We start from the raw sequence: 41,183 nt of genomic DNA on the forward strand, positions 1-41,183 counted from the left end.
AGGTCTCGGTGCCGTCCAGGCCCAGCGACTTCGCCGAGGAGCCCTCGGGGAACTGCAGCGGGATGACGCCCATGCCGATCAGGTTCGAGCGGTGGATGCGCTCGAAGGACTCGGCGATGACCGCCCGCACGCCCAGCAGGCTGGTGCCCTTCGCGGCCCAGTCGCGGGAGGAACCGGAGCCGTACTCCTTGCCACCCAGCACGACCAGCGGGGTGCCCTGCGCGGCGTAGTTCTGCGCGGCGTCGTAGATGAACGCCTGCGGAGCGCCGTCCTGGGTGAAGTCCCGCGTGTAGCCGCCCTGCACGTCGTCCAGCAGCAGGTTCCGCAGCCGGATGTTCGCGAAGGTACCGCGGATCATGACCTCGTGGTTGCCGCGGCGCGACCCGTAGGAGTTGAAGTCCTTGCGGTCGATGCCGTGGTCGCTGAGGTACTTGCCCGCGGGGGAGTCCGGCTTGATCGCACCGGCCGGGGAGATGTGGTCGGTGGTGACCGAGTCGCCCAGCAGCGCCAGCACGCGGGCACCGGAGATGTCGGTGACCGGGCTCGGCTCCATGCCCATGCCCTCGAAGTACGGGGGCTTGCGCACGTAGGTGGACTCGGAGTCCCACTCGAAGGTCTCGCCCTCCGGCGTGGGCAGCGAACGCCAGCGCTCGTCGCCCTTGAACACGTCGGAGTAGTCCTTGGTGAACATCTCCTGGGTGATCGCGTAGTCGATGGTCTCCTGGACCTCCTGCGGCGAGGGCCACAGGTCGCGCAGGAACACCGGCTCGCCCTCGGTGTCGTGACCGAGCGGGTCGGTCTCGAAGTCGAAGTCCATGGTGCCCGCGAGCGCGTAGGCGATGACCAGCGGCGGCGAGGCCAGGTAGTTCATCTTGACGTCGGGGTTGATCCGGCCCTCGAAGTTCCGGTTGCCCGACAGCACCGAGGTGACCGACAGGTCGTTCTGCTGCACCGCGGCGGAGATCTCCTCCGGCAGCGGGCCGGAGTTGCCGATGCAGGTGGTGCAGCCGTAGCCGACCAGGTGGAAGCCCAGCTTCTCCAGGTACGGCCAGAGACCGGCCTTCTCGTAGTAGTCGGTGACGACCTGCGAACCCGGCGCCATCGAGGTCTTCACCCAGGGCTTGCGGGTGAGGCCCTTGTCCACGGCGTTGCGGGCCAGCAGCGCGGCACCCAGCATCACCGACGGGTTCGAGGTGTTGGTGCAGGAGGTGATCGAGGCGATCACCACGGCACCGTGGTCGAGCTCGAACTCGCCGTACTCGTCCGAGGACACCTTGATCGGGTTCGTCGGGCGGCCGGAGGCGCCGTCGGCGGCCGAGACCAGCCGCGGCTTGTCGCCCTCGCCGTGGTGGGTCACCGACACCGGGTCGCTGGCGGGGAAGGACTCCTCGCCGGCCTCGTCGAGCGCCGCGTCGTCGGTGTTCTGCACCTGCACGTAGTCGGTGAGCGACTTGCGGAACGACGGCTTGGCGTCGGAGACCTCGATGCGGTCCTGCGGGCGCTTCGGCCCGGCGATGGACGGCACCACGGTGGAGAGGTCCAGCTCCAGGTACTCGGAGTACTCCGGCTCGTGGTCGGCGTCGTGCCAGAGGCCCTGCTCCTTGGCGTAGGCCTCCACCAGCGCGACCTGGTCGGCCGGGCGGCCGGTGAGCTTGAGGTAGCGGATCGTCTCGTCGTCGATCGGGAAGATCGCGGCGGTCGAGCCGAACTCGGGGCTCATGTTGCCGATGGTGGCGCGGTTGGCCAGCGGCACCGAGGCGACGCCCGAACCGTAGAACTCGACGAACTTGCCGACGACGCCGTGCTTGCGCAGCATCTCGGTGATCGTGAGGACCACGTCGGTGGCGGTGGCACCGGCGGGGATCTCCCCGGTCAGCTTGAAGCCGACGACGCGCGGGATGAGCATCGACACCGGCTGGCCCAGCATCGCGGCCTCGGCCTCGATGCCGCCGACGCCCCAGCCCAGCACGCCCAGGCCGTTGACCATGGTGGTGTGCGAGTCGGTGCCGACGCACGAGTCCGGGTAGGCCTGGCCGTTGCGGGCCATCACGGTGCGGGCCAGGTGCTCGATGTTGACCTGGTGCACGATGCCGGTGCCCGGGGGGACGACCTTGAACTCGTCGAAGGCGCCCTGGCCCCAGCGCAGGAACTGGTAGCGCTCCTTGTTGCGGCCGTACTCGAACTCGACGTTGCGTTCGAAGGCGTCCGGCTTGCCGAACACGTCGATGATCACCGAGTGGTCGATGACCAGTTCGGCGGGGGCCAGCGGGTTCACCTTGGAGGTGTCGCCGCCGAGGTCGGCGACGGCCTCGCGCATGGTGGCCAGGTCGACCACGCAGGGGACTCCGGTGAAGTCCTGCATGATGACCCGCGCGGGGGTGAACTGGATCTCCGTCGACGGCTCGGCCTTGGCATCCCAGCTCGCCAGGGCGCGCACGTGGTCGGCGGTGATGTTCGCACCGTCCTCGGTGCGCAGCAGGTTCTCCAGCAGGATCTTGAGGCTGTAGGGCAGCCGCGCCGCGCCGTCGACCGCGTTCAGCCGGAACACCTCGTAGGAGGCGTCACCGACCTTCAGCGTGCCGCGGGCACCGAAGCTGTCCTTGCTCGCAGGTGCAGTCACGTTCAACTCCATCTCGCGACGGGCGCAAGTCAGTTCAGGGAACGACCGCGAGTCTCGCGCACGTCGGCCGAGCATGCGCGCAGCCCCGGCGGTCTGATGGTCATAACAGTACGCTTGTCCTGTAATCCGGCTCAAGGCCGGGTCCGCCCGAATCGGCCGTCCGATGTTCCGGTTCGTGCACAACCCCGTTTTTTCCGGCGGAATCCCGTCCGGAACGCCGCGGAACGGTGCGGGAGATCACGTTTCGCCCCGGACGCGTCCCGCCCGCCTCGGCGCCGCGCGCCCACCGGGCCGCGGACTTACGCTCGACGCGGCAGACCGCCCGGGCGGAACGGTGCCGTCCGGCGCTCCAGCGCAGGGGGGAACCATGGCCACACGGGAGCGGTCCCGCAGCGGGCTCGGCGGCGAGCTGGCGGCGGAATTCCTCGGCACCTTCGTGCTCATCCTGCTGGGCTGCGGCTCGGTGGCCGTCGCGCTCGCCGGGCTCCCCGGTTCCGGCCGCCAGGAGGACGCGTTCGGCGCGGGCAACTGGCTCATCATCGCCTTCGGCTGGGGCTTCGCCGTCGTGTTCGGCGTCTACATCGCGGGCGGCGTCAGCGGCGCGCACATCAACCCCGCCGTCACCCTGGCCTTCGCCGTCCGGCGGAGCTTCCCGTGGCGCAAGGTCGTGCCCTACGTGGCCGCCCAGGTGGTCGGGGCCTTCCTCGCCGCAGGCGTCGTGCACGCCTGCTACCGGTGGGCCATCGACGCCTACAACGCGAAGGCCGGGGTCACCCGCCCGGAAGCGCTGGACACGTTCTCGATCTTCGCGACGTTCCCGGCGAAGTACTTCGGCGACTCCTGGTTCGGCCCGCTGCTGGACCAGGTCGTGGGCACCGCGATCCTCGTCGCGCTGATCTGCGCGCTCATCGACCTGCGCAACACCGCGCCCGCCTCGAACCTCGGCCCGTTCCTGATCGGGATGGTGGTGACCGCCATCGGGCTGAGCTTCGGCACCAACGCGGGGTACGCGATCAACCCGGCGCGCGACTTCGGGCCGCGGCTGTGGACCTACCTGGCCGGGTGGGACGAGATCGCGCTGCCCGGCAGCTACCAGTACTTCAGCTGGTACTTCTGGATCCCGATCGTCGGGCCGCTGGTGGGCGGGGTGCTCGGCGCGGTCGTCTACGACCTGTTCATCGGCCGGGTGCTCGCCGCGCGCGACACGGCGCCCGAACCCGGCCGGACCGGCGACTAGACCGGACGGTCCGCCCTCGATCCGAGCGGGTCGACCGGTCGGGGGGAACCGCGGAGGTGCGGTGCTCCGGGTGGTGCCGGGACTCGGAGCGGCGGGCCCGGCGCCTGTGCTTCGATGACCTGCGTGCGCACCCTGCTCGCCGCTCCCAAGTCCGCCGGCGTGACCGCCGCGGTCCTCTCCGCGCTCTGCTTCGGCGGCTCGGGCCCGTTCGCGAAACCGCTGATCACCGTCGGTTTCACCCCGCTGCAGGTGGCGTGGATGCGGCTGGCGGGCGGGGCGCTGCTGATGCTGCCGTTCGCGGTGCGCCACGCCGGAGCGCTGCGGCGGGCGCCGTGGCTGCTGCTGGGCTACGGGCTGTTCGCCATCGCCGGGGTGCAGACCTGCTACTTCGCGGCCATCGCCTCGATCCCGGTGGCGGTGGCGCTGCTCATCGAGTTCCTGGGGCCGGTGCTGGTCCTCGGCTGGATCCGGTTCGTGCGCCGCGCCCCGGTGACCAGGCAGGCCGCGATCGGCACCGCGCTCGCGCTGGTCGGGCTGGCGTGCGTCGTGGAGGTCGCCGCCGGGCTGCGCTTCGACCCGGCCGGGCTGCTGCTCGCGCTGGCCGCGGGCGGGTGCCAGGCCGGGTACTTCCTGCTCTCGGACAGCTCCGCCGAGGTGGATCCGCGGGCGCTGGTCTCCTACGGCCTGCTCGTCGGTGCCGCCGTCGTCACGCTGGTCGCGCGGCCGTGGGAGCTGGACTGGGCGCTGCTGGCGCGGCCGGTGCAGCTGTCCGGCACGCCGTTCCCGGCGCTGCTCGTCGTCGGATGGGTCGTGCTGGTGAGCACCGTGCTCGCCTACCTCACCGGCATCCTGGCGGTGCGGCGGCTGTCGCCGCCGGTCGCGGGCGCGGTGGCGTTCCTGGAGCCGGTGGTGGCCACCGTGCTGGCCTGGCTGCTGCTCGGCGAGCACGTCGGCCCGTGGCAGCTCGCCGGGGGAGCGCTGGTGCTCGCCGGTGCCTTCATCGCCCAGCGGTCCGCCCCCGCGGTCGAACCCACCGCCCGGCCCGTCGAGGTCCGGGCAACGCCGGAGCGCTGATCGGTCAGGCCGCGCGGGTGCGGGACATGCGCTGGTAGGCGGTCTTGGCGGCGTGGACGATGAGCCCCTCCAGGAGGGCCACGGCCACGCTGGTCAGCAGGGTCGCCAGGAAGTTCATGGTGGGCGTGCTTTCTGCCGTCGGATTCCTGCTCGTACGCCCCGACGGTCCCGGTGCGGGGTGAGGGCCGGGTTGGTTCCGGGTGACGGGCAGGTGAAGCGGCGGGGAAAATCCGCCGTTCCACCAGGTGAGGGGATCTCCCGGGCCGCGTGCGACCGGTCGCCCGAGGTGCTGCGCGCCGCTCACCCGGGTGTCGTGGCGAGCGGCGCGGACCCGGTGGGGATGCCGCGGTCGGCGCCGTTGCGGGCGGCGCGCGGAGGCGGGAGCACCTCGCCGTCCACGACCGGACCGTCCGCACCCTCGGTGATCTCGTCCGGGGCGGGTTCGGCCGGTTCCTCCTCCGCCGCGGGCAGCGCGCGCGGTTCGGCGGGGGAGGAATCCGCAGGTGGGCGCTGCCACAGCACCACGGCCGTGGTGGTTCCGATCGCCGAGCCCACCGCGATGCACCACTGGTGTGGTAGTAGCGGACTGCTACCGAAGAACCGGCTCAATCCCGGCACCTGCACCACCCCGAACAGCACCACCAGCGACACCGCGCCCGAGGCGAGCACCAGCCGCGTGCGCCCGCGCACGGCGAGGGTCTGGGCGAGCTGCGCGGCCACCAGCGCCACCAGGCCGGTGGTGCGGGCCTGCGCCGCGGTGGACACCGGGCGGGCCAGCGCCCAGGCGAGTCCGGCCGCGCCCGCCGTGGCCGCCGCGCGCAGGTACACGGCCTCCGTGAGCGCCTTGCCGAGCGAGGCGTCCGGCCCTTCGGCGAGCAACCGCTCCGGGGTGGCGTGCGGCGGCGGCCGCACCGCGCCCGGGATCGCGGGCAGCACGTCGGTCAGCATGTTCACCACCAGCAGCTGGCGGGCGTTGAGCCCGGCGTCCCCGCCGAAGAACCCGGACCCGACCGCGTAGCCGATCTCCCCGAGGTTGCCGCCGAGCAGCATCGACAGCGCGTCGTGCACCGAAGCCCACATTCCGCGGCCCTCCACGATGCCGTCGGTGATGGTCTCGATCCGGTCGTCGGCCACCACGAGGTCCGCCGACTCCCGCGCGGCCGGGGTCGCGCGCGAACCCAGCGCGATGCCGACGTGCGCGAGCTTGATCGCGGGCACGTCGTTGGCGCCGTCGCCGGTCATCGCCACGGTGCGGCCGTCGGCGCGCAGCAACCGCACGATGCGGGCTTTCTGCGCCGGGCTGACCCGGGCGAACACCGAGACGGCGGGGAGTTCGGCGGCCAGCTCCTCGTCGTCGAGCTCGTCGAGCTCCGCGCCGTGCAGCACCCGCTTGCCGCCGAGCATGCCGAGCTCCGCGGCGATGGCCTCGGCGGTGCTCGGATGATCGCCGGTGATCATGATGACGTCGACTCCGGCCCGCCGCAGCCGGCTGACCGCTTCGGCGGCGGTGGGGTGCACCGGGTCGGCCAGGCCGAGCAGCCCGACGAAGTTCAGCCCGTACACCTCGGCGTCGTCCAGTTCGGACCCGGTGTCGTCCGGCGCGGCCTTCTCGGCGACGGCCAGCAGCCGGTAGCCGAGCAGCGCGAGCCGCTCGATCTCGCGCTCCACCTCGGCGCGGGCCGGCGCGTCGAACTCGGCGCCCCGCCACCGCGTGCAGCGCTCCAGCACGACCTCGGGCGCGCCTTTGACGTGCAGTTCGACCCCGTCGGGTCCGCGGGTGCGGGTGGCGTGGAAGCTGCGGGACGGTTCGAACGGCAGGTCCGCCAGCACCTCGCGGTCGTTCGGGTCGATGCCGGCGGCCAGCGCGCCCTCCAGCACGGCCCGGTCGGTGAGGTGCGGCAGCGGCTGGTCGCCCTCGGCCTGCGGGTTCGCCCGCACCGCGGCCTCGACCACGGCGCGCCCGGCGGCGTCGAGCCGGTCCGGGGTGCTGCTGCGCGTGCCGTCGGAGACCTGCCCGAGGGTGATGCGCCCCTGGGTGAGGGTGCCGGTCTTGTCGAAGCACAGCGCGTCCACCCGGCCCAGCGCCTCGATGGTGGCCGGGCTGCGCACCAGCACGCCGCGGCGGGCCAGGCGCCGCGCCGCGGCCAGCTCGGCGAGGGTCGCCACGAACGGCAGCCCTTCCGGGACGGCGGCGACCGCGAGGCCGACCGCGCGGCCGACGGTGGCCCGCAGCGGGGTGCCGCGCAGCAGGTCCACGGCCAGCAGCGCGCCGCCCGCGCCGACGGACAGCGGCAGGATCTGCCGGGTCAGTTCGGCGAGCCGGGCCTCCACCCCGCCCGCGGCACCGGTGGGGTGCCCGTCCTCGCCGGTGGTGCGCCCGACCTCGGTGGCGGCGCCGGTGGCGACGACGACGGCGGTCGCGGTGCCGGTGGCCACGGTGGTGCCCTGGTAGAGCATCCCGGTGCGGTCGCCGAGCGCCGCCGCCGAGGTCGCCTCCGGCGTCTTGACCACCAGGGCCGACTCGCCGGTGAGGCTGGACTCGTCGACCTCCAGGTACTCGGCCGCCAGCACCCGGCAGTCGGCGGGCACCCCGTCGCCGGAGCGCAGTTCCACCACGTCTCCCGGCACCAGCTGGTCGGCGGGCACCGTGGAGGTGGTGCCGTCGCGGCGCACGTGCGCGGGCAGCTGCCCGGCGTCGAGCAGCCTGGCGAGCTCGCGGTCGGTGGCGATGCGCTGCACCCCGTCGATGAGCGCGCTGATCCCGAGCACCCCGGTGATCAGCACCGCGTCCACCGCGGATCCCAGCCCGGCGGACACGACCGCGCCGGCGACCAGCACCGGGGTCATCGGGTTGACCAGCCCTTCCAGCGTGGCGCCGACGACCCCGATCCCGCGGTCGGCGCGTTGCGGCTGGGCGCGGCGCCAGCGGCGCGCGACGGCGGCGCTGAGGCCGTCGACCGAGCTGTCCAGCAGTCCCAGCACGGCCCTGCCGGGCAGCGCGTGCCACGGGGTCCGCTGGTGCGGCGCGGGCGGTGGTCGCTCGCCCGCCTGGAACCCGGCCAGGGTCCCGGTGCCGAGCGCGAAGAGGTTCGCGGCGTGCACCGGCAGCCCGGCGCGCGCCGGCGCGCCCGCCGACGGTCCGAGCGCGCCGAACAGCACGCCGAGGCACGCCCCGCCCGCGCACAGCGCCGCGGCGTGCTTGCTGGCGGTGCGGGCTTCGGCGACGGCGCACAGCGTGCTGTGCGCCTCGGACCGGTTCGGGGACAGCAGGTCGGCGCCCCACGGCATCGGCTGGTCGTCCTCGGCGATCCCGATGCCGACGTCGGCGGCGGCCAACGCGGCGTGCGCGCGGGTGGACAGCACCGCCACCACCCGGCCGTCCTGCTGCAGCCGCCGCACGGAGGCGGCGAGCCGGGTGCCGCCGTGCACCACGTCGTCGACGGTGATCCGGCGGTTCAGCTTGCTGCCGATCCCGGCGAGCACCGCGGTCCCCGCGGCCCGGGCGGCCTCGGCGAGCGCTTCGGCCAGCGGGTCGAGCTCGTCGATGACGACCACCACGGCGACGGCCTCGTCGTTCCGGCGCAGCTCCAGCAGTACCGCACCCCGGTCGCGGTGCGCGCGCAGCTCGGCCTGCACTCGCCCGGGCAGTTGCGCGGCGCGGCCGTCGAGCGGCGCGCAGGACCACTTCCCGCGGCTGCGGCGGGCCTTCGGGCGCTGCGGGTCGACGAGCTCGGCGGCGTGCGCGAACAACCGGGTGGCGTCGGCGTCGCTGTCCAGCGGCAGCACCTCGTCCACGACGCGCCTGCCGGTCAGCAGCGCCGGGGCGTCCAGCACGACGGTGTCCACTCGGTCCAGCTTGCGCAGCGCCTTCGGTTCGAGGACGAGGGTGCCGCGGGCGGACAGCGCGGTGGTCAGCTGCGCGGCGAACCCCTCGCGGCCGGTCTTCGCCGGTTTCGGGATCGCGGCGAGCATGGTGGCGAGCGCGCGCCGCTGATCGCGGGTGGCGGCGAGCACCGTGCCGTAGCCGCCGAGGGCGAACGCGCCCGCGAGGTTCGAGATCTGCTCGACCGGCCCGTCCGGCAGCTCGACCGGCCGCGGCTCGGTGCTGATCGCGGTGGATTCGTGCGCGCCCGGCGGGGTGGTCTCCTCCCACCGGCGCCACGCCTGCTGGCGGGCGATGCCCTCGCGGGCGGAGCAGAAGCGGGCGGACAGGTCGCTGAACACCGCCAGCGGGTTCTGCGAGAGGCCCTGGGTGACGGCCCCGCCCACCGCGAGCGCCGCTTCGGCACCGGTGCGCCCGAGGGTGCGTTCGGCTCCTTCGCGCAGCCACGGCACCGCGTCCGCCAGCGACACCGCGGCCGGGATCAGCGGGGACGCGGGACGGAACGGCAGCAGTCCGGCGACGGCCGAGTAGCCGAGGCCGAGCACGCTCAGCCCGAACGCGCCGACGTCGCGCATCAGCGCGTCGGGGTTGCCGGGGTGCGCGACGCCAGCGGGGGAGCTGCCGAGGCCGGCCAGGTCGTGGTCGCGCTCGACGGCGTCGACGACCTCGGCCAGCACCGCGCATCCGACCTGCTCGGCGTCGTGGTGCACCAGCACCCGGCCGAGCACGGCGTTCACCTCGACCGACGCCACGCCGTCCACTTCGGACAGCCGCGCGCGCAGGTCCCGCGCGGCTCCGGCGGACTCGGGCAGGTGCAGGCCGCGCACTTCCAGGTGGGTGCGGCCCTGCCGGGAGTAGGTGCGGCGGTTCAACGGTGGGGAACCGGTGTTGCGCACGGCGTCGAGCACCGGCGCGGCGAGGTGGGCGACTCGGGACAGCAGGGCGCCGAACGGCATGGATCCCCTCTCCAGGCGTGCGTCCCGTCGGCGGACGCGGTGGGCGGGACGCGAGGTTCCGAGTGCGGCGCGCACCGCCCCGGCCCGGGACGCGGGTCCGGGGGCCGGGGCGGTGCGGTGCGCGGTCGCCCGGCACCGCGGTGCGGCTACTCGTGCCGCTCGCGGCCGATGACGGCGGTGCCGACGCCGATGGCCAGCGCGACCGGCCATTCGAGCAGGCTCAGCGCGACGCCCGCGGCGAGACCGCCGTAGAACAGGGCCTGGCCGGGTTCGGGCAGCTGCGCGCGGACCGCTTCGGTCGCGGAGGCGAGTTCGTGCTTGCCCGGCAGGTGTACGTCGGGCTTGTGGAACTGGGCCGTGACGAACGGCAGGTGCACGGTGGCTTCCTGCGCCTTCGACGAGGTGGCGGCGGTCCGCGAGGTGCCGCTCGTCCCGGTGCTGGTGGTGCCGGTGCTCGTGGTGCCGCGGCTGCCTGCGGTGCGGCGCCCGGTCGTGGCGGGGCGCGACGTGCCGCTGGTGCTGCGCGAGGTTCCGGCGCTGCGCGTGGTCCCGCTGCTGCTGCGCGAGCTCCGGGAAGTGCTGGATCCGGTGCGCGAACCGCGGGCCGTGCTGGAGCCGGAGCCGCTCGACGTGCGCGACGATCCGGTGCTGCTCGACGTGGTGCTCGTCCCGGACGTACCGGTGCTCTGCCGGGTGCTGCTGGAGCGGGAACCGCCGGAGCGCGAGCCGGACCCGGAGGAGCCGGATCCGCGCCCCCGGACGCTGCCGCCGGACGTGCGCCGACCGGAACCTGATTTCGCTCCGGAACTGGTTGCGCTGGTCATGTGTGCCTCCCCGCTGACGACGCAAGAAATGTCCACCGTAAGCGGGGCTGAACGAGCTATGAATCGAACGAACGCCAAGTCCCCACGAAGGAGTCAGGTCGGAGGACCCGGCTTCACCGCGGGTGGCTCGGCCCGGCCCGGACGGGGTCGAACACCTCCCGGCAGGCGGACCGGTAGCGGCGCAGCACCAGGTCCACCACCAGCGGGTGCGCCCCGATCGGGGCCGCCGCGCGCACCGGCAGCGCCGCGAGCCCGCGGTGGAACCTCCCCGGCGCCAGCAGGTACGGCGCGACGAACCGCTCCGGCCCGGGATCGGCGCACACCTCCGCGGTGCGCGGCGCCGCGGTCGTGACGTAACTCGGCCGCAGCACCTGCCCGCAGCGCGCGCCGAGCAGCCGCGCGGCGGTCCGCACGTCGGCGAGCGCCCGCGGATCCGTCGAACCGGCGGCGGCGAACACCACCGCCGCGCCCGGCCGCCACCCCGCGGCCCGCAACCGCCGCAGCATCACCTCGGCGAGCGTCGGGTCCGGCCCCAGCGGCGCGCTCGTCGTCACGTCCTCGCGTCCCGCGGCGGCCAGTTGCGCGGGCAGGTCGACCCGCACGTGGTAACCGGCGGCGAGGAACGCGGGCACCGCCACCACCGGCCCGTCCAGCCCGTCCAGCGCCTCGGCGACGGTCGGTCCGATGACGTCGACGTAGGCGGTGCGCACCGCGATCCCGGCGCGCTCGGCGACGGCGTCGGCGATCCGATCCACGACCGGCGGCCCGGCCGGGTCGCGGGTGCCGTGCGCGACCAGCAGCAGCGGGGGAGTCACGCGCCCTCCAGCGGCAGCCGGTAGCCGCGCTTGATCACCGTCTGCACCAGTTCCGGGGCGCCGAGCGCGGACCGCAGCCGTGCCACGGCCTGCTCCACGGCGTGCGCGTCGGCGGACGGCGACCGCCTCGGCGCCAGGGCGGTGGCGAGCTCCTCGCGGGCGACGACCTCGCCGGGCCGGGCCAGCAACACCCGCAGCAGCGCCTTGCCGCCCGGCGACAGGGGCCGCGGTACCCCGTCGACGGCGGCCGCGTGCCCGCGCAGCTGCAGGGTGCGCCCGGCGACGGGCAGCGACGGGTAACGCCCGGGCAACCGCTCGCACAGCTCCCGCACCAGCGCGCCGAGCCGGGCGCGCCGGGCCAGCACCGCGGGCACGTCCACCTCGGCCAGCGGCGCGTGCGTCACCGGGCCGACGCATGCCGCCAGCACCGGCCCGCGCAGCGCGGCGAGCAGTTCACGGCGGCACCCCTGCTCGGTGGCGCGAGCCAGCAGTCCGGCCGCGGCGGGCGCGCTGGTGAACGTGACGGCGTCGAGCTCGCGGGCGCACACCGCGTCGACCAGCGCCGCCAGCGCGGCGGTGTCGGCCGGCGGGCACCAGCGGTACACCGGGACCTCGACGACCTCGGCGCCCGCGGACCGCAGCACGGCGGTGAACTCCGGCAGTGATCTGCCGTGCAGCTGCACCGCGACCCGCACCCCGGCCAACGGTGCGGACAGCAGGTGCGCCAGCAGTTCCGCGGACGACTCGGACTCGGGCGACCAGGTGTCCGGCAACCCGGCGGCGCGGACCGCGCCGCGCGCCTTCGGCCCCCGCGCCAGCAGGCGGGCCGAGCCGAGCGCGCTGAGCAGGTCCGCGCCGAGCCCCCAGCCCTCGGCGGCCTCCACCCAGCCGCGGAACCCGATCCCCGTGGTGGCCACCACCACCGATGGCGGGGCCTCGACGCACCGCTCGGTGGCGGCGCGCAGCCGCGCGTCGTCGGCGACCGGCACGATCCGCAGCGCCGCCCCGGGCAGCACCCGCGCCCCGCACCGCGCCAGCAGCGCGGTCTGCTCGTCGACGCGGCGCGCGGCGGTGACACCGACGGTGAACCCGGCCAGCGGCATCGGTGGTTCGCGCAACGTCACCACCTCCCCGCACCGGTCGCGACGAGCTCGGGAACCGGTGGGCGGGCCGGGGCGTCGGCTCGGCGCCGGAACGAAGACGGGCAGCACGCGTTCACGGCAGCCCGACCTCCACCACTCCGCCGCGCCGCCGCACCGGGAAGGTCGGCAGCCGGGCGGCCGGATCGTCCAGGCACGCACCGGTCCGCAGCGAGAACACCTGCTTGAGCATCGGCGAGGCCACGGTCGGTTCGCCGCCGCGATCGCCGACGATGCCGCGGCTGATCACCCCCGCCCCGCAGAACGGGTCGACGCCGCCCACCGCGTACAGCTCGTCGTCGGAGGTGCGGAACAGCGCGACCGGCCCGGCGGCCAGCAGCGCGGGCACGCCGCAGGCGGGCGGCAGCGCCTCCCACGGGCAGATCGGGTACCAGGTCGTCATGCGGGGACCTCCGCGGAACCGGGCCGGATCGACGGCGCGGGCAGCGGGACCGGGCCGGTGCCAGGCCGGTCTCGATCGGGCAGGAAACCGACCGTCGGGTCGGGCGCGTCGGGGGCGTTGACGAAGGACACGAACCGGGCCAGCTTCGCCGGGTCGGCCAGGACCCCGGCCCACTCGTCGGCGTAGCCCGCGACGTGCTCGGCCATCGCGGCCTCCAGGTCGGCGGCGATGCCCAGCGAGTCCTCGACGACGACCTCCCGCACGTGGTCCAGGCCGCCGTCGAGGGATTCGATCCACGCGGCGGTGCGCTGCAACCGGTCGGCGGTGCGCACGTAGAACATCAGGAACCGGTCCACGAGCCGGATCAGCTGCTCGTCGTCCAGGTCGGCGGCGAGCAGCTCCGCGTGCCGCGGGCTGAACCCGCCGTTGCCGCCGACGTGCAGGTTCCAGCCCTGGTCGGTGGCGATGACGCCGAAGTCCTTCGATCGGGCCTCCGCGCACTCGCGCGCGCAGCCCGACACCCCCGACTTCAGCTTGTGCGGCGCCCGCAGCCCGCGGTAGCGAAGTTCGAGCCGGACCGCCATCGCCACCGAGTCCTGCACGCCGTAGCGGCACCAGTCGGTGCCCACGCAGGACTTCACGGTGCGCAGCGCCTTGCCGTAGGCGTGCCCCGATTCGAACCCGGCGTCCACCAGCCGCCGCCAGATCGCGGGGAGCTGCTCGACGCGGGCGCCGAACAGGTCGATCCGCTGCCCGCCGGTGATCTTCGTGTAGAGCCCGAACTCGCGGGCCACCTCACCGAGCACGATGAGCCCGTCCGCGCTGATCTCCCCGCCCGGCACCCGCGGCACCACCGAATAGGTGCCGTTGCGCTGCAGGTTGGCCAGGAACCGGTCGTTGGTGTCCTGCAGCCCGGCGTGCTCGGCGTCGAGCACGTGCCCGCGCCCGAGGCTCGCCAGGATCGAGGCCACCACCGGTTTGCACACGTCGCAGCCGCGACCGCGGCCGTGGGCGCGGACCAGTTCGGAGAACGTGGCGATTCCGGTGGCCCGGACGATCTCGAACAGCTCGGCGCGGGAGTGGGCGAAGTGCTCGCACAGCGCGCGGGAGGGCGCGACGCCGCAGTCGGCGAGCAGCCTGCCGAGCATCGGCACGCACGATCCGCAGCTCGTCCCCGCCCGGGTGCACGCCTTGATCCCGGCCACATCGGACAGCCCGGAGCCGCCGATCGCCGCGGTGATGTCCCCTTTGGACACGTTGTTGCAGGAGCACACCACCGCGTCGTCCGGCAGCGCCCCCGCGTCCGGCGCGGGGCCGGCGGGCAGCAGCAGTCGCTCCGGCGGGGCGGGCAGCGCGCGGCCCACCAGCGGCCGCAGCGAGGCGTAGGCGCTCGCGTCGCCGACGAGCACCCCGCCCAGCAGCACCTGCGCGTCGTCGCTGAGCACGAGCTTCGCGTAGGTGCCCGCCGCGTGGTTGGCGTGCACCACCTCCAGCGCGCCGTCCGCGGTCGCGTGCGCGTCGCCGAAGCTGGCCACGTCCACTCCGAGCAGCTTCAGCTTCGTCGACATGTCGGCACCGGTGAACGCGTCGCCGTCGAGCCCCAGCAGCTGGCGCACCACCACTTCGGCCATCGCGTAGCCGGGGGCGACCAGCCCGTAGCAGCGGCCCTCGACGGCGGCGCACTCGCCGACCGCCCAGACGTGCTCGTCGGAAGTGCGGCAGCGCCCGTCCACCAGCACCCCGCCGCGGTCGGCGCGCGCCAGACCGGACCGCTCGGCGAGCTCGTCGCGCGGGCGCACTCCCGCGGAGAACACCACCAGCTCGGCCGCGATGCTGTCGCCGTCGCCGAGGGTCACCCCGGCTACGCGCCCGTCCGGCCCGGCGTCGATCGAGGCGGTAGCCGTCCCGCAGCGCACCGCCAGCCCCAGGTCCTCGACCAGCCGCGCCAGCACCCGCCCGCCGCCGTCGTCGACCTGCAGCGGCAGCAGCCGGGGCGCCCGCTCCACCACGTGCGGGCGCATCCCCAGCAGCCGCAGCGCGTTCGCCGCCTCCAGCCCGAGCAGCCCGCCACCGATGACGACCCCGGGCGCGCCCGCCACCGCCGCGTCCCGGATGCCGTCCAGGTCGTCGAGCGTGCGGTACACGTGGCAGCCGGCCAGGTCGTGACCGGGCACCGGCGGCACGAACGGCCGGGACCCGGTGGCCAGCACCAGCGCGTCGTAGCGGAACTCGGCGCCGCCGGTGGTGCGCACGGTCCGCGCCGCGCGGTCGACGCTCGTGACGGCGTGGTCCAGGTGCAGCCGCACCAGCGGGTCGGCGAAGAATCCCGGCCCGGCCAGGCCGAGGTCCGCGGCGCTGCTGCCGTCCAGGTAGGACGACAAGGCCACCCGGTCGTAGGCCGCGCGGGGTTCCTCGGCGAGGACCTCCACCCGCCAGCGGTCCGCGTCGTCGCGGGCGCGCAGCTCCTCGACGAGGCGGTGGCCGACCATCCCGTGGCCGATCACGACAAGGGTTCGGGTCATGCGACGCCCTCCTGTTCGGGTTCGTCGGCTCCGGTCGGTCCGTCGGCGCGCAGCGCGGCGCACAGGCCGCGCACCTCGTCGGCGCAGCCGCCGCAGCCGGTGGTGGCCCGGGTGGTCCGGGCCAGCGAGCCGAGGTCGCGGGCACCGGCGTGCCACGCGTCCTCCAGCCGCCGCTTGCTCACGTCGTTGCAGCGGCACAGCACCGCGTCCGCGGGCAGCTCGGCCGGTGCGGCGGCGGGCGCGGCGCCCAGCAGCAGGCCCAGCCGGTCCACCGGCAGCGGCAGGCCCCGGTCGTGCAGCTGGGCGAGGGTGGCGGCGGCCTGCGGGAACCCGATCAGCACCCCTGCGGCGAGGCGCTCGGCGCGGACCGCGAGCTTCGCGTACCGGCCGCGCGCCGGGTCCGAGAGCACCACCTGCTCCACCTCGGGGGACGCCAGCAGCGCCACGTCGCCCAGCGAGGCCACGTCGATGCCGCGCGCCTTGAGCCGGGTCGCGGTCGCTCCGGCGCGGTACCGCGCCGCACCGTCGGCGAGCCGCCGCGCCAGCACCTCCGCCTGCTCCCAGGCCGGTGCGATCAGCCCGGGCACCCGCCCGTCGTGCTCGGCGCAGTCACCGAGGGCGTGCACGTGCGGATCCGAGGTCATCAGGTGGTCGTCCACCAGCACGCCGCGGCCCACCCGCAGCCCCGCCTCGCGGGCGAGCCCCGCTTCCGGGACCACACCGGTGCACAGCACCACCACGTCCGCGGCCAGCACCTCGCCGTCGTCGAGCACCAGCTCACCCGGCCGGTGCGCGGCGGCGCGGCGGCCGAACCGGGTGCGCACGCCCGCCTCCCGCAGGTGCTCGGCCAGCAGCGTCCCGCCCGCCGCGTCGAGCTGCCGGTCCATCGGGTGCGGATTCGGGTGCACCAGCACCACGTCCAGGCCGCGGCCGAGCAGCCCGCGCGCGGTCTCCACGCCGAGCACCCCGCCGCCGAGCACCACCGCGCGCCGCGCCCCGGCCGGAAACCGCGCGCAGTCCGCGAGGGTCCGCAGCGCCGTGACACCGGCCGCGAGCGTCCCGTCCGCCGCGCGCAGCCCCGGCACCGCGGGCACCGCCGCCCGCGCCCCGGTCGCCAGCACCAGCTCGTCGTACCGGTGCACCACCCCGGCGTCCGTGCGCACCAGCCGCCGTGCGGGATCGACGGCGGTCGCGGTGACTCCGGTCCGCACCTCGGCGTCGAGCTCCGGCAGCTCCACCGCGTCCGGCGGCAACGCCCCGTCCAGCACCGAGGCCAGCAGCACCCGGTTGTAGGCGGGCCGGTCCTCCGCGCCCAGCACCGTGATCGGGCCGTCGTGGCCGTGCCCGCGCAGTCGCTCCACCAGGCGGTGCGCGGCGGGACCGTTCCCGGCGATCAGCACGTGGTTCACGCGAACACCTCCGCCGCGTCCCCGGCGGGCGGCGCCGCGTCGGCGGGCAGCGGATCGAGCCGGGCCGCGGCCACCTTGAACTCCGGCATCCGGCTGCGCGGGTCCAGCGCCGGGTTCGTGAGCAGGTTCGCCCGCCCCGCGCCGGGGAAGTGGAACGGCAGGAACACGGTGTCCACCCGCATCGAGTCCACCAGCCGCACCCGCGCGGCGGTCCGGCCGCGCGCCGAGCTCACCAGCGCCAGGTCCCCGTCGGCGAGCCCCGCGCGCCGCGCCGTGTCCGGGTGCACCTCGACGAACGCCTCCGGCGCTGCGGCCGCCAGCTCCGGGATCCGGCGGGTCTGGGCACCGGACTGGTAGTGGGCCAGCACCCGGCCGGTGGTGGCCTGCAGCGGGAACTCGGCGGACACCTGCTCCGCCGCCGGGCGGTGCTCCACCGCGGCGAACCGGGCGCGGCCGTCGGGGTGGGCGAACCGGTCGAGGAACAGCCGGGGCGTGCCCGGGTGGTCCTCGGCGGGGCACGGCCAGTGCAGCGCCTCCCCGGCGTCGAGCCGCTCGTAGCTGATCCCCGCGTAGTCGGCCGCGCCGCCCGCCGACGCGCGGCGCAGCTCCTCGAACACCTCGCGCGGCGCGGTGGGGTAGCGGTGGCCGGGTTCGCCGAGCCGCCGCGCCAGCCCGTGCAGCACCTCCAGGTCGCTGCGCGCGTGCCCCGGCGGCACCCGCAACCGGCGGCGGCGCAGCACCCGGCCTTCGAGGTTCGTCACGGTGCCGTCCTCCTCGGCCCACTGCGCCACCGGCAGCACCACGTCCGCCGCGCGCGCCGTCTCCGAGGGGACGAAGTCCGCCACCACCAGCAGGTCCAGCGCCGCCAGCCGCTCGGCGACGTGCCCGGCGCGCGGCGCGGAGACCACCGGGTTCGACCCGAACACCAGCAGCCCGCGCACCCCGCCCGGCGCGCCCGCCGTATCCAGCAGCTCGTAGGCGCTGATCCCCGGCCCGGGCAGCGATTCCGGCGGCACGCCCCACACCTCGGCGACGTGCTCGCGCGCCGCGGGGTCGGTGATCGAGCGGTAGCCGGGCAGCTGGTCGGCCTTCTGCCCGTGCTCCCGGCCGCCCTGCCCGTTGCCCTGCCCGGTGAGGCACCCGTACCCGCTGCCCTCGCGGCCGGGTAGCCCGAGCACGAGGGCGAGGTCGATGAACCCGGCGACGGTGTCGGTGCCCTTCGCGTGCTGCTCGGCGCCGCGCCCGGTCAGCACGTAGGCCCGGTCGGCGTGCGCGAGCATCCGCACCGCCGCCCGCTGCGCGCGCACCGGTACGCCGGTGATCCGCTCCACCCGCTCCGGCCACCAGCTCATCGCGCGCTGCCGGGCCGCGTCGAAACCGGTGGTGCGGTCCCGGACGTAGTCGCCGTCCACCCAGCCGTCGACGACCGCGATGTGCAGCATCCCCAGCACCAGCGCCAGATCGGTGCCCGGCGCGGGCTGCAGGTGCAGGGCGGCGCGCTGCGCGGTGGCGCTGCGCCGCGGGTCGATGACGACCAGCTCCGGCGCGGTGAGGTGCCGCAGCAGCGGCGGCATCGTCTCGGCCGGGTTCGCCCCGGCCAGCAGCACCACGTCCGCCCGGCCGAGGTCGGTCACCGGGAACGGCAGCCCCCGGTCCGAGCCGAACGCGGCGGTCCCGGCCGCGGCCGCCGAGGACATGCAGAACCGGCCGTTGTAGTCGACGCGGCTGGTGCCCAGCGCGAGCCGCGCGAACTTCCCCAGCAGGTACGACTTCTCGTTCGTCAGCCCGCCGCCGCCGAACACGCCGACCGCGTCCGAGCCGTGCTCGGCCTGGAGCTCCCGCACCCGGTCGGCGACGGTGCGCAGCGCGGTGTCCCAGTCCACGGCCCGCAGCCGGCCGCCGCGCCGCACCATCGGGTGCAGCAGCCGATCGGGGACGTCGAGCAGCGCGGGCGCGGTCCAGCCCTTCTGGCACAGCCCGCCCCGGTTCACCGGGAAGTCCGTCGGCTCGACCACGACGCCGGTGCGCTCCCGGGTCAACCGGGTGCCGCACTGCAACGCGCAGTAGGGGCAGTGGGTGGTCGTGGTGCGGGGTTCAGGCACGGCCGGGACCTCCCGCGATCGCGGGCCGCGCCGCGGCGTGCCGCGGCCGCAGGTACACCGCCCAGGTCACCAGCACGCACACCAGGTAGCAGCCGAGGAACGTGGCCAGCGCGGCGTCCCCGCTGGCGGCCGCCCCGCCGAACGAGGCGCGGAACGCCAGGTTGATGAACACCCCGCCGAGCGCCCCGACCGCGCCGGCCACGCCCATCAGCGCCCCGGAGGACCTGCGGGCCCGCGCGAACGCGTCCGCGGGTGCCCCGCCCCCGGCGATCTCCCGGCGCGCCCGGTCCGCGAACACCGCCGGGATCATCTTGTAGACCGAGCCGTTGCCGATCCCGCTGAGCACGAACAGCACCACGAACGACCCCAGGTACAGCGGGAACGAGTCCAGCCCGGAGGCCACCAGCAACACCCCGGTCCCCGCGGCCATCGCCAGGAAGTTCCAGCACGTCACCCGCGCCCCGCCGCACCGGTCGGCCAGCAGCCCGCCGACCGGCCGCGCCAGCGAACCCAGCAGCGGCCCCAGGAACGTCCAGGTCGCGGCCTGCAGCGGGGTGAAGCCGAACTCGCTCTGCAGCACGAGCCCGAACGCGAACCCGTAGCCGATGAACGACCCGAACGTCCCGACGTAGAGCAGCGAGAGCCACCAGGCGTGCGAGCTGCGCAGCACCTCCCGCTGCGCGCCCGGTGCGGTGACGGCCGCGTCGATGTCGTCCATCCGCAGCGCCGCCAGCAGCGCGACCAGCACGATCAGCGGCAGGTAGATCCCGGCGACCAGCGCCGGGCTCGTCCCGCCCGCGGTGGCCACCACGAGCAGCCCCACCACCTGCACGACGGCGACGCCGATGTTCCCGCCACCGGCGTTCAACCCCAGCGCCCAACCCTGCTCCCGCTGCGGGAAGAAGCTCGTGATGTTGGTCATCGAGGAGGCGAAGTTGCCGCCGCCGAGCCCGGTCAGCGCGCCCAGCACCAGGAACACGCCCAGCGGCGTCCCCGGCTGCTGCACGAAGTAGCAGATCAGCCCGGTCGGCACCAGCAGCACCGAGGTGGCGAACACCGTCCACCTCCGCCCGCCGAAGCGGGTCACCGCGTAGCTGTAGGGCAGCCGCAGCAGCGCCCCCACCAGCGTCGGCACCGTGGTCAGCAGGAACTTCTCGGCGGCGTCGAAGTCCAGGCCGATCTCCGGGGACATGAACAGCACCAGGACCGACCAGATGCTCCACACCGAGAACCCGACGTGCTCGGACAGGATCGACAGCCGCAGGTTGCGGTGCGCGACCCGCCGGCCGGTGCGCTGCCAGAACGCCTCGTCCTCCGGGTCCCAGCCGTCGATCCGGCGGCCGGGCCTGCTGTGCGGGGTGGTGGTCACCGCGCCTCCTCTCGTCGGGCAGGGCCGACGCTAGGAACCGGGTGTTTCCGCCGATCGACGCCGCGCGTTACCGCGAGGCAAAGCCGCCATCACACCCGCGCGGCCGCCGGGCGTGAACTGCGCCGACGCCCGGATTCGGGGTGGCTGCGGCCACGTGGCACCGTGGTGGGGTGACAGCACGCGGCAGCGATCCCGGCACCGAGCACGCCCGCGCCCGGGAGTTGTTCGGCTCGGCCCGGCGCATCACGGCGCTGACCGGGGCGGGGGTGTCCACCGCCTCGGGCATCCCGGACTTCCGCGGCCCGAACGGGGTGTGGACGCGGGATCCGCGGGCCCAGCGGCTCACCGACCTCGACTCGTACGTGGCCGACCCGGAGGTGCGCAGGCTCGCCTGGCGCGGCCGAGCCGAGCACCCGGCGTGGGAGGCGGTGCCGAACCCGGCGCACCGCGCGTTCGCCGACCTGGCCGCGCAGGGCCGGCTGACCTCGCTGCTCACCCAGAACATCGACGGACTGCACCAGCGGGCGGGGCTCCCGGCCGGGCTGGTGCTGGAGCTGCACGGTTCGGTGTTCGGCGTGGTCTGCCTGGACTGCGGTGCGACCGGGTCGATGCGGGCGGCGCTGGAGCGCGTCGCCGACGGCGAGGAGGACCCGCCGTGCCGTTCCTGCGGCGGGATCCTGAAGTCCACCACCATCTCGTTCGGCCAGAACCTCGACCCGGACGTGATCCGCGCCGCGCAGCGGGCCGCCCTGGACTGCGATCTGTTCGTCGCGGCCGGGACGTCGCTGACGGTGCACCCGGCGGCGGGGCTGGCGGAGCTCGCGGTGCGCGCCGGTGCGCGGCTGGTGATCTGCAACGCCGAGCCGACGCCGTACGACGAGCTCGCCGCCGCGGTGCTGCGCGAGCCGCTGGCCGGGGTGCTGCCGGAGCTGGCCGCGGTGCCGCTCGCCGAGTCCGGTGAGCCGCTGCGCACCTGGGGCGACCCGAGCACCTGGGGCTGAACCGGCCCTCGCACCCCGCAAGCACCCGAGAGCGTCTCGACGGTCTCGGGTCGATTCCTTGCTCGCCTGCGCGGCTTGAGCGGTTCAGCGCGCCCGAAAAGTCCCGTTCAAGCCCTGAAGTACGACTTGTGGTGCAAGTGGTTCGTGCGACGAATTGCGAGTAGTGGGGTCACGATGCACAGTTGTGCTCGTCCTGTGCGCTGAATGGCGCAACACTGCAAGTCCGAACGGCCTAGTTCGGTGCCTGGAGGTGGCGGTCGTGCGGCGACCTCGACTACTGCCCGGCGGTCTGGTGCTCGCCTCCGCGTTCGCCCTCGCGCTCCCGCTGGCCGCGGCCGGCGCGCCGGACCCCCCGGCGCGACCTGACGACGGCGAGATCCAAACACAGCGCGACCGGGTCGGCGACCGGGCGGACCGCGTCGGCGAGCTCACCCAACGCCTCTCCGAAGCCGAGACCCGGCTGACCGAGCTGAGCGCGCGGGTGGAACTGGCGATGGAGGACGCCAACAAGGCGCGCGTCGACCTGGACCGCGCCGAACTCGCCCGCTCCCGCGCGGAGCAGACCGCGGCCGGCGCCCAGGGCCAGGCCAACGCGGCCGCCGACGAGGTGGAGCGCCAGCGCGCCCGGCTCGACGAGTTCGCGGCGGGCAGCTACCGGCAGGGCAGCAAGCTCGGCTCGCTCACCGCGTACGTGGGCGCCCGCGGGCCGGACGAGCTGCTGGAGCGCGCCGAACTCCTCGACACCGTCGGGCGCACCCAGCTCGACGTGCTCGACGACCTGGAGCGGTCCCGCATCGACCGGGTCAACAAGGACTCCCTCGCGCGCGAAGCCCTGCAGGAAGCGGCCGCGGCCCGCGCCACCGCCGCCGAGGCGAAGGGGCGCGCCGACACGGCGCAGCAGGCCGCGATCGCCGCCCGCGCCTCGCAGGCGAGCACCTCCGCGAGGCTGGAGGCCGAACGCTCCGGCGTCCAGCAGGAGCTCACCGCCGCCCGCGCCGCCGTGCGCGGGCTGGAATCCCAGCGCGACCGCTACGAGGAGTGGCTCAAGGCGAGCCAGGCGGCGCAGGCCCAGCAAGCGGCCGAGGCGCAGGCCGCCGCCGGGAACGCGCAGGGCAGCCCCGCGCCGGACTCCGACGACGACACCGAGGTCGCCACCGGTTCGGTGGAGACCGTCGTGCGGCGGGCGCTCTCCCAGCTCGGCATGCCCTACGCGTGGGGCGGCGGCAACTCCAGCGGCCCGACCCGCGGCATCCGCGACGGGGGAGTGGCCGACTCGTACGGCGATTACCAGAAGATCGGGTTCGACTGCTCCGGGCTGATGATCTACGCGTTCGCCGGGGCGGGCGTGCAGCTCGACCACTACAGCGGCTACCAGTACCAGTCCGGCACCCAGGTGCCGCTGTCCTCGATGCAGCGCGGGGACATGCTGTTCTGGCGCAGCGGGGGACGGGTGCACCACGTGGCGCTGTACTTGGGCGGTGGCCGGATGGTGGAGGCGCCGTACTCGGGTTCGAAGGTGCGGGTCACCTCGGTGCGGTACGCGGGCATCGCGCCCTACGCGGTCCGCCTCCTCTGATCGGTTCCGGCGGCGGTCGTGCCGGGTGGGTCCCCACCGGCACGGCCGCCGCCGTGCGTTCCGGGGTGGGGTGCCCGCGCCGCGGCGGCGGTGCTGCGGTAGGCATCGGGGCGTGGTGGACGAATTCGCGGCGGTGGTCCTCGCGGGCGGGAGCTCCCGCCGGCTCGGGGGAGTGGACAAGCTCGCGCTGAGCACCGGTGGCCGCACCTTGCTGGCGCACACCGCGCTGGCGGTGCGCGACGCCGACCCGGTGGTGGTGGACCTGCCGGGGCGGCCGGTGCCGGTGCCGGTGCGGTGGGCGCGGGAGGATCCGCCCGGGTCGGGTCCGCTCGCCGGGCTGCACGCGGGGCTGGGGGAGGTCCCGTTCGAGCGGGGCCTGGTCGCGGTGCTGGCCGCCGATCACCCGGGGCTCTCGGCCGGGACCGTGGCGCGGCTGCGCGCGGCGGCGGCGGAGTCCGGCGCGGTGCTGGTGGACGCGGACGGCGCGGTGCAGTGGCTGCTGGGCGTCTGGCCGGTCGCCGTGCTGCGCGCGGCGATGCCGGAGCAGGTTCGGGACCGGCCGGTGCGCGCGTTGTTCGGCGCGCTGCACCCGGCGCACGTCCCGGCGGTGGGGGCGGAGGCGGCCGACGTGGACACCCCGCAGGACCTGCACCGCCTGGGCTGAGCGCCCCGGGTCCCGCTGCGAGGGGCCCGGGTGGCGCCGCGCCCGAACGATCAGTGGGTGCGTGAGCGCAGGAGTGCGCGTCCGGATATTCATTGGATCGGTAGCTTCAGTGTCGACTGAAATCAATCCGGCCGCACGGCCTCGCCTTCCGCCGTCCGGCCGAGAACGGCCAGGAGGAGGGAGATCGCTTCACAGGGGCCACACCGCCGGTGCGGTTCACTGCGAACCTGGCCGGGTGCCCCCTCGCGCGACCGGGGCGCGCCCGTGCCAAGATCGCTGCGAAGTGCGCTCGGCGCGCGAGCGCCCACGTCCGCCGAGGCCCGGCGGCCCGGCACCGCGGCGAACGCCCGAAGCGACCAGGGAAGCGAACGAGAGGTGTCGAAGTGACCGAGGCCGGCGAGGGCGGGGCGGCGCCCGCGGACCAGGTGAGCACACCGGCCCGGGACGCGCAGTTGCTCGAACGCACCGTGTTCGAGGTCAAGCGGATCATCGTCGGGCAGGACCGGCTCGTCGAACGGGTCTTGGTCGGCCTGCTGGCCAAGGGCCACGTGCTGCTCGAAGGCGTGCCCGGCGTGGCCAAGACGCTCGCCGTGGAGACCTTCGCGAAGGTCGTCGGCGGCTCGTTCTCCCGGCTGCAGTTCACCCCCGACCTGGTGCCCGCCGACATCCTCGGCACCCGGATCTACCGGCAGGGCAGTGAGCGCTTCGACGTCGAGCTCGGCCCGGTGCTGGCGAACTTCGTGCTGGCCGACGAGATCAACCGCGCGCCCGCCAAGGTGCAGTCGGCGCTGCTGGAGGTCATGGCCGAGCGGCACGTGTCCATCGGTGGCGAGAGCTTCCCGATGCCGAAGCCGTTCCTGGTGCTGGCCACCCAGAACCCCATCGAGAACGAAGGCGTCTACCCGCTGCCGGAGGCGCAGCGGGACCGGTTCCTGTTCAAGCTGCAGGTCGAGTACCCCTCGGCCGAGGAGGAGCGGGAGATCGTCTACCGGATGGGCGTGGCGAGTCCCGAGCCGACGCCGGTGCTCGACGCCGACGAGCTGACCCGGCTGCAGGACGTCGCCGCGCAGGTGTTCGTGCACCACGCGCTGGTCGACTACGTGGTGCGGCTGGTGCTGGCGACGCGCACCCCGAACGACCACGGCCTGTCCGACATCGCCGGGTGGGTGTCCTACGGCGCCTCGCCGCGCGCGAGCCTCGGCATCGTCGCCGCGTCCCGTGCGCTGGCGCTGGTCCGCGGCCGCGACTACGTGCTCCCGCAGGACGTGGTGGACGTGGTGCCGGACGTGCTGCGGCACCGGCTGGTGCTGTCCTACGACGCGCTCGCCGACGGCATCCCGGTCGACCACATCGTCAACCGGGTGCTGCAGACCGTGCCGCTGCCGCAGGTCTCGGCGCGTCCGCAGGCGAACCCGCCGCAGGCGCAGCCCGGGTACGGGCAGGCGCCGGTCGGCCCGCCGCCGCAGTACTGACCCGCGGCCGCGCGCCCATGACCCACTCGACGAACGAGGAGCGATCAGCCGTGCCGGTGAGTTCCGCCCAGGCAGGTGCGGACCGCCCGTCCTGGGCCCCGCCGGAGCTGGAAGGGCCCCGGCTGCACGCCGCGCTGCGCTCGCTGGAGCTGACCGTGCGCGGCCGGCTCGACGGCCTGCTGCAGGGCAACCACCTCGGCCTGGTGCCCGGACCGGGCACCGAGCCGGGGGAGGCTCGGGTCTACCAGCCCGGCGACGACGTGCGGCGGATGGACTGGGCGGTCACCGCCCGCATGTCCGAACCGCACATCCGGCAGACCGTGGCCGACCGCGAGCTGGAGACCTGGGTGGCGATGGACCTGTCGCCGAGCCTCGACTTCGGTTCCGCGGCCTGCGACAAGCGGGAGCTGGCGATCGCCGCGCTGGCCGCGGTGACGCACCTGACCAGCGGTGGCGGCAACCGGATCGGGGCGGTCGTGGACAACGGCACCGGCCCGGTGCGGCTGCCCGCGCGCGGCGGGCTGGGGCATTCGCGCGGGTTGCTGCGCAAGGTCGCCGAGACGCCGCGGGCGGCGGAGGGCACCCGGGGCGATCTGCCGCGGCTGCTGGAGTCGTTGCGGCGTCCGCCGCGGCGGCGCGGGCTCGCGGTGGTGATCTCCGACTTCCTGGGTGAGCTGGACTGGCAGCGCGCGCTGCGCGGGCTCGGTGCCCGGCACTCGCTGCTCGCGGTCGAGGTGCTCGACCCGCGGGACCTGGAGCTGCCGGACGTCGGCACCGTGGTGCTGTCCGATCCCGAGACGGGGGAGCAGCGGGAAGTGCGCACGACACCGGTGCTGCGCAAGGAGTTCGCGGCCGCGGCCGCGGCGCACCGCGAGGAGGTCGCGGCGGCGCTGCGGCGAGCGGGCTGCGCGCACCTGGTGCTGCGAACGGATTCGGATTGGATCGCCGACGTGGTGCGGTTCGTGGTGGCCCGCAAGCGCGGATGGTCCGGAGGAACGGCGTGATGTTGAGCTTGTCGGGTTTCACCGCGCCGTGGTGGTTCCTGCTGCTGCTGGTGGTCGCCGCGCTCGTCGGCGGGTACGTGTGGGCGCAGCAGCGGGCGCGCAAGGAGGCGCTGCGGTTCAGCAACCTGGCGGTGCTGGACCGGGTGGCGCCGAAGCGGCAGGGCTGGCCCAAGCACGTGCCCGCCGCGCTGCTGGCCGTCGCGATGATCCTGCTGACCGTGGCGCTGTCCGGGCCGACCGCCGAGCAGCGCATCCCGCGGAACCGGGCGACGGTCATGCTCACCGTGGACGTGTCGCTGTCGATGATGGCCAAGGACGTCGAGCCGAGCCGCCTGGAGGCGGCGAAGATCGCGGCGAAGGAGTTCGCCGACAAGCTCACCCCCGGCATCAACCTCGGACTGGTGTCGTTCGCGGGCACCGCCACCGTGATGGTGATGCCCACGACGGACCGCACGGCGGTGAAGCAGGCCATCGACAACCTCTCGCTGTCGGAGGCCACCGCGACCGGTGACGGCATCAACGCGTCGATGTCGGCGATCGACTCCTTCGGCAAGATGGTCGGTGGCCCCGGTGGCGCGCCGCCCGCCCGGATCGTGCTGATGGCCGACGGCGGGCAGACCATCCCGCGCGACATGAACGCCCCGCGCGGTGCCTACACGAAGGCGGGGGAGGCGAAGAAGGCCGGCATCCCGATCACCACGATCTCGTTCGGCACCGATTACGGCACGATCGACATCGAAGGCCAGTCGCAGCCCGTGGAGGTCGACGACGAGGCGATGGAGGAGATCGCGGACCTCTCCGGCGGCGAGTTCCACAAGGCCGCCAGCGCCGAGCAGCTGCGCCGCGTCTACGACACGTTGGGCGAGCAGATCGGCTACGAGATCAAGCACACAGACGCCAGCAAGCCGTGGTCGGTGCTGGGTACGCTCACCGCGATCGTCGCGGCGGTGCTCTCGTTGCTGCTGGGGCGACGTCTGCCCTGACGCCGCAGAGCACGGGAGCCCGACGTGAGCAGTGCCGCCGGTGCGGTGGAGTTCCTCCGCGAGTTCGTGAAGTCCCCGACGACGACGGCCGCGGTGGGCCCCAGCTCCCGCCACTTGGCGCGGGACATGGTGGCACCGATCCCGGCCACCGGTGATCCGGTGGTGGTGGAGCTCGGACCCGGGACGGGCGCGTTCACCGAGGCGATCCAGCAGCGGCTCGGCGGCCGGGGCACGCACCTGGCGGTGGAGCTCAACCAGCGGTGGGCGGAGTCGTTGAGCGCCCGGTTCCCCGAGGTGGACGTGGAGTGCGCCGACGCCCGCGCGCTGCCGCGGCTGCTGGCGGAGCGGGGCGTGCGGGCCGACGTGGTGGTCAGCGGGCTGCCGTGGGCGGCGCACGCGCCGCAGGGCGGGGTGCCGCTGATCCGGCTGATCGCGGACTCGCTGACCGAGCAGGGGGCGTTCACGCAGTTCGCGTACACGTGGACGCGGTGGGCGGCTCCGGCGCGGCGGCAGCACGCCGACCTGCGCGCGACCTTCGAGGAGACGGTGCTGAGCCGCACGGTGTGGCGGAACGTGCCGCCCGCGCTGGTGTACCTGGCGCGGCGTCCTCGCTGATCTTCGAGGCGGATGCAGGCCGCGCGAGCGCGCAGGCGGTCAGTCCCGCGGCCTGCGCAGCAGGACGAGCCTGCCGAGCGGGCTGGCGACGATCTGCGGTTCGTCGAACCCGGCCGCGGTGCCCTCGGTGGCGAGGTCTTCGGCCGACACGCCGAACGCGACCCGCTGGCGGCGGTGGAACAGGCGGTCCAACGCACCGCGGGTGCCGGGGTCGTCCTGGGCGGGGAACAGTTCCTGGACCAGCAGCAGGCCACCGGGGCGCAGGGCGCGGCGGATGGCGGCGAGGGTGCCGGTGCGGGCTTCGGCGGGGAAGAACGCCTGAGCCCAATAGCAGACCTCGAAGGCGTCCGCGTCCGGCAGCTCCCGGGCGTCGGTGACGCGCACGTCGAGCCGGTCGGCGACCCCGGCGTCCGCGGCGCGGGCGGTGAGCTCGGCGGCGACGGCGGGGACGACCTCGACGCCGACGGCGCGCAGCCCGTCGTGCAGGGCGAGCTTGGTCAGCAGCGCGCCGCCGACGCCGCGGCCGACGTCGAGCAGCGGGCCGCCCCGCGCCAGGCGGTCCTGGTAGTCGGGCAGGGCCTGGTAGAGCACCTGGTAGAGCTGCCGTGCGCCGTCCTCGGGCCGCACGCCCCAGCCGCGGGCGAGCCGCAGCGCCTGCTCGCCGTCGAGGTCGTGCTGCCGCTCGGCGGGCAGGACGGCTCCTGCGACGCGGTCGCGGGCCAGGTCCGCGGCGTCGAGCACGGTCGGCACGTCGACGCCGGAGGCGCCCGCGAGCAGGGCGTCGAAGGCGGGGGTGAGCCGGAACGCGTCGTCCTGGTGCTGCACGACGCCCGCCGAGGTGAGGGCGGCCAGCACGTCCTCGGTCTGTTCGGCCGGGGTGCCCGTGGCCTCCGCCAGCCGGGCGGCGGTGGTCCCGTCCCGCAGCCGGTCGAGCCAGCCCGCGCGGTGCGCGGCGCGGAACAGTTCGAAGAGCTCCAGGCCTTCCGCCCAGCCCTGCACGGTGGCGCGCGCCGCGAGGGCGGATCGGAGTCCGTCGAGGCCGGACGCTCCGCTGTCGTGCACTGCCGCTCCTCGGGTCCGTTGGGCCGTTCCATGATCGACAGTACTCCGCCGGGGTGCGGTGGCGCGGTTGCGGGCGGTGCGGTCCGGTTCGCGGTGAATGCGACTCTTGTCCGGTGTTCGTGCTGGTCAAGGCGGTGTGGCTGATCGATCCGGTGGGGCTGGTCATGGTCGGTGGGCGTGTCCGCCGAGCCGTGCCCGGGTTACGTTCGTCCGATGGCGGATGAGGTGGTCTCGGGATTGGGTGAGATCCCGCTGCTCGTGGAGCTGGGGAGCGCGCTGCTGCTGTCCAGCCTGGTGGGGCTGGAACGCGAGGTGCGGGCCAAGAGCGCGGGGCTGCGCACGCACACCCTGGTCGGGGTGGGCGCGGCGCTGTTCATGCTGGTGTCGAAGTACGGCTTCGGGGACATGCTGGAGTTCGACCGGGTGTCGCTGGACCCGTCGCGGGTGGCCGCGCAGGTCGTGTCGGGCATCGGGTTCATCGGCGGCGGATTGATCTTCGTGCGGCGGGACGTGGTGCGGGGGCTGACCACGGCGGCGACGGTGTGGCTGGTCGCGGCGATCGGGATGGCCTGCGGTGGTGGCCTGGTGCTGCTGGCGTCGGCGACGACGCTGGTGCACTTCCTGGTGGCGGTGGGGTATCCGCGGCTGCTGCAGCTGCTGCGCGGGGTGCTCCGGGAGCCGCAGATCGTGCGGGTGGGCTACCTGGACGGGCACGGGGTGCTGCGCGAGGTGCTGACGCTGTGCACGAGCCGCGGGTTGAAGGTGCTGGACCTGCAGGTGGAGCGCGAGGACACCGACGACGAGGACCAGCGCACCGCCGTGGTCGCGGTCCGGCTGCAGGGCAAGCAGCCGGTGGCCGGGCTGGTCGAGGAGATCAACGGTTTCCCCGGGGTGCTGCACGCGGCGGTCGGTGACTCGGCGGAGGCGGGGATTTGAGCGTTCTGTCTGTCTTTCCACTTCGGTTGCGAGGCGGGTCGGGTGGCGGAACCTCAGCGGCTTCCTCGCTGCCCGCTTTTCGGTGCGGCCGCGATTTCTGATGTATGTCCAACACACGGCGACATCGCTGTCCTCGCGAGGAAGCCGCTGAGAACCCGCGGGTGGTCGTTCTGCGTAGGTGGTCGGCGGCTCAGCGGCTTCGCCGCTGACAGGAACAGACGAAAGTCCCGCGGGCAGGTTCGAAGGCAGCGGTGAGGTTCCGTTTCGCCCATCCCGCAAACGGGAGCGGGATCTATCCGTCGAGGGCTCGGCGGACCAGGGTGGCCAGGTGAACCGGTTCGACGTCGGTGGCCTGGCGGATCTGCAACCGGCAGCTGAAGCCGTCGGCGACGACCGAGGTGCCGGGTTCGGCGGCGCGCACCGCGGGCAGCAGGGCCTGCTCGGCGCAGTCCATCGACACCTCGTAGTGGCCGCGTTCGAAGCCGAAGTTCCCGGCGAGGCCGCAGCAGCCGGCGTCGAGGACCTCGGCGTCGGTCCCGGTGGCGGCGAGCGCGGCCCGGTCGGCGTCGAAGCCGAGCTCGGCGTACTGGTGGCAGTGCCGTTGCACGAGCGCTTTGCCGCCGCCCGTGCGCTGCCAGCGCTCGCGGGTGGGTTCGACGTGTTCGGCGAAGGTGCGGGTGGCCGCCGCGAGCGCCCGCACGTCCGGGTCGTGCGGGGCGAGTTCGAGGGCGTCGCCGCGCAGGAACGCGGTGCAGCTCGGTTCGAGCCCGATCACCGGCAGGCCGGCGTCGATCCGCGGGCGCAGCAGGCGCGCGGTGCGCTGCACGACGCGGCGGGCGGTGCCGAGCTGCCCGGTGGAGGCCCAGGTCAGCCCGCAGCACACCGGTTCGCGGGGGAGTTCGACGGTGTGGCCGAGGCGTTCGAGGGCGAGGACGGCGTCGCGGCCGATGTGCGGGTCGAAGTGGTCGGTGAAGGTGTCCGGGAACAGCAGCGCGGGGGCGCCGCCGGGGGTGCTCGGGTGTTCGCGGTGGGCCCACCAGGACCGCAGGCTGCGTCCGGCGAGCTTCGGCATCCGCCGCTCGGGCGCGATGCCGCCGAGGCGCTTGACCAGCGGTGCCGCCGGGCCGTCGAGCACCGCGTTGACCAGGCCGGGCGCGACCCGGCCGAGGGCGAGCCACAGCGGCAGGAAGCCCATCGAGTAGTGGGAGGCGGGCCGCGGCCGGTGCCGGTAGTGGTGGTGCAGGAACTCGGCCTTGTAGGTCGCCATGTCGACACCGACGGGGCAGTCGGTCTTGCAGCCCTTGCACGAGAGGCACAGGTCGAGCGCCTCGCGGACTTCGCGGGAGCGCCAGCCGCCGCGGATCAGCGAGCCGTTGAGCATCTCGAACAGCAGGTGGGCGCGGCCGCGGGTGGAGTGCTGCTCGTCCTTGGTGGCCCGGTAGCTGGGGCACATCACCCCGCCTGTGGTGTTCAGGCACTTGCCCATGCCGACGCAGCGCCTGCTGGCGGGCGCGAGGTCGCCGCCGTCGGCGTGCAGCGCCAGCTCGGTGCGGGTGGGGATGTTCGGCGGGGCGACCAGCAGCCGCAGGTCGGAGTCCACGGGCCGGGGCCGCACGATCTGGCCGGGGTTGAGCAGGTCGTCGGGGTCGAAGGCCGACTTGAACCGCTCGAACGCGCCGATGATCTCCGGCGGGTACATCCGGGACAGCAGCGCCGAGCGGGCCCGCCCGTCACCGTGCTCGCCGGAGACCGAACCGCCGTGGGCGACCACGAGGTCGGCCGCGGCCTCCAGGAACTCGCGGTAGCGGGCGGCGCCGGGGCCGTCGAGCAGGTCGAAGTCGACGCGCACGTGGATGCAGCCGTCGCCGTAGTGGCCGTAGGTGACGCCCTTGCGCCCGAACCGGGCCAGCAGCGCGTCGAACTCGCGCAGGTAGGCGCCGAGCCGTTCCGGCGGCACGGCGGCGTCCTCCCACCCGGACCAGCGCTCGGAGCCGTCGGCCATCCGGGTGGAGTAGCCGGAGCCCTCCTCGCGGATCTTCCACAGCGCGCCCATCCGGGCCGGGTCGGTGTGCACGACGGCTTCGGCGCGGTAGCCGATGGCGCGGCGGACGCGTTCGGCGGCGTTCTCGGCGTCGCGCCGGTCGGTGCCGCCGACCTCGACGAGCAGCCAGCTGCGGCCGCCGGGCAGCAGCCGCAGCGCGGCGGAGGACGGGTTGCGGGCGCGGACCACGTCGACGAGTTCGGCGCTGAGCCCTTCGATGGCGAGCGCGTCGAGCCCGCGCAGCCGGGTGACCTGGTCGGCGGCGGCGTAGCTGTCCTCGAACCCGAGCACGATCATGGCGCGCGCGGCGGGTGTCTCGACGAGTTCGACGGTGGCGCCGAGCAGCACCGCGCAGCCGCCTTCGGTGCCGGTCAGCGCGCGGGCCAGGTGGAACCCGTGCTCGGGCAGCAGCTGTTCGAGGTTGTAGCCGGAGACCCGCCGGGTGAGGTCGGGGAACGAGGCGCGCACCTGCTCGGCGGTGTCGTCGCGCAGCGCCCGCAGCTGCTGGTAGAGCAGCCCGGTGCGGTCCTCGCGGGCGCACAGCGCGTCGAGCTCGGCGGGGGAGGTCTCCCCGACGGTGAGCCGGGTGCCGTCGGAGAGCAGCACGTCCAGCGAGCGCACGTTGTCGACGGTCTTGCCCCAGGCCACCGAGTGGGTGCCGCAGGAGTTGTTGCCGATCATGCCGCCGAGGGTGCAGCGGCTGTGCGTGGACGGATCGGGCCCGAACGCGAGCCCGTGCGGCTTCACCGCGGCCTGCAGGACGTCGAGCACCACGCCCGGTTCCACGGTGGCCAGCCGCCGCTCGGGGTCGACGTCGAGGATGCGGTTGAAGTGCCGGGAGAAGTCCAGCACCAGTCCGGGCCCGCAGGCGTTGCCCGCGATGCTGGTGCCCGCGCCGCGGCCGGTGATCGGCACCCCGCGTTCGCGGGCGACGGCGACCGCGGCGGCCACGTCCCCGGCGTGGCGGGGGTGCACGACGCCGAGCGGCACCTGCCGGTAGTTGGAGGCGTCGGTGGAGTACAGGGCGCGGGTGCCCGGGTCGAACCGGGCGGGTCCGTCGAGCACGTCGCGCAGCGCTGCGGCGAGTTCGGCGGGGTCGGGCTGGGGCGCGGTGGTGGTCGCGGCGGTCGTGGTCAAGCGGGAACTCCTGTCCTGGCCGTGGGCAGGTGCGGTCGGGGATCGCGGTCCGGGATCGCGGCTGTACGCACCGTAGGTCTTCGCGGGGCCGGAAGGCGGTGTCCACTGTCGGCGCGCCACCGCTCTGGCGATCGATTTCTGTTCGGAGCGGATGGGAGGCCGGTACCGGTGAACCGATAATGTCGCGGCTGTTCAGGTGAACGGACTCGGCCGTCGAGGCGCGGGCGTTCACCGCGCAGGGCTTTTCGGGAGGAGATCCACAGTGGGACGGTCCGTTCTGGTGACCGGAGGCAACCGCGGCATCGGGTTGGCCATCGCCCGCGCGTTCCAGGCGGCGGGCGACGAGGTGGCGGTCACCCACCGCGGCTCGGGCGCTCCGGACGGGCTGCGCGGCGTGCAGTGCGACGTCACCGACGCCGAGCAGGTCTCGGCGGCCTTCGACGAGGTGGAGGCCGCGCAGGGCCGCGTCGAGGTGCTGGTGTCCAACGCCGGGATCACCGACGACGGGCTGCTGCTGCGCATGGGGGAGGAGCAGTTCGGCCGGGTGCTGGACGCGAACCTCGCCGGTTCGTACCGGGTGGCGAAGCGGGCGGCGAGCAGCATGCTGCGGCTCAAGCGCGGCCGGATGGTGTTCGTGTCCTCCGTGGTGGGTCTTTCCGGCGGGGCCGGTCAGGCGAACTACGCGGCGAGCAAGGCGGGTCTGGTCGGCCTGGCGCGCTCCATCGCCCGCGAGTTGGGGTCGCGGTCGATCACCGCGAACGTGGTCGCCCCCGGGTTCGTCACCACCGACATGACCGACGCGCTCTCCGAGGAGCGCAAGAAGGAGATCTTCGCCCAGGTGCCGCTGGCCCGGTTCGCGGAACCGGAGGAGGTCGCGAGCACGGTGGCGTGGCTGGCCTCGGACGCGGCCGCCTACGTCACCGGCGCCGTGATCCCGGTCGACGGCGGCCTGGGCATGGGGCACTGAGCGGGTTCCGGCCCGGTTTTCCACCGGCCCGCCGCGTGGCGGGCCCAAGCAAGCACAGCGGAGGAAGTTCGTGAGCGGATTGCTCGAAGGCAAGCGCATCCTGATCACCGGCGTGATCACCGACGCGTCGATCGCGTTCCACGCGGCCAAGATGGCGCAGGAGCAGGGCGCGGAAGTGGTGCTCACCGGGTTCGGCCGGATGAGCCTGGTGGAGCGCATCGCGGGCCGGTTGCCGAAGCCCGCGCCGGTGCTGGAGCTGGACGTGACCAACGCCGAGCACCGCGACAGCCTGGCCGACCGGGTGCGCGAGCACGTCGACGGCCTCGACGGCGTGCTTCACTCGATCGGGTTCGCGCCGGCGTCCTGCCTCGGCGGTGACTTCCTGGACGCGCCGTGGGAGGACGTGTCCACGGCGGTGGAGATCTCGGCGTACTCGCTGAAGTCGCTGACCACCGCGACGCTGCCGCTGCTGTCGGCGGGTTCGTCGATCGTGGGCATGGACTTCGACGCGCGCGTCGCCTGGCCGGCCTACGACTGGATGGGCGTGGCGAAGGCGGCGCTGGAGTCGACCAGCCGCTACCTGGCCCGCGAGCTCGGTCCGCGGGGCATCCGGGTGAACCTGGTGTCGGCGGGCCCGGTGCGCACGATGGCCGCGAAGTCCATCCCCGGCTTCTCCGGGTTGGAGGAGACCTGGGGCGAGCGGGCTCCGCTGGGCTGGGACGTCAACGACCCGACCCCGGTGGCGCAGTCGATCTGCGCGGTGCTGTCGGACTGGCTGCCCAAGACCACCGGCTCCATGATCATGGTGGACGGCGGGTTCTCCGCGCTCGGCGCGTGATCTCCCGTGGGGGGGGGGGGGGGCGGCGCCCCCGCCCCCCCCCCCCCCCCCCCCGCCCGCGGGGGCGGGGGGGGCGCCCGGGGGGGGGGGGTGGGGGGGGTGGGGGGGGGGGGCCCCCCCCCCCCCCCCCCCCCCACCCCCCCGTGAGCGGCCCGTTCGGCGGCGGGCCATCATGGTCGGGTGAGTTTCGATGCGCTGCTGTTCCTGTCGTTCGGTGGACCGGAGGGCCCGGAGGACGTCCGGCCGTTCCTGGAGAACGTCACCCGGGGCAGAGGCGTGCCGCCGGAGCGGCTCGACGAGGTCGCCGAGCACTACCACCACTTCGACGGGGTCTCGCCGATCAACCGGCTCAACCGCGAGATCATGGCCGGGTTGCAGGAGCAGCTGCGCGCCGAGGGCCGCGACCTGCCGGTGTACTGGGGCAACCGCAACTGGCACCCGATGATCGAGGACACCGTGGCGCGGATGGCCGAGGACGGCGTGCGCAACGCGCTGGTGTTCGCCACCTCCGCGTGGGGTGGCTACTCGGGTTGCAAGCAGTACCACGAGGACATCGCCCGGGCCCGCGACGCGGTGGGGGAGCAGGCCCCGGACCTGGTGAAGCTGCGCCAGTTCTTCGACCACCCGCTGTTCGTGGCGGCAAACGCCGACGCGGTCCGCCGCGCCTACGCCGAGCTCGGCGATCCGCAGGCCCGGCTGGTGTTCACCGCGCACTCGGTGCCGGTGCGCGCCGATTCGATGCCCGGCCCGGACGGCCGCCCCGAGTGGTACTCCCGGCAGGTCGCCGAGTGCGCCCGGCTCGTCGCCGAGGAGGCCGGGGTGGAGGCCTACGACGTGGTGTGGCAGTCCCGGTCCGGCCCGCCGCAGGTGCCGTGGCTGGAGCCGGACGTGGTGGACCACGTCGAGGACCTGCACGCCAAGGGCGTCGCCTCGGTGGTGGTGAGCCCGATCGGGTTCGTCTCCGACCACCTCGAAGTGATCTGGGATCTGGACAACGAGGCCGCGGAGAAGGCCGCCGAGCTCGGCATGGGCTTCGTGCGGGCCGGGACCGCCGGGGACGATCCGCGGTTCGCGAAGATGATCGTGGAGCTGATCTCCGAGCACGTGGACGAGGTGCGGCCGCGGAAGCTGTCGCTGATGCCCGCCGCCGGCTGCGGTCGCAACGGCGAGGTGTGCGCGCCGGGCTGCTGCTCGCCGTCCTGACGTTCGTCGCTCGCGGGGCCGCGGTGGTCGTGGGACCGCCGCGGCCCTCGTGCGTCCGGGCTCAGTCCCGGCCGGGGGCGCCGATGGCGAGGAAGATGCGGGTGCAGTGCTCGACCAGGTCGTCGCGGTCGATGCGCAACGCCCCGTCCAGCCAGGCGGTGAGGGTCTGGGCGAGGCCGCCGACGGCGAACTGGCTGAGCACGTCCAGGTCGGCGCTGTCGCCCAGCCCGTAGAAGTCCTTGGCCTGGCCGCCGAGCAGTCCGACGAACAGCAGTGTGGAGCGCTGCCTGCGTTCGGCGAGCACGGCGCCCGCGCGGGTGGAGAACAGCAGTCGCCCGCGCCGCGGGTCGTCGCCGACGACGCCGATGACGGTGCCGAGCCCGGCCCGCACCTTGGCCGCCGCGTCGTGCGGGGCGGCCGCGACGGCGGCCAGCGCGCCGGTGGCGAGGTCGTCGATGACCTGGTCGTAGACGGCGGCGGTGAGCTCCTCGCGGTCGGCGAAGCTCTCGTAGAAGTAGCGGGCGGCGAGCCCGGCCCGCTTGCACACGCCGCGCACCGAGAGGGTGGCGTCGGCGTCGGGTGCGCCGATCAGGTCCAGGCCCGCTTCGAGGAACCGGACGCGCCGCTCGGCCTTGCGGTGGTCGCCATCGACACCGCCGTACACCCGCAGGGAAGACGGCTCCATGCCGCCCATCTTGGCATCTCGCGGGCCGGGTCCGGGCGGGTCTTGACAGTGGGGGGAACTGATCGGTTCCATATCTGCTAACGGGTGTGAGCAGAGTTCGCCGGGCGGGGCCGCCCGCACTGCCACCCGCTAGCGGAGGAGAGGGACCGATGACAGCTCCCACCGGATCACGCGTGCGCGAGGACGAACTGGTCGTCGGCGCCGGCCTGCTCGCCGGCGGCGCCAACGTGATCATGCAGCTGGCCCGGCCGGGCGTCGGCTACGGCGTCGTCGAGAGCAAGGTCGACAGCGGCAACATCTTCAAGCACCCCGTCAAGCGCACCCGCACCACGCTGACCTACCTCGCGGTCGCCACCATGGGCACCGACGAGGAACGCGCCCTGTTCCGGCGCGCCACCAACCGCTCCCACGCCCAGGTGCGCTCCACCTCGACCAGCCCGGTGTCCTACAACGCCTTCGACAAGAACCTGCAGCTGTGGGTGGCGGCCTGCCTCTACCGCGGCATCGAGGACGTCCACCGGATCTTCGTCGGGGAGCTCACCGACGCCGAGATCGACGAGCTCTACCGGCGCTCCGCCACCCTCGGCACCACCCTGCAGGTCACCGACGACATGTGGCCCGCCGACCGCGCCGCCTTCGAGGAGTACTGGAACGACGCGCTCGACCAGGTCCACGTCGACGACACCGTGCGCGCCTACCTGCACCAGATCGCGGTGCTCGGTTTCATGCCGCGCTACGTCCGCGCGCCGCTGGGCCGGTTCAACCGGTTCATCACCACCGGCTTCCTGCCGCAGCGGTTCCGCGACGAGATGCGGCTGCCCTGGACCGACCGCGACCAGCGCCGCTTCGACCGGCTCACCCGCGTCATGGGTGCGGTCATCCGGCGGCTGCCCCCGGTGCTGCGCAAGTTCCCGTTCAACTACTACCTGTGGGACGTGCGGCGCCGGATCGGGGCGGGTGCTCCGCTGGTGTGAGTCAGTGCTTGCCGGCGCTGTCGGCCAGCACCCGCACCATCTCCGCGATCGAGGCGCGCCGGGCCGCCCGGACCGAGTCGAACAGCGGCCGCAGGGCCTCCGTGCGCGCCCGCGTCGCGGACGCCGACAGCGCTCCGCCCGGGGCGTCGTCGGTGGCCACCCACAGGATCGCCTCCACCTCGGAGGCGCGCTGCAGGATCCGCAGCGGCCGCTGCGGCACGTCCTCCGGCCACGGCGGCTTCGGGCGGTCGGCCACCGTCGAGGCGATCTCGTCGCGCACGCCGGGGCGGTGCTTGGCGATGTCCAGGTCGATCAGCGTGCTCGCGGCCTCCCGCATCGCCGAGGACATGCCGTGCTCGGCCTCCCCGATCGCCAGGTGCTCGGCGGGCGGCAGCTCCCCGACGGCGAACACCGTCCAGTGCAGGATGCCCTCGGCGACCGGCTCGGGCACCAGGCCCAGCCCGGCCTCCGGCAGCACCGCCGCTTCACCGCGGCGCAACGCCTGCTTGGAGAACGGGCTCGCCGAACCCAGGCCCCGCACGTCACCGGGGACCGGCAGCGCCAGCTCCCCAGCGGTGGCACCGGCCTTGCGCAGCGCCGCCAGCAGCAGCGCCGGACCGGCCGGGGTGTCCTGCGGGCCCGGCAGTTCCAACCGGGCGGCGAGTTCGTCGTCGGCGGCGCGCACTTCCTGCGATTCGCCCCAGACCTGCAGAGCGTCGAGCACGTCGTCCGCGGCGGTCGCACCGTGCAACCACGCGGACGTCCAGACGACCATCGTTGCGCTTGGGCATGGCACGTCGAGAGAGAGTACGTATCCCGTCCGCGCGCATCAGCCCGGGGGCCGCGCGGTGTGGGCCTCGTCGCGGGCGGCGTGCCGCGACCGCGGCGTCCGCGACGGTGCATAGGATCTTCGCGTGCGTTCGGTCAACTACGGCAACGACGTCCTGTCCTCCGGTCGCAAGCGCCGCGAGATCCCCGAGGTCCCCGCCGAGCCCGGGCTCGTGGTCGAGGACCCGGCCAGCGGCTTCTGCGGCGCGGTGGTGCGCGTGGAGAAGGGCAACGCGGTGCTGGAGGACCGGCGCGGCGCCCACCGGCTGTTCCCGATGCGGCCCGCCGCGTTCCTGCTGGAGGGGCGCCCGGTCACCCTCGTCCCGGTGCCCGCCACCGACCCAGCCGCGACCCGCACCTCCGCGTCCGGGTCGGTGCACGTCGACGGGCTGCGCGCCCGGGAGGCTCGGGGCAGCCGCATCTGGGTGGAAGGCCTGCACGACGCCGAGCTCGTCGAACGCGTCTGGGGCCACGACCTGCGCGTCGAAGGCGTCGTGGTGGAGCCGCTGCACGGCGTGGACGACCTGCCCGGGTTGCTCGGCGAGTTCCGCCCCCGCGCCGGTCACCGGGTCGGGGTGCTGGTGGACCACCTCGTCGAGGGCAGCAAGGAGTCCCGGCTCGTCGCCGGGATCGACGACCCGCACGTGCTCATCACCGGACACCCCTTCGTCGACGTGTGGGAGGCGGTCAAACCCGCGTCCCTGGGCATCGCGGCCTGGCCGCGGGTGCCGCGCGGGCAGGACTGGAAGGAAGGCGTCTGCGCCGAGCTGGGCTGGGGCGAACCGGCCGAGGGCTGGCGCCGCGTGCTCGGCGCGGTCGAGGGCTTCCGCGACCTGGAGGCCCCGCTGATCGGCGCCGTCGAGCGGCTGATCGACTTCGTCACCGAATCCTGACCCCGTTCCGGGCCTGCCCGGGCGTCCACGGTGGAACGCCGGCCCCCCACCACCCGAGCACCGCGAGCCGGTCACGTTGGCCGAAATAACCCCACAGAACGCTTGTGCTCTGCCACGATGGGTGCATGGCCCCCGTCGTGTGGTTGATCATCGGTGTGATCCTGGTGGCGGCCGAGGTGCTGTCCGGGGAGTTCGTCCTCGTGATGCTCGGCCTCGCCGCGCTGGGGACCGCGCTGGTGGTCCTGGCCGGAGCGCCGACGTGGCTGGCGGCCGTGGTGTTCGCCGCGCTGGCCGGGGGACTGGTGCTGGGGGCGCGTCCGGCGTTGAAGCGCCGCTTCCTCGCCGGCCGCGAGCTGAAGACCAACGTGGACGCCCTGGTCGGCAAGCACGCCGTCGTGGTCGCCACCGTCGACCACCAGGGCGGCCGGGTCCGCATCGACGGGGACGTGTGGTCGGCCCGCGCGTGCGCTGAGGCCGACGTCTTCGAAGCCGATTCAACGGTGCTGGTCACGGAGATCTCCGGGGCCACCGCCATCGTCGCGGCACAACCGTGAACTGGAGGGTGCAGTGGAATTGATCGTGCTGGCGGTGGTGGTGCTGCTGGTGATCGTGGTGGTGGCCAAGTCCGTCCTCGTGGTGCCGCAGGCGCAGGCCTCGGTGGTCGAACGGCTGGGCCGGTTCCGCACCGTCGCCGCGCCCGGGCTGAACTTCCTGATGCCGTTCCTGGACCGGGTGCGGGCGAAGATCGACCTGCGCGAGCAGGTGGTCTCCTTCCCGCCGCAGCCGGTGATCACCCAGGACAACCTGACGGTGTCGATCGACACCGTGGTGTACTTCCAGGTCACCGACTCGCGTTCGGCGGTCTACGAGATCTCCAACTACATCGTCGGTGTGGAGCAGCTGACCACGACGACGCTGCGCAACGTGGTCGGCGGCATGAGCCTGGAGGAGACGCTGACCTCCCGGGACCAGATCAACACGCAGCTGCGCGGCGTGCTGGACCAGGAGACCGGGCGCTGGGGCATCCGCGTGGCGCGGGTCGAGCTCAAGGCGATCGACCCGCCGCCGTCCATCAAGGACTCGATGGAGAAGCAGATGCGCGCCGACCGGGAGAAGCGCGCGATGATCCTGAACGCGGAGGGCGCGCGCGAGTCCGCCATCAAGACCGCGGAAGGCCAGAAGCAGTCCCAGATCCTCGCGGCCGAGGGCGCGAAGCAGGCGTCGATCCTGGACGCGGAGGGCGAGCGCCAGTCCAGCATCCTGCGCGCCCAGGGTGAGCGGGCCAGCCGCTACCTGCAGGCGCAGGGCCAGGCGAAGGCGATCGAGAAGGTCTTCGCCGCGGTGAAGCGGGGCAAGCCCACGCCGGAGCTGCTGGCCTACCAGTACCTGCAGACCCTGCCGCAGATGGCGCAGGGCGACGCGAACAAGGTGTGGGTGGTGCCCAGCGACTTCAACAAGTCCTTGGAGGGCTTCGCCCGGATGCTCGGTGCGCCCGGCGAGGACGGGACGTTCCGCTACGAGCCCCCGAAGGAGGAGCCGCCGGCGGGCAGCCCGGAGGACGAGGAGGAGTCGGTGGCCGCGTGGTTCGACACCTCGTCGAACCCGGAGGTCGCCGAGGCCGTGCGCGCCGCGGAGGAGGTGGCACGCAAGGAGGTGCCGAGCGCCGCGGCGGGGATGCCCTCCGGTGGTGCCGCGTTGTCGGGTCCGAAGGCCACGCAGGCGCTGGGGGAGACCGGGGCGCTCGGCGAGCCCCCGGTGGGTGGCGGTTCCCCGGCCTGATCGGGTTCTGACCCGGGCAGAGGCCCGGAAACGAGCGAAGTGGGGGGGGGGGGGGCCCGCCCCCGGGGGGGGGGGGGGGGGGTTTTTGGTTGGGGGGGGGGGGGGGGGGCGGAAAAAAAAAGAATTATAATAAAAAAAAAAAACAACACAAAAAAAAGGGGGGGGTGGCGAG

At 74.3% G+C, this 41,183-nt stretch carries 31 protein-coding genes (1 of these 31 only partly in view); 17 read left to right on the forward strand and 14 right to left on the reverse strand.

What is annotated here, in order from left to right:
* Nucleotides 1–2,620 carry the 5' portion of an aconitate hydratase gene (locus LCD35_RS05110; protein ID WP_225043782.1) on the reverse strand. The gene continues 191 nt to the left of window position 1, outside the view, so 2,620 of the gene's 2,811 nt are visible here — the first part of the coding sequence; its start codon is at nt 2,618–2,620; the stop codon falls past the left edge of the window.
* A 367-nt stretch (nt 2,621–2,987) separates the two neighbouring features.
* Between LCD35_RS05110 and LCD35_RS05115 the strand changes: the two genes are divergently transcribed.
* Together LCD35_RS05115 and LCD35_RS05120 are read left to right on the forward strand one after the other, a co-directional pair.
* Entirely contained in the window at nt 2,988–3,857 is an 870-nt protein-coding gene (locus LCD35_RS05115; protein WP_224966139.1) for an MIP/aquaporin family protein, read from the forward strand.
* A 114-nt stretch (nt 3,858–3,971) separates the two neighbouring features.
* Entirely contained in the window at nt 3,972–4,931 is a 960-nt protein-coding gene (locus LCD35_RS05120) for a DMT family transporter (protein ID WP_224957419.1), read from the forward strand.
* Nucleotides 4,932–5,231: 300 nt separating this feature from the next.
* Here the strand turns inward: LCD35_RS05120 and LCD35_RS05125 are convergent, their stop codons facing one another.
* The 9 genes from LCD35_RS05125 to LCD35_RS05165 all read right to left on the reverse strand — a co-directional run bounded on the left by LCD35_RS05125 (nt 5,232) and on the right by LCD35_RS05165 (nt 20,353).
* Nucleotides 5,232–9,770 (reverse strand): cation-translocating P-type ATPase, encoded by a 4,539-nt coding sequence (locus tag LCD35_RS05125; RefSeq protein WP_225043783.1) that lies wholly within the window; start codon nt 9,768–9,770, stop codon nt 5,232–5,234.
* A 146-nt stretch (nt 9,771–9,916) separates the two neighbouring features.
* Nucleotides 9,917–10,594 (reverse strand): hypothetical protein, encoded by a 678-nt coding sequence (locus tag LCD35_RS05130; RefSeq protein WP_224957421.1) that lies wholly within the window; start codon nt 10,592–10,594, stop codon nt 9,917–9,919.
* Nucleotides 10,595–10,707: 113 nt separating this feature from the next.
* Nucleotides 10,708–11,409 (reverse strand): sirohydrochlorin chelatase, encoded by a 702-nt coding sequence (locus LCD35_RS05135; RefSeq protein ID WP_224957422.1) that lies wholly within the window; start codon nt 11,407–11,409, stop codon nt 10,708–10,710.
* Complete coding sequence (locus LCD35_RS05140; protein ID WP_225043789.1) at nt 11,406–12,512, reverse strand: uroporphyrinogen-III synthase; 1,107 nt, start codon at nt 12,510–12,512, stop codon at nt 11,406–11,408. Before LCD35_RS05140 ends, LCD35_RS05135 begins: the two co-directional genes overlap by 4 nt.
* A 112-nt stretch (nt 12,513–12,624) precedes the next feature.
* Complete coding sequence (gene nirD / locus LCD35_RS05145) at nt 12,625–12,951, reverse strand: nitrite reductase small subunit NirD (protein ID WP_224957423.1); 327 nt, start codon at nt 12,949–12,951, stop codon at nt 12,625–12,627.
* Nucleotides 12,948–15,473 (reverse strand): nitrite reductase large subunit NirB, encoded by a 2,526-nt coding sequence (nirB, locus tag LCD35_RS05150; protein ID WP_224957424.1) that lies wholly within the window; start codon nt 15,471–15,473, stop codon nt 12,948–12,950. Before nirB ends, nirD begins: the two co-directional genes overlap by 4 nt.
* A complete protein-coding gene (locus LCD35_RS05155; RefSeq protein ID WP_224957425.1) occupies nt 15,470–16,882 on the reverse strand; it encodes an FAD-dependent oxidoreductase in 1,413 nt (470 codons plus the stop codon). Before LCD35_RS05155 ends, nirB begins: the two co-directional genes overlap by 4 nt.
* Complete coding sequence (locus LCD35_RS05160) at nt 16,879–18,984, reverse strand: molybdopterin oxidoreductase family protein (protein ID WP_224957426.1); 2,106 nt, start codon at nt 18,982–18,984, stop codon at nt 16,879–16,881. The genes LCD35_RS05155 and LCD35_RS05160 overlap by 4 nt, the downstream gene beginning before the upstream one ends.
* Nucleotides 18,977–20,353, reverse strand: a complete 1,377-nt coding sequence (locus tag LCD35_RS05165; RefSeq protein WP_224957427.1) for an MFS transporter — start codon at nt 20,351–20,353, stop codon at nt 18,977–18,979. Before LCD35_RS05165 ends, LCD35_RS05160 begins: the two co-directional genes overlap by 8 nt.
* 170 nt (nt 20,354–20,523) lie before the next feature.
* Between LCD35_RS05165 and LCD35_RS05170 the strand changes: the two genes are divergently transcribed.
* The 7 genes from LCD35_RS05170 (at nt 20,524) to LCD35_RS05200 (ending at nt 27,668) form a co-directional block, all read left to right on the forward strand.
* Nucleotides 20,524–21,354 (forward strand): NAD-dependent deacetylase, encoded by an 831-nt coding sequence (locus LCD35_RS05170; RefSeq protein WP_374108038.1) that lies wholly within the window; start codon nt 20,524–20,526, stop codon nt 21,352–21,354.
* A gap of 259 nt (nt 21,355–21,613) precedes the next feature.
* Nucleotides 21,614–22,930, forward strand: coding sequence for an NlpC/P60 family protein (locus LCD35_RS05175; protein ID WP_224957428.1), 1,317 nt, complete (start codon nt 21,614–21,616; stop codon nt 22,928–22,930).
* 112 nt (nt 22,931–23,042) lie between these two features.
* Nucleotides 23,043–23,594 (forward strand): molybdenum cofactor guanylyltransferase, encoded by a 552-nt coding sequence (locus tag LCD35_RS05180; protein WP_225043784.1) that lies wholly within the window; start codon nt 23,043–23,045, stop codon nt 23,592–23,594.
* 383 nt (nt 23,595–23,977) lie between these two features.
* The gene (locus LCD35_RS05185) at nt 23,978–25,066 is read left to right on the forward strand and encodes a MoxR family ATPase (RefSeq protein ID WP_224957430.1); all 1,089 of its coding nucleotides are present in this window, start codon (nt 23,978–23,980) and stop codon (nt 25,064–25,066) included.
* Nucleotides 25,067–25,116: 50 nt separating this feature from the next.
* On the forward strand, nt 25,117–26,070 hold the full coding sequence (locus LCD35_RS05190; RefSeq protein WP_224966129.1) for a DUF58 domain-containing protein: 954 nt from the start codon (nt 25,117–25,119) through the stop codon (nt 26,068–26,070).
* A 2-nt stretch (nt 26,071–26,072) separates the two neighbouring features.
* Entirely contained in the window at nt 26,073–27,053 is a 981-nt protein-coding gene (locus tag LCD35_RS05195; RefSeq protein ID WP_224957467.1) for a VWA domain-containing protein, read from the forward strand.
* 24 nt (nt 27,054–27,077) lie between these two features.
* Nucleotides 27,078–27,668, forward strand: a complete 591-nt coding sequence (locus LCD35_RS05200; RefSeq protein WP_224957432.1) for a class I SAM-dependent methyltransferase — start codon at nt 27,078–27,080, stop codon at nt 27,666–27,668.
* A 39-nt stretch (nt 27,669–27,707) separates the two neighbouring features.
* Here LCD35_RS05200 and LCD35_RS30390 read toward each other — a convergent pair whose 3' ends face one another.
* Nucleotides 27,708–28,730, reverse strand: a complete 1,023-nt coding sequence (locus LCD35_RS30390; protein ID WP_225043785.1) for a cyclopropane-fatty-acyl-phospholipid synthase family protein — start codon at nt 28,728–28,730, stop codon at nt 27,708–27,710.
* 213 nt (nt 28,731–28,943) lie between these two features.
* Here LCD35_RS30390 and LCD35_RS05210 point away from each other — a divergent pair, with 213 nt between their 5' ends.
* Nucleotides 28,944–29,666 carry an MgtC/SapB family protein gene (locus tag LCD35_RS05210; protein ID WP_224957436.1) on the forward strand — a complete coding sequence of 241 codons (723 nt, stop codon included), beginning with the start codon at nt 28,944–28,946 and terminating at the stop codon, nt 29,664–29,666.
* Between the two features lie 292 nt (nt 29,667–29,958).
* Here the strand turns inward: LCD35_RS05210 and LCD35_RS05215 are convergent, their stop codons facing one another.
* Nucleotides 29,959–32,844: an FAD-binding and (Fe-S)-binding domain-containing protein gene (locus LCD35_RS05215; protein WP_224957438.1), complete on the reverse strand. Its 2,886-nt coding sequence runs from the start codon at nt 32,842–32,844 to the stop codon at nt 29,959–29,961.
* A gap of 262 nt (nt 32,845–33,106) precedes the next feature.
* Between LCD35_RS05215 and fabG the strand changes: the two genes are divergently transcribed.
* The 3 genes from fabG to LCD35_RS05230 all read left to right on the forward strand — a co-directional run bounded on the left by fabG (nt 33,107) and on the right by LCD35_RS05230 (nt 35,852).
* Nucleotides 33,107–33,811 (forward strand): 3-oxoacyl-ACP reductase FabG, encoded by a 705-nt coding sequence (gene fabG, locus LCD35_RS05220; RefSeq protein ID WP_224957440.1) that lies wholly within the window; start codon nt 33,107–33,109, stop codon nt 33,809–33,811.
* Nucleotides 33,812–33,881: 70 nt separating this feature from the next.
* Entirely contained in the window at nt 33,882–34,649 is a 768-nt protein-coding gene (gene fabI, locus LCD35_RS05225; protein ID WP_224957442.1) for an enoyl-ACP reductase FabI, read from the forward strand.
* Nucleotides 34,650–34,829: 180 nt separating this feature from the next.
* On the forward strand, nt 34,830–35,852 hold the full coding sequence (locus LCD35_RS05230; RefSeq protein ID WP_224966125.1) for a ferrochelatase: 1,023 nt from the start codon (nt 34,830–34,832) through the stop codon (nt 35,850–35,852).
* Between the two features lie 61 nt (nt 35,853–35,913).
* Here the strand turns inward: LCD35_RS05230 and LCD35_RS05235 are convergent, their stop codons facing one another.
* Nucleotides 35,914–36,537 (reverse strand): TetR/AcrR family transcriptional regulator, encoded by a 624-nt coding sequence (locus LCD35_RS05235; protein WP_225043786.1) that lies wholly within the window; start codon nt 36,535–36,537, stop codon nt 35,914–35,916.
* 149 nt (nt 36,538–36,686) lie between these two features.
* Here LCD35_RS05235 and LCD35_RS05240 point away from each other — a divergent pair, with 149 nt between their 5' ends.
* Nucleotides 36,687–37,511, forward strand: a complete 825-nt coding sequence (locus LCD35_RS05240; protein WP_224966124.1) for an oxygenase MpaB family protein — start codon at nt 36,687–36,689, stop codon at nt 37,509–37,511.
* Between the two features lies 1 nt (nt 37,512).
* Here the strand turns inward: LCD35_RS05240 and LCD35_RS05245 are convergent, their stop codons facing one another.
* Nucleotides 37,513–38,286, reverse strand: a complete 774-nt coding sequence (locus tag LCD35_RS05245; protein WP_224957450.1) for a hypothetical protein — start codon at nt 38,284–38,286, stop codon at nt 37,513–37,515.
* Nucleotides 38,287–38,425: 139 nt separating this feature from the next.
* Between LCD35_RS05245 and LCD35_RS05250 the strand changes: the two genes are divergently transcribed.
* The 3 genes from LCD35_RS05250 to LCD35_RS05260 all read left to right on the forward strand — a co-directional run bounded on the left by LCD35_RS05250 (nt 38,426) and on the right by LCD35_RS05260 (nt 41,011).
* Nucleotides 38,426–39,232 carry a DUF3097 domain-containing protein gene (locus LCD35_RS05250; RefSeq protein ID WP_224957452.1) on the forward strand — a complete coding sequence of 269 codons (807 nt, stop codon included), beginning with the start codon at nt 38,426–38,428 and terminating at the stop codon, nt 39,230–39,232.
* A 125-nt stretch (nt 39,233–39,357) separates the two neighbouring features.
* Nucleotides 39,358–39,786, forward strand: coding sequence for an NfeD family protein (locus LCD35_RS05255; protein ID WP_224966122.1), 429 nt, complete (start codon nt 39,358–39,360; stop codon nt 39,784–39,786).
* A 13-nt stretch (nt 39,787–39,799) separates the two neighbouring features.
* On the forward strand, nt 39,800–41,011 hold the full coding sequence (locus LCD35_RS05260; RefSeq protein ID WP_224957455.1) for an SPFH domain-containing protein: 1,212 nt from the start codon (nt 39,800–39,802) through the stop codon (nt 41,009–41,011).
* The last annotated feature ends 172 nt before the right edge of the window (nt 41,012–41,183 follow it).

This window comes from Saccharopolyspora sp. 6V, assembly GCF_020176785.1.
Taxonomy (GTDB): Bacteria; Actinomycetota; Actinomycetes; order Mycobacteriales; family Pseudonocardiaceae; genus Saccharopolyspora_C; species Saccharopolyspora_C gregorii.

Bases quoted from the DNA above. Each gene is read 5' to 3' on its own strand.
- LCD35_RS05115 (WP_224966139.1), top strand. From the start codon at position 2,988: ATGGCCACACGGGAGCGGTCCCGCAGCGGGCTCGGCGGCGAGCTGGCG.
- LCD35_RS05120 (WP_224957419.1), top strand. From the start codon at position 3,972: ATGACCTGCGTGCGCACCCTGCTCGCCGCTCCCAAGTCCGCCGGCGTG.
- LCD35_RS05125 (WP_225043783.1), bottom strand. From the start codon at position 9,770: ATGCCGTTCGGCGCCCTGCTGTCCCGAGTCGCCCACCTCGCCGCGCCG.
- LCD35_RS05130 (WP_224957421.1), bottom strand. From the start codon at position 10,594: ATGACCAGCGCAACCAGTTCCGGAGCGAAATCAGGTTCCGGTCGGCGC.
- LCD35_RS05140 (WP_225043789.1), bottom strand. From the start codon at position 12,512: ATGCCGCTGGCCGGGTTCACCGTCGGTGTCACCGCCGCGCGCCGCGTC.
- nirD (WP_224957423.1), bottom strand. From the start codon at position 12,951: ATGACGACCTGGTACCCGATCTGCCCGTGGGAGGCGCTGCCGCCCGCC.
- nirB (WP_224957424.1), bottom strand. From the start codon at position 15,473: ATGACCCGAACCCTTGTCGTGATCGGCCACGGGATGGTCGGCCACCGC.
- LCD35_RS05210 (WP_224957436.1), top strand. From the start codon at position 28,944: ATGGCGGATGAGGTGGTCTCGGGATTGGGTGAGATCCCGCTGCTCGTG.
- LCD35_RS05235 (WP_225043786.1), bottom strand. From the start codon at position 36,537: ATGGAGCCGTCTTCCCTGCGGGTGTACGGCGGTGTCGATGGCGACCAC.
- LCD35_RS05240 (WP_224966124.1), top strand. From the start codon at position 36,687: ATGACAGCTCCCACCGGATCACGCGTGCGCGAGGACGAACTGGTCGTC.
- LCD35_RS05245 (WP_224957450.1), bottom strand. From the start codon at position 38,286: ATGGTCGTCTGGACGTCCGCGTGGTTGCACGGTGCGACCGCCGCGGAC.
- LCD35_RS05255 (WP_224966122.1), top strand. From the start codon at position 39,358: ATGGCCCCCGTCGTGTGGTTGATCATCGGTGTGATCCTGGTGGCGGCC.